This window comes from Komagataeibacter swingsii (assembly GCF_003207895.1).
In the GTDB taxonomy this organism is placed as follows: Bacteria; Pseudomonadota; Alphaproteobacteria; order Acetobacterales; family Acetobacteraceae; genus Komagataeibacter; species Komagataeibacter swingsii.
The window spans coordinates 1-57,554 of sequence record NZ_NKUB01000017.1; the positions used below are offsets into that span (position 1 = coordinate 1).

General features: G+C 56.3%; 52 protein-coding genes, 2 pseudogenes and 1 other annotated feature. Of the genes and pseudogenes, 43 read left to right on the plus strand and 11 right to left on the minus strand.

What is annotated here, in order from left to right:
- Together CFR76_RS12195 and CFR76_RS12200 are read right to left on the minus strand one after the other, a co-directional pair.
- A partial coding sequence (locus CFR76_RS12195) for a transposase (protein WP_146222673.1) occupies positions 1-318 on the minus strand: 318 nt, incomplete at its 3' end.
- A gap of 64 nt (positions 319-382) precedes the next feature.
- The gene (locus tag CFR76_RS12200; protein WP_110557283.1) at positions 383-1,069 is read right to left on the minus strand and encodes a GntR family transcriptional regulator; all 687 of its coding nucleotides are present in this window, start codon (positions 1,067-1,069) and stop codon (positions 383-385) included.
- 144 nt (positions 1,070-1,213) lie between these two features.
- On the opposite strand from CFR76_RS12200, the gene CFR76_RS12205 reads away from it, so the two are divergent.
- The 4 genes from CFR76_RS12205 (at position 1,214) to CFR76_RS12220 (ending at position 8,066) form a co-directional block, all read left to right on the plus strand.
- Entirely contained in the window at positions 1,214-2,002 is a 789-nt protein-coding gene (locus CFR76_RS12205) for an aspartate/glutamate racemase family protein (RefSeq protein ID WP_110557284.1), read from the plus strand.
- A gap of 362 nt (positions 2,003-2,364) precedes the next feature.
- Positions 2,365-4,647 (plus strand): TonB-dependent receptor, encoded by a 2,283-nt coding sequence (locus tag CFR76_RS12210; RefSeq protein ID WP_244191919.1) that lies wholly within the window; start codon positions 2,365-2,367, stop codon positions 4,645-4,647.
- Positions 4,648-4,735: 88 nt separating this feature from the next.
- Positions 4,736-6,211, plus strand: coding sequence for an NCS1 family nucleobase:cation symporter-1 (locus tag CFR76_RS12215; RefSeq protein WP_110557286.1), 1,476 nt, complete (start codon positions 4,736-4,738; stop codon positions 6,209-6,211).
- Between the two features lie 682 nt (positions 6,212-6,893).
- Positions 6,894-8,066, plus strand: coding sequence for an MFS transporter (locus CFR76_RS12220; RefSeq protein WP_244191920.1), 1,173 nt, complete (start codon positions 6,894-6,896; stop codon positions 8,064-8,066).
- 168 nt (positions 8,067-8,234) lie between these two features.
- On the opposite strand, the gene CFR76_RS12225 is transcribed toward CFR76_RS12220, so the two are convergent.
- On the minus strand, positions 8,235-8,930 hold the full coding sequence (locus tag CFR76_RS12225; RefSeq protein ID WP_244191921.1) for a phosphoribosyltransferase: 696 nt from the start codon (positions 8,928-8,930) through the stop codon (positions 8,235-8,237).
- Positions 8,912-10,249 (minus strand): erythromycin esterase family protein, encoded by a 1,338-nt coding sequence (locus tag CFR76_RS12230; RefSeq protein ID WP_110557288.1) that lies wholly within the window; start codon positions 10,247-10,249, stop codon positions 8,912-8,914. The genes CFR76_RS12225 and CFR76_RS12230 overlap by 19 nt, the downstream gene beginning before the upstream one ends.
- A gap of 174 nt (positions 10,250-10,423) precedes the next feature.
- Here CFR76_RS12230 and CFR76_RS12235 point away from each other — a divergent pair, with 174 nt between their 5' ends.
- Positions 10,424-10,642, plus strand: a complete 219-nt coding sequence (locus tag CFR76_RS12235) for a ChaB family protein (RefSeq protein WP_110557289.1) — start codon at positions 10,424-10,426, stop codon at positions 10,640-10,642.
- Between the two features lie 15 nt (positions 10,643-10,657).
- On the opposite strand, the gene CFR76_RS17765 is transcribed toward CFR76_RS12235, so the two are convergent.
- Positions 10,658-11,026: a hypothetical protein gene (locus CFR76_RS17765; RefSeq protein ID WP_146222674.1), complete on the minus strand. Its 369-nt coding sequence runs from the start codon at positions 11,024-11,026 to the stop codon at positions 10,658-10,660.
- 399 nt (positions 11,027-11,425) lie between these two features.
- Between CFR76_RS17765 and CFR76_RS12240 the strand changes: the two genes are divergently transcribed.
- From CFR76_RS12240 to CFR76_RS12265, 5 genes and pseudogenes are all read left to right on the plus strand, one after another.
- Positions 11,426-14,011, plus strand: a complete 2,586-nt coding sequence (locus CFR76_RS12240) for a TonB-dependent receptor plug domain-containing protein (RefSeq protein ID WP_408884370.1) — start codon at positions 11,426-11,428, stop codon at positions 14,009-14,011.
- Between the two features lie 214 nt (positions 14,012-14,225).
- Entirely contained in the window at positions 14,226-15,827 is a 1,602-nt protein-coding gene (locus CFR76_RS12250) for a flavin monoamine oxidase family protein (protein WP_110557291.1), read from the plus strand.
- On the plus strand, positions 15,827-16,249 hold the full coding sequence (locus CFR76_RS12255) for a c-type cytochrome (protein ID WP_110557292.1): 423 nt from the start codon (positions 15,827-15,829) through the stop codon (positions 16,247-16,249). Before CFR76_RS12250 ends, CFR76_RS12255 begins: the two co-directional genes overlap by 1 nt.
- A gap of 4 nt (positions 16,250-16,253) precedes the next feature.
- The gene (locus tag CFR76_RS12260; protein WP_110557293.1) at positions 16,254-16,763 is read left to right on the plus strand and encodes a RidA family protein; all 510 of its coding nucleotides are present in this window, start codon (positions 16,254-16,256) and stop codon (positions 16,761-16,763) included.
- A gap of 163 nt (positions 16,764-16,926) precedes the next feature.
- Positions 16,927-17,677, plus strand: a pseudogene (locus CFR76_RS12265) (IS5 family transposase).
- A 78-nt stretch (positions 17,678-17,755) separates the two neighbouring features.
- Positions 17,756-17,870 (plus strand) — a sequence feature (AL1L pseudoknot).
- 636 nt (positions 17,871-18,506) lie between these two features.
- Here CFR76_RS12265 and CFR76_RS18100 read toward each other — a convergent pair.
- The 5 genes from CFR76_RS18100 to modA form a co-directional block, all read right to left on the minus strand.
- A complete protein-coding gene (locus CFR76_RS18100; RefSeq protein WP_167402127.1) occupies positions 18,507-18,668 on the minus strand; it encodes a hypothetical protein in 162 nt (53 codons plus the stop codon).
- 342 nt (positions 18,669-19,010) lie between these two features.
- Complete coding sequence (rpoN, locus tag CFR76_RS12270; RefSeq protein ID WP_110557294.1) at positions 19,011-20,402, minus strand: RNA polymerase factor sigma-54; 1,392 nt, start codon at positions 20,400-20,402, stop codon at positions 19,011-19,013.
- A 3-nt stretch (positions 20,403-20,405) separates the two neighbouring features.
- On the minus strand, positions 20,406-21,131 hold the full coding sequence (locus CFR76_RS12275) for an ATP-binding cassette domain-containing protein (RefSeq protein ID WP_110557295.1): 726 nt from the start codon (positions 21,129-21,131) through the stop codon (positions 20,406-20,408).
- Positions 21,128-21,814: a molybdate ABC transporter permease subunit gene (modB, locus tag CFR76_RS12280; protein WP_110557296.1), complete on the minus strand. Its 687-nt coding sequence runs from the start codon at positions 21,812-21,814 to the stop codon at positions 21,128-21,130. Before modB ends, CFR76_RS12275 begins: the two co-directional genes overlap by 4 nt.
- Positions 21,811-22,587: a molybdate ABC transporter substrate-binding protein gene (gene modA / locus CFR76_RS12285; protein WP_110557297.1), complete on the minus strand. Its 777-nt coding sequence runs from the start codon at positions 22,585-22,587 to the stop codon at positions 21,811-21,813. The genes modB and modA overlap by 4 nt, the downstream gene beginning before the upstream one ends.
- Before the next feature lie 902 nt (positions 22,588-23,489).
- Here modA and nifA point away from each other — a divergent pair.
- The 31 genes and pseudogenes from nifA (at position 23,490) to CFR76_RS12440 (ending at position 52,760) form a co-directional block, all read left to right on the plus strand.
- A complete protein-coding gene (gene nifA, locus CFR76_RS12295) occupies positions 23,490-25,226 on the plus strand; it encodes a nif-specific transcriptional activator NifA (protein ID WP_110557299.1) in 1,737 nt (578 codons plus the stop codon).
- Between the two features lie 212 nt (positions 25,227-25,438).
- Positions 25,439-26,863 (plus strand): nitrogenase cofactor biosynthesis protein NifB, encoded by a 1,425-nt coding sequence (nifB, locus tag CFR76_RS12300; RefSeq protein ID WP_244191924.1) that lies wholly within the window; start codon positions 25,439-25,441, stop codon positions 26,861-26,863.
- Positions 26,864-26,902: 39 nt separating this feature from the next.
- Positions 26,903-27,097: a 4Fe-4S binding protein gene (locus tag CFR76_RS12305; RefSeq protein WP_110557301.1), complete on the plus strand. Its 195-nt coding sequence runs from the start codon at positions 26,903-26,905 to the stop codon at positions 27,095-27,097.
- A gap of 19 nt (positions 27,098-27,116) precedes the next feature.
- Positions 27,117-27,323: pseudogene (locus CFR76_RS18720) on the plus strand (4Fe4S-binding leucine-rich repeat protein); the annotation flags it as partial.
- Positions 27,324-27,935, plus strand: coding sequence for an LRV FeS4 cluster domain-containing protein (locus CFR76_RS12310; protein WP_244191925.1), 612 nt, complete (start codon positions 27,324-27,326; stop codon positions 27,933-27,935).
- Positions 27,919-28,197: a nitrogen fixation protein NifZ gene (locus CFR76_RS12315; protein ID WP_110557303.1), complete on the plus strand. Its 279-nt coding sequence runs from the start codon at positions 27,919-27,921 to the stop codon at positions 28,195-28,197. Before CFR76_RS12310 ends, CFR76_RS12315 begins: the two co-directional genes overlap by 17 nt.
- Entirely contained in the window at positions 28,194-28,409 is a 216-nt protein-coding gene (gene nifT, locus CFR76_RS12320; protein WP_110557304.1) for a putative nitrogen fixation protein NifT, read from the plus strand. Before CFR76_RS12315 ends, nifT begins: the two co-directional genes overlap by 4 nt.
- A complete protein-coding gene (locus CFR76_RS12325) occupies positions 28,406-29,248 on the plus strand; it encodes an SIR2 family NAD-dependent protein deacylase (protein WP_110557305.1) in 843 nt (280 codons plus the stop codon). Before nifT ends, CFR76_RS12325 begins: the two co-directional genes overlap by 4 nt.
- A 440-nt stretch (positions 29,249-29,688) precedes the next feature.
- Positions 29,689-31,830, plus strand: coding sequence for a TonB-dependent receptor (locus CFR76_RS12330; protein WP_244191922.1), 2,142 nt, complete (start codon positions 29,689-29,691; stop codon positions 31,828-31,830).
- A gap of 335 nt (positions 31,831-32,165) precedes the next feature.
- The gene (gene nifH / locus CFR76_RS12335; RefSeq protein WP_110557306.1) at positions 32,166-33,065 is read left to right on the plus strand and encodes a nitrogenase iron protein; all 900 of its coding nucleotides are present in this window, start codon (positions 32,166-32,168) and stop codon (positions 33,063-33,065) included.
- Positions 33,066-33,131: 66 nt separating this feature from the next.
- On the plus strand, positions 33,132-34,631 hold the full coding sequence (gene nifD / locus CFR76_RS12340; RefSeq protein ID WP_110557307.1) for a nitrogenase molybdenum-iron protein alpha chain: 1,500 nt from the start codon (positions 33,132-33,134) through the stop codon (positions 34,629-34,631).
- 62 nt (positions 34,632-34,693) lie between these two features.
- Positions 34,694-36,229 (plus strand): nitrogenase molybdenum-iron protein subunit beta, encoded by a 1,536-nt coding sequence (gene nifK, locus CFR76_RS12345; protein WP_110557308.1) that lies wholly within the window; start codon positions 34,694-34,696, stop codon positions 36,227-36,229.
- 64 nt (positions 36,230-36,293) lie between these two features.
- Positions 36,294-37,745: a nitrogenase iron-molybdenum cofactor biosynthesis protein NifE gene (nifE, locus tag CFR76_RS12350; RefSeq protein ID WP_110557309.1), complete on the plus strand. Its 1,452-nt coding sequence runs from the start codon at positions 36,294-36,296 to the stop codon at positions 37,743-37,745.
- Positions 37,702-39,144 carry a nitrogenase iron-molybdenum cofactor biosynthesis protein NifN gene (gene nifN / locus CFR76_RS12355; protein WP_244191923.1) on the plus strand — a complete coding sequence of 481 codons (1,443 nt, stop codon included), beginning with the start codon at positions 37,702-37,704 and terminating at the stop codon, positions 39,142-39,144. Before nifE ends, nifN begins: the two co-directional genes overlap by 44 nt.
- Positions 39,116-39,616, plus strand: a complete 501-nt coding sequence (gene nifX / locus CFR76_RS12360) for a nitrogen fixation protein NifX (RefSeq protein ID WP_110557311.1) — start codon at positions 39,116-39,118, stop codon at positions 39,614-39,616. The genes nifN and nifX overlap by 29 nt, the downstream gene beginning before the upstream one ends.
- Before the next feature lie 2 nt (positions 39,617-39,618).
- Complete coding sequence (locus CFR76_RS12365; protein WP_110557312.1) at positions 39,619-40,086, plus strand: NifX-associated nitrogen fixation protein; 468 nt, start codon at positions 39,619-39,621, stop codon at positions 40,084-40,086.
- 12 nt (positions 40,087-40,098) lie between these two features.
- Positions 40,099-40,308: a CCE_0567 family metalloprotein gene (locus CFR76_RS12370; protein WP_110557329.1), complete on the plus strand. Its 210-nt coding sequence runs from the start codon at positions 40,099-40,101 to the stop codon at positions 40,306-40,308.
- 2 nt (positions 40,309-40,310) lie between these two features.
- Positions 40,311-40,595 carry a ferredoxin III, nif-specific gene (gene fdxB / locus CFR76_RS12375; RefSeq protein WP_110557313.1) on the plus strand — a complete coding sequence of 95 codons (285 nt, stop codon included), beginning with the start codon at positions 40,311-40,313 and terminating at the stop codon, positions 40,593-40,595.
- Positions 40,596-40,619: 24 nt separating this feature from the next.
- Positions 40,620-41,234, plus strand: a complete 615-nt coding sequence (locus CFR76_RS12380; RefSeq protein WP_110557314.1) for a nitrogen fixation protein NifQ — start codon at positions 40,620-40,622, stop codon at positions 41,232-41,234.
- A gap of 194 nt (positions 41,235-41,428) precedes the next feature.
- Positions 41,429-41,749, plus strand: coding sequence for a HesB/IscA family protein (locus CFR76_RS12385; protein ID WP_110557330.1), 321 nt, complete (start codon positions 41,429-41,431; stop codon positions 41,747-41,749).
- Between the two features lie 44 nt (positions 41,750-41,793).
- On the plus strand, positions 41,794-42,723 hold the full coding sequence (nifU, locus tag CFR76_RS12390; RefSeq protein ID WP_110557315.1) for a Fe-S cluster assembly protein NifU: 930 nt from the start codon (positions 41,794-41,796) through the stop codon (positions 42,721-42,723).
- A gap of 13 nt (positions 42,724-42,736) precedes the next feature.
- Positions 42,737-43,939, plus strand: coding sequence for a cysteine desulfurase NifS (gene nifS / locus CFR76_RS12395; protein WP_110557316.1), 1,203 nt, complete (start codon positions 42,737-42,739; stop codon positions 43,937-43,939).
- Between the two features lie 39 nt (positions 43,940-43,978).
- Entirely contained in the window at positions 43,979-45,118 is a 1,140-nt protein-coding gene (gene nifV / locus CFR76_RS12400; RefSeq protein WP_110557317.1) for a homocitrate synthase, read from the plus strand.
- A 46-nt stretch (positions 45,119-45,164) separates the two neighbouring features.
- The gene (nifW, locus tag CFR76_RS12405; protein WP_110557318.1) at positions 45,165-45,497 is read left to right on the plus strand and encodes a nitrogenase stabilizing/protective protein NifW; all 333 of its coding nucleotides are present in this window, start codon (positions 45,165-45,167) and stop codon (positions 45,495-45,497) included.
- Between the two features lie 135 nt (positions 45,498-45,632).
- Positions 45,633-46,487: an electron transfer flavoprotein subunit beta/FixA family protein gene (locus CFR76_RS12410; protein ID WP_110557319.1), complete on the plus strand. Its 855-nt coding sequence runs from the start codon at positions 45,633-45,635 to the stop codon at positions 46,485-46,487.
- 13 nt (positions 46,488-46,500) lie between these two features.
- A complete protein-coding gene (locus tag CFR76_RS12415; RefSeq protein ID WP_110557320.1) occupies positions 46,501-47,595 on the plus strand; it encodes an electron transfer flavoprotein subunit alpha/FixB family protein in 1,095 nt (364 codons plus the stop codon).
- Positions 47,596-47,605: 10 nt separating this feature from the next.
- Entirely contained in the window at positions 47,606-48,916 is a 1,311-nt protein-coding gene (locus tag CFR76_RS12420) for an FAD-dependent oxidoreductase (protein ID WP_110557321.1), read from the plus strand.
- The gene (locus CFR76_RS12425) at positions 48,913-49,200 is read left to right on the plus strand and encodes a ferredoxin family protein (RefSeq protein WP_110557322.1); all 288 of its coding nucleotides are present in this window, start codon (positions 48,913-48,915) and stop codon (positions 49,198-49,200) included. Before CFR76_RS12420 ends, CFR76_RS12425 begins: the two co-directional genes overlap by 4 nt.
- A 4-nt stretch (positions 49,201-49,204) precedes the next feature.
- Complete coding sequence (gene modD, locus CFR76_RS12430) at positions 49,205-50,062, plus strand: ModD protein (RefSeq protein WP_110557323.1); 858 nt, start codon at positions 49,205-49,207, stop codon at positions 50,060-50,062.
- A gap of 58 nt (positions 50,063-50,120) precedes the next feature.
- Positions 50,121-50,324 carry a TOBE domain-containing protein gene (locus tag CFR76_RS12435; RefSeq protein ID WP_110557324.1) on the plus strand — a complete coding sequence of 68 codons (204 nt, stop codon included), beginning with the start codon at positions 50,121-50,123 and terminating at the stop codon, positions 50,322-50,324.
- 267 nt (positions 50,325-50,591) lie between these two features.
- Positions 50,592-52,760, plus strand: coding sequence for an EAL domain-containing protein (locus CFR76_RS12440; RefSeq protein ID WP_110557325.1), 2,169 nt, complete (start codon positions 50,592-50,594; stop codon positions 52,758-52,760).
- A 135-nt stretch (positions 52,761-52,895) separates the two neighbouring features.
- On the opposite strand, the gene CFR76_RS17770 is transcribed toward CFR76_RS12440, so the two are convergent.
- A complete protein-coding gene (locus CFR76_RS17770) occupies positions 52,896-53,171 on the minus strand; it encodes a hypothetical protein (protein ID WP_146222675.1) in 276 nt (91 codons plus the stop codon).
- A gap of 939 nt (positions 53,172-54,110) precedes the next feature.
- On the opposite strand from CFR76_RS17770, the gene CFR76_RS18105 reads away from it, so the two are divergent.
- Together CFR76_RS18105 and CFR76_RS12445 are read left to right on the plus strand one after the other, a co-directional pair.
- On the plus strand, positions 54,111-54,398 hold the full coding sequence (locus CFR76_RS18105) for a hypothetical protein (protein WP_167402129.1): 288 nt from the start codon (positions 54,111-54,113) through the stop codon (positions 54,396-54,398).
- Between the two features lie 959 nt (positions 54,399-55,357).
- A partial coding sequence (locus CFR76_RS12445; protein ID WP_208623992.1) for a beta strand repeat-containing protein occupies positions 55,358-57,554 on the plus strand: 2,197 nt, incomplete at its 3' end.

Here is a 57,554-nt window from a genome sequence, read left to right on the forward strand (position 1 = left end):
GAACACCGCGATCGTGTCATGGTCAGGATGCAGGTTCGCCGCCACAAAGCGCATACCGATGTCACGATACGTCGCCCGTTCGATCCGACGCGATGAGAACGCGCCGTTCGCATAGGCGTAGATCAGCAGCGCCAGCATCAGGCGCGGATGATACTGCGCCTTGCCGCCAGTCCGCACAGGAACGGAAAATGCCCTCAACGGCACCCGCTCTACCGCCGCCACGATGAAATGCGCCACATCGTCCGACGGCAGCCATGACTTCAGATCCGGCGGCAGAAGATACGGCTGCGATCGATCAAACGGAATGAAGCTGCTCATCCTGAAAGCTTATCCCAGATCGCCAGAGGTTGGTACCCCAACCCGACAGCCTGCTAAAGGGATCTTAGTCCCGAAGGGGTTTTAGGATCTGGCTCAGTATGGTGGTGGTGACAGGCTCACGATGAAAATCAAGGCAGCTTTCAATCCCTTCCAGATGCCGTGCCATGAGGGCTGATGCCTCGGCATAATTATCTGCCAGCAGCAGTTCCAGCAGATCATGATGATCGGAAGACAGACAGCAGGTCGTGTTATGCCGCTCATACATCGTAATGATGAGCGACATGCGCAGGATCAGTTCGTCGGTAATGCTTTTCAGCACCCTGTTGCCCAGCTCCTCGATCAGTGTGAGATGAAACTGACCGGAGATATAGATCATGGCAATTGCGTCGTGCGCCTCATGTGCCTCGGCTTCCTGCGCCATGATCCTGCGCAGCCGCGTCGCCCCCTGTGCGGATAACTTGCGATAGGGGTGCGCCAGCAGACTGACTTCGATCAGGCGGCGGCTGGCTAGCACGTCACGCGCTTCCTGTGGGGAAGGACGACTGACAAATGCCCCACGCCCCGGTTCCAGCGTGACGATATGGGAGCGCGACAGCGAGAGCAGCACCCGGCGGATCTTGGCCCGGTTGGAGCGGAAGATCTGGGCCAGTTCTTCCTCGGGCAGCTTGCTGCCCGGTGCAAGCTTACGTTCAAGGACCGCCTTGCACAAGGCATCAGCAATGCGCGCTTCTTCCTTGGCAGATGATCCCATAGCCTGCGTCTCCCCTCCCTTTCAGCTGAAACGCATTTCTGTTGGGGCAGTCTGGCATTTCCGTCAAGGGGGTATAGTATTGTAAACAATAATGGTTGACGAAACGAGTTTCCAAATCATACTGACTGATACGAGGTCACTGATATGACCCGTCTAATCATGATTGGATGCCTGCCCGTGCCGCGCCTGCTGCTTATCAATCCCAATACCGATACAGATATGACGTACCGCATGGTGACCCATGCGGAAGCCCAGTTTGCCGGTGCTGTCGCGATTGAAGCTGTAACTGCCCGTTTCGGGGCGCGCTACATTACCAACCATGTTTCCGTCACGATTGCGGGTCATGCCGTGCTGGATGCGCTGGCGTGTGCGCACGGACCGTTTGATGGGGTGCTGGTGGCCTGTTTTGGCGATCCGGGGCGGGACGCACTGGCCAGCATCTGTCCGGTGCCGGTTATTGGAATGGCGCAGGCTTCGCTTATGCGGGCGGCACGGTTGCCAGGGCACTTCTCCATCGTGACCGGCGGCCGGGAATGGAAGCCCATGCTGGTCAATCTGATACAGGCCATGGGATTGAGCGCACGGCTGGCTTCCATCCGTATCTTGCCTGCCGCGGGCAATGTGCTGGCATACGGGGGCCTGGCCGCCTGTCGCCAGATTGCGCGGGCCTGCAACGAAGCCGTGCATGAGGACGGAGCGGCCCGTGTGGTGCTTGGCGGCGCGGGACTTGCCGGCTTTGCCGCGCGGATCGCGCCAGACGTGGCCGCGCCCGTCATGTGTTCCCTGCATGAAAGCCTGCAGGAAGCCCGTCATCTGTTATCGCGTCCCGTGCGGTGCATGCCCTATCGGAACCGCATGGAAACGGTGGGCCTGTCGCCTGAACTGCAGCGTTATCTGGCATCTGGGGCGGATATCTGCGTCGACCAGAATTGAAATCTATTTTTGTAAACAATATGCGTTGACACATATTTTGAACCGGTATTATTTTACATCTGTAACGAGAGATATTTCTCTCAAGTATCGTTCCATATCGTAATCCCGCCCATCGTGCTGGATAAAGAATAAGGACACCGGCAATGTGCCTTGACGGAAAAAGCCTGACCGGATCGTATCCCTCCAGGCGGAGTGCCCCGCTACTCCGTTTTTCCGCTCAGACCTCCAGCCATCGGGTTTTTCTGGCGCTTACAACCGCACTGGTGTTGATTACGCCATGTGGGCGCGTCCTGGCCCGCACGGTATCGGCACATGTCGCGCCTGCGCAGCACGTTCGTCGTGCCACAACGCCGCATACCGGCATGGTACAGCCGCAGGGTGTCCGGGCCACGGGCGGGGTTGAACAGATCCGGGTGGGGGCCAGTGTCGTGCATTCGGCCGATGGCGTGACCGGACGCGCACCCGGTGGCGGCCTAATCCAGAAACAGACTGCCCCCAAGGCGCGCAGTACCGTTACCCCCGATTACATCATGAAGCAGTCGCCCGCGCAGAACGCCTATAATGCCGTCAAGCTGCTGCCGGGTATCGTGGTGGCGAACACTGACCCCGCAGGTCATGAAAAATCCGCCCTGAGCATGCGTGGCCTGACGCAGGACCAGATCGCCAATGTATGGGAAGGCATGCCGCTAAGCAGTATTGGTGGCTACAACCTTGACGTGGCGTGGGTTACGGATAGCGAGAATATCGGCAGCGTTTCCGTGCAGCCCGGCTCATCCAACCTCGATACGCCCGCCATCAACGGTTCGGGCGGCATGTTCGAATTCAAGACCCGCGATCCCTCCAAGAAATTCGGGGGACTGGGGGATGTGGGCGTGGGCAACCGTGACTATACCCGCCAGTTCCTGCGCGTGGATACGGGTGAGTGGGGCAAGACGGGCATCCGTTCCTACATCTCGTTCTCCAACCAACATGACACATTCTATCATGGTCCCGGTCAGGAAGACTTCAAGCATATCGATTTCAAGATCATCAAGGAATGGGGCGATGGCAACCGCGTATCATTGGTCGGTGGCTTCACGCGCGGTATTATCGGTAACGAACCTTACTGGGACATGACCATGGCGAGTTGGAAGCAGAAGGGGCTGAAGAACGAACTGGCCGGTTCCTACAACCTCAATGACGCTGCAGGTGGTACCGATTATTGGAAGCTGAACTGGTTGCATTCCAAGACTTTCAACATCGCGGCACCCTCGCACTTCAACTTCGGGCGGCTGGCGCTGGACGTTACGCCCTACGTGGCCGCCAACCAGAAAGTTTATGGTTCGGGCTTCAATCTGAACGATCAGGTTTATGACGGCTATGGCAGCACCCCGCAGTCCATTTCCATTCCTGGTCAGATCGCGGGGCAGACATATGGCGTGACCGAACAGTACAGCAGCCTGAATGAAATGCGCGGCGGCGTGAATGCCAAGCTGAGTTACAAGGTCGGCCACCACCATATCTATCTTGGTTACTGGTTCGATTATGATAATTCGACCAATCTTGTCGGCTATACTGGCGTCAGCAGCGCGGGCGACCCGACGACATCATGGGGGCGGGCACGCGATTCGTTGCGGCTGGCGAATGGCAAGGTGTTCTATTCCCAGAACTACAGTGACATTTCCACTGTCAACGGGATCTATGTGGGCGATACAGTTACGTTGCTCAACGGGCGGCTGGTGCTTGATGGCGGCATGCGCGTCACCATGATCCATCGTGACGGCACCGACAACATTCCGGGCCTGCAGCGTAAGGTCAGCGCCAACGAGTTCATGCCCCTCCCCACGCTTGGCGGCCATTTCCAGCTAAACAAGTATGTGCAGATTTTCGGCGGGGTTTCCACTGGCGCCAAGGCACCACCTGACAGCGCCATGATCACAACCATCAACCCCAATACCGGGCAGATCGCCAATCAGGGCCAGACCCATATCCATGATGAATATAACATTACCGAAGAAGTCGGCATGCGCTACACCGGTAAATACATCATCGGGTCCTTTACATATTTCCATTATAACCTGTCGCATCATCAGGTCTCGACATCAATGTTCCTTGGTAACGAGGCAATCGGGCAGGTTATTGACGCGGGCAACCAGACTACGAACGGGTTTGACGCGGAAATCGGCACGCGGCCCATCCATCATTTCCGCCCCTATGCGTCCATGCAGTACCTGCACTCAACCATCGACAATAATATCCAGGGCCTGCCCACCAAGGGCAAGATGGCGGTCGATACGCCCACATGGGCGGCCTCGCTCGGGGTGGATTGGGATAATGGTATTTTCTTCTGGAATTATGGCCTGAATTACTTTTCCAAGCAGTATTCAACTTTCATGAACCAGGAAGCCCTACCGTCCCTTTACACCATGAATGCAACGGTCGGCGCGCGCCTGCCGCGCAACAGTCTGGTCGGACGTGGGCTAAGCTTTCTCAAAAGCCCTGAAATCATGCTGTGGGTCAACAACATGATTGATACCCATGCCTATTCCGCCATCAACAGCATCAGCCTGACCAATACTACCATTGGCAAGGTTCAAGGCACGGCCCCCACCTATAATACACTGGGGCGTTTCTCGGCGGTTGTGACTTTCCGGGCCGGTTTCTGAACGGACGTCGTATCATGGGTTCCACAGGCTGGCATGACCTTCACATGGCGGCCACACCCAAGCATACTGGCCTACGGGGGGTATGTGTATGAATATGCAGGCACGGCCGCCGGACGCGGTTCCATCTTCCCCGGTCACACAGCCAAGGGGGCAGGATGACAGGTTGCGCAACCGCGACCTGTTACCTGCGGCAAGACAGGACTGGAACTGGTACGATTATCTCTCGTTCTGGATGTCGGACGTACATAGCGTTGGCGGCTATGTTACGGCAGGGAACCTCTTTACGCTCGGCCTGCCTTCGGGGCTGGTTTTTGCCGCCCTACTACTTGGCGTCCTGATCGTAAATGCCCTGTGCAACCTTGTAGCAGTACCCAGCCAGCGCACAGGCACGCCGTTTCCAGTTGTATGCCGCATGTCCTTTGGTGTGCTGGGCGCCAATATTCCCGCGCTGATACGTGGCGTGATAGCCGTGTGCTGGTACGGCATACAAACGTGGCTGGCATCGAACGCGCTGGTCGTGCTGGCCCTGCGGCTTGCCCCAGACCTGACGCCATGGGCACAGGTCGGACTGCATGGCATGCTGGGGCTTTCGGCCGTGGGATGGGCCGCGTTTGGTCTGCTTTGGCTGGTGCAGGCCGTGATTTTCTGGCGGGGGATCGAGACAATCCGCAGGTTTATCGAATTGGCGGGGCCTACCGTATATGCCATCATGATCGCGCTGGACCTGTATCTGCTCCGGCGTGTGGGATGGCAACATTTTTCCTTCCATATTACCGGTGCTGGCGCAGTACTGCATGGTAGCGCACTTGTATGGGCCATTGTGAATGCCGTGGCGCTTGTCGTCTCCTATTTTTCGGGGCCTATGCTCAATTTTGGTGACTTCGCCCGCTATGGGCGCAGTACATCGGATATCAGGCGCGGCAATTTCTGGGGACTGCCGTTCAATTTCATCGGGTTTTCAGCGCTTACGATCTGCACCATTGCCCTGACGGCCCCGGCCTTTGGCCATGTCATGATCGATCCGGTGGAAACAGTGGCGCATATCGATAGCCTGACGGCGGTCATATTCGGCATGCTGACCTTCATCATTGCCACGGCGGGCATCAATATCGTGGCCAATTTCGTCTCGGCCTCATTTGACTTTTCCAACCTCTCGCCCCGGCATATCAGCCTGCGCGGCGGCGGCATGATCGCGGCGGCAGGCTCCATCGTCATCATGCCATGGAAGCTGTATGGCAGCTCCCAGGTCATGCATCTTACACTGGATGTGCTGGCAACGTTTATCGGCCCGTTATTCGGCATCCTTGTGTGCGACTACTATATCGTGCGTCGCCGTCAGGTCGATGTCGCGGCCCTTTATACAACTGACCCGCAAGGCTGTTACTGGTACCGCAATGGGATTAACCCGGCGGCGGTCCTTGCCCTGCTTGTCGCAGTGGTGATCGGGGGGACAAGCGTGTTCGTGCCTGCGTTGTCAGCCCTGTCCGGATTTGCATGGTTCATAGGTTGCCTGACCGGAGGACTGTGTTACCTGGCCCTGATGAAGCCGACCCGCGCCAACTGAATGTATGCCGTGACATCGGAGTCCGCTCAGTTGCATATGGTGCAGGATATGCCATGAAAATATGCAATACGTGTTGGTTTTTTACTGCAATCCGGTTGCTTGTGGCCCACCCGATCACTGAACAAATCGATGACGACAGGCAGGTAGAGCCAGCCTTCGGCAGTCCAGATATGACCGATATCTCCCGCTCATTTCCGGTTGGCCCCGTCAGCAAGGAAATCGCCGGGAAGGTTAGTCACAATGCCAGACTGGTGGTGGCTGTCAGTCGTGACCTTGTGATGATGGGTGTGAAACGCTTAACACGACGCTCTCCGACATTGAACGCGGCTTCCAGAACGCGCATCCTCAGATCGCCATCCAAGTTCGCACCATCACCATCAGGTGGCCGCACCTGATTTTTTGGTCAGGCAGGTAAGATTCGAGGTATCTTGCGACGACTTTCCCTTAACCTTGTGAACGCCTGAACGCCTGAACGCCTGAACGCCTGAACGCGATGGGATGGTGATCCGCGCCGTCTCTCTCCAGCCTTGGCTAGCCTGCGAAGGCTATCAATTTTTTGGCCATAAGGGCACCACTCCTGCAACTCTGGAATACGCAGGACCTTTTCCGGTCAAGAAGGATAAAGCCATTATGGGTGGATCGACAGATGCCCTGCGCATGCTTCGCCGGACTTTCAAGGAACGTGGTCCTTCTGGCCGTCGCCAGCCTGTTTACCGACATTTCGACAGAGATGCTTTATCCGGTCCTGCCGGTTTTCCTGACGCAAATGCTTGGGGCTTCGGGCAGCATTCTCGGGTTAATGGATGGCTGCGCCCAGGCGACGCAGAATATCGCCCAAGGTCTTTCGGGCACGCTGTCGGACAGGGTGCGAAAGCGTAAAACAATCGCCCTGGTCGGCTATCTTCTGGCAGCATTTTCCAAGCCCCTAATGGGGCTTTCCACAGGCTGGATGGACCTGTTCGGGGCACGGATGCTGGACCGGTTGGGCACGGGCACGCGCTCGGCGCCACGGGACGCACTTATAGCCTCTTCGGTGGGTGAAAAGGATCGGGGCAGGGCATTCGGGTTCGAAGGGGCAGGGGACAATGCGGGCGCCTTTTTTGGTCCTTTGCTTGCGGCATTCCTGCTGTCCCTGTCCCAGATCGGAATACGGTCAATTTTTTATCTTGCCCTTATTCCCGGGCTGCTGGCATTTTGCATGGTCCTGTTCGTGAAGGAAAATCAGGAAGCGGTGGCGACCAGATCCAGACTCGGTGCTGGCCCTGAACAATTTCCGGTCATTTACTGGAAATATCTGTTGGTAACCGCATTGTTCGGTATTGGTGGTTCCAGCAACGCGTTCCTGATCCTGCGGACACGCGATGCCGGCGTGTCCCTTGCAACCACCATCCTGATCTATTCGGCCTTCAATCTGGTGGCGGCGCTGGTCTCCTATCCGGCCGGGTACCTTTCCGACCAATGGGGGCGAAGGGCATTACTGCTCGTCTCGTTCATCGTATTCCTGATTGCCTATCTCGGCTTTGCCGTGTCCAGGAATATCATGCTGACCGCAGGGTTGTTTGTCGTTTATGGCGTGTATCAGGGGATTGCGCGTAGTGTTGGCAAGGCACTGGCGGCTGATCTCGTGCCGACGGACCTGCGTGCGACAGGGATAGGCTGGTATAGCGCTACTACAGGTCTGCTCCAACTGGTGGCTAGCGTGATAGCCGGAGAGCTGTGGGATCGTGTCGGCCATGCGGCTGTCTTTTACAATGGTGCAATCTTTGCGGTCACGGGCATCATCGGGCTACTGATTCTGCTTCCGAAGGGAACAGGAAACGGACAGGCCCTGTCGGTGCGGCGATATCGGGGATAGCCGCACGGGCGCTGCTGATGCAGAGCCGCGCGCAGATGAAGGTTCTGCAGTCATGATTACCCCGTGCCCGGGATTTACGCCGTGGTGGATAACCATCAGATCATCAGCAGGATCATTTATGTGATCCGTAGCGGCCAGCAGGGGAGAGATGCATCCGGAGGGCTTCCGTCATGGCACGGTGCGGGCCTGTGCCAGGAGAGTCCGCACCTCACTGTCCTCGACCTGCCGAAAATCGGCATAATGAATACCAACCGCCCGGAAATCAGACGGTGTGGCCAGGCACACAAGGTCGTCGCATTCCGCCGCCAGATCGGCCAGGGTCTCGCGGGCTGCTACAGGCACGGCGAGCACGACCCGCAGGGCGCCATGATGGCGCACCACTCGCAATGCCGCACGCATCGTGCCGCCGGTGGCGATCCCGTCATCGACCACCACTACGACCCGTCCGTCGATCGGGGGAGTCGCACTGCCATATTCCGCCTGCTGCCGGGCGATTTCCGCGCGTTGGTGTCGTATTGCGGGTACCAGCGCTTCGCGCGTGATGCCCACTTGCCGCATCAATGCCTCATCCAGCACCGGCTCGGCATGTTCCTTTCCCTCGGCCGCGATGGCGCCCAGTCCGAACTCCTCCGCGCCGGGCATGCCGATCTTGCGTGCGAACAGCAGCCCAAGCGGCGCATGAAGACGGCGCGCGACCTCGAACGCGACCGGCACCCCGCCGCGTGGCAGGGCCAGTACCACCGGATGCGTTGGGGTCAGCGGGACGAGCATGGTTGCCAGTCGCCGCCCGGCTTCGTGCCGGTCGCGGAATTCCGGCGCGCCGGAGATAATGGGACCCGACATGATCACAGGCCGAAGGGCCATGTTTCCGGTGCACCATGCGGCCTGCCGCCGTCCAGCGGTGTGACGGCAGCCGTATGGGCAAACCAGACCCAGGCATCGAACTGCTCGGCCAGAGCGGCATCGAAATAATGGCTCTGCAACTCGGTTTCCGGTCGGTAGACCACGCCAATTGCCCGCTCGCGCGCCAGCGAGGCCTGGAGTATCCGGGCCAGCGGTCCCTTCCGGTTGCGCCATTCGGTAAGCGCACGATCATGGCCCGCGCGCAGGAACGCATGTTCATAGCTATCAGGCCGGGCTGGGCGGACGGTCTTGACCTCCATCGGCTGATCCCAGTCGCTGGCTGCGGCTACCGTGCCGGTATCGGTGCCGAAGCCGATCAGTACGGCCTCATCGCCATGGGCCATGCGACACAGTTCGCCAATATTGAACTGGCCTTCCCAGCCCATCGCCGTCGCGGCCGCGTTGCCAACATGTGAGTTGTGTGCCCAGACAACGGCCTTCGCGCCATCTCCGCGATGGGCAAGCAGGGCTTGCAGGGTGGAAAACATATGCCGGTCGCGCAGGTTCCAGCTTTCGGTCGAGCCTTGGTACATCACGCGGTAATAGCTTTCGGCGGCACGAACCACGCGGGCATTCTGTACTGCGTCGAACCATGCCTCGCCATCATTGCGCATGTAGTCCAGCCGATGGACAAGCAATTCGCGCAGTTGGGCGACCACTGCATCCTCGCAGCTATCGCGTCCATGGACAACGACCGCGCTTCCATAGGCGGCAGGCTGGTCCTGCCATGGCGTAAGGCGGGCATAGCGCCGGCGCGCGGCAGCGGCCGCTTCGGGGTTTACCCGGTCCAGATATGTCAGCACGGCGTGGATCGATTCACCAAGGCTGTATATGTCAAGGCCATGGAACGAAACCCTGTCGGCACTGGTGCTACCTTCGTTATGGCCGCGCAGCCAGTCCACGAACGCCGCGACCTCGGTATTGCGCCACATCCATGTGGGAAAGCGTGTGAAGGCCGGCCCGCGCCATGGACGGGCGGCGTGATGGCGGACATAATCATCAATGCGCGCGGCATCCGGCCAGTCGGCTTCAACCGCGACGATGGTGAAGCCGTGGCGCTCGATCAGTCGTCGCGTAATGGCGGCACGGGCACGGTAGAATTCGGACGTGCCATGCGTTGCCTCGCCAAGCAGGACGACACGCGCATCGCCGAAGCGATCGAAGAAGGCGCCGAATGCCTCACTTTCTTCCGGTGGGGGAAGCGGTTCTCCATGCCGGGCGAGTGCCGCAACCAGTTCCGGCGTGATGTGACGTTGGTGGAGCGTTGCATCTTTGGGCATGGGCAACTTCCTTCCCTGCGGGCCATTTCCGGCATGATCACCAGTTGAGCGCAAAAACACGCTGACGCACCTTGATCCAGCGCAGGGCGACAGCCGACCAACTGTGATATGACCTGATAGTTTCCTGAGATGTCTTCATAAGATACGTGAAATCATGACCAGCGGAGCGCGGTGATGCCCTATTCCTCAATCGACGATCTGCCCGATCGGGTCCGCCTGCATCTACCCATTCATGCCCAGGAAATTTTCCGCGCGGCGTTCAACAATGCCTGGACCGAATATGGCGCCAAAGGCGAGGACCCGGAAGTCGCCGCCAATCGCGTCGCATGGGCGGCGGTGAAACGCAAATATGTCAAGGATGGTGACGTCTGGGTCGCGCGCGACGATACCTGACAGGGACACACGTTGTCATTGACGGCATTGGGCATGGCACCCATACGGGATATGCGGCGATGAAATTGGAGCCGCCTGCAGCGATGGACGCCCGTTTGATAGGCCCTTGTTCAAAGCGTGCCATCCCGTCGAGAACTGCTTCTGCAAGCTCAAGGCGTTCAAGCGCATCGCCATGCGCTGCGACAGGGCAGATAAATCATTTGCGGCCATGATCGATCCCACGGCCGCAATCAGATAGCGGGCATCCGGCAGGACTGGCAGCAGCATGGCAACAGGACGCCCCACATTATCACGGACGACACATGAAGCTTCGAATTCAGCGTGTGATCCGAACCCTCCGGGTGCCTTTTTCCACCACAGGCTGTTATGGATCACATAAGTCATCCCGGCGATGACCTGACGGCCATCAACACGGCGTAAATCCCACACATGGGTAATGGTGGCTGTAGAATCCTCAATGGTTCGTAGTTAAGCAACAGTAGTCTGTTCATTCCAGTCCCTTATGGAGGGGTGGAATGACATCGTGATCATGAAGTAACGAGATCTGACCCTAACATTCCAATCAGGGTTCTCACTTCATGTTCATGCACAGGCCATTCATTGCTTGCCATTTCTGGGCCGGCTTCTGTCTGGTTCTCGTGATTGTAAATATAATGTGATGTATCAGCAAAGTGTCGCATTGTTGCAACATACCGGAATCAGAACGATGTGGCGGGCATTTTTTTCTCGATAAACATTGCGATCCGTTAATATCATAGAGCGATAGAAGAATCGCGGGGCATCATGAACAGACGACTTCTTTCCTATATTATGACCATCTGCTCTTTTGTTTCTTTCGGAGCAGCAGCCGCCACACCCAATGAAAATTCTGGTACAGGGGAACAGAACTCAGGAAAAAACGGGACAGCCCGCGCACGTCGCGCAACGACAGCACAGGCTCAGACACGTGCTGCGCATAACCTGAAGCAAGAGAATAATGGAGGGGTAAATAGTTCCGGAGTGGAAACAATAAATGTGTCAACCGGCACACATACAGTCAACCGGAAGGCGCGTGACAGTATAAGTCCCGTCTCGGTTGTCAGCGCGGCAACCCTGCGCCGGTCGGGCCAGATGAACCTGGCCGACGCCCTGACCCGTACCTATGCTTCGATCAATGTCAGTACGATGGGTGCCGATGCGGGCGCCTTGACATCCGCCATTCGCATGCGTGGTCTGAATCCGAACGAAGTGCTGGTTCTTGTTGATGGCAAGCGCCGCCATACGACGGCCAACCTTTATGCTGATTCAGGCCCGGATTCAGGTTCGACCCCGGTTGACCTGAATATGATTCCAGCCAACGCCATTGATCATATCGAAGTGCTGGAAGACGGCGCGGCTGCCATGTATGGCTCGGACGCGATTGCCGGTGTGGTTAATATCATCACCAAGAAACAGGATCATGGCCTGAACCTGAGCGGCCAGACCGGCGCGAATGCCTATAACGGTGATGGCTGGGGCTACCAGCTCAATGCCGATGGCGGCATGAAGCTGGGGCAGGATGGTTTCCTGCATATCAGCGGCCAGATGTACCATACGGACCATTTCGTGGCCAACAATGCACGGGACCATCGTCTGCTTGGTTCCCAGCCTGCCGATGCCAGCAGTGCGACCTATACCGGCGTCAATGCTGGCAAGATTTCAACACGCTCCAACATGATTATGAGCACGCCGGAAGAAACGCGCGAAAACCTGGCGATTGAATGGGGCAAGCAGTTTACGCCCGGAATCAATTTCTACGGGCTGATTACCTACGCCCATCGTCATGCGGAAGCTTATGAAAACTATCGTACTCCGACTGTAGGTGGCTCCTGCGAGGCTTGCGCTGCCATTGCACCCTATGGTTTCTCACCACTGGAAACCATGGAAGAAAACGATTTTGCCGCCACATTGGGCCTGAAGGGTGACAACTTCATGGGCTTCAACTGGGATATCAGTTCCACCTATGGTGAAGATATCGACAAGATCGGCAACAAGAATACCCTTAACACGTCTTATGTTACTGATTACGGTTCCAGCCCCCGTAAGGCACGGGCTGAAAGCTACAGCATGGTGCAGTGGACCAACAACGCCGATTTCCGTCGTCGTTTCAAGATCGGGAACGTCGTGCCGATGACGCTCGCTTTCGGCGCTGAAGAACGGATGGAATCCTACAACATCACCGCCGGTAATCCCGTCTCGTATATGGGAGGCGGCACACAGGGCTATGCTGGCATCTCCCCGGGATCGGCTGGCACATGGTACCGTGATATCTGGGCGTGGTACCTGGATGGTGATTTCCGCCTGACCAAGAAGTGGGAACTGGATTTTGCCGGACGACTGGAGCATTATACCGACGTAGGTAATACGGAAAACGGCAAGATTTCAACACGTTACAACTTCACCAAGCGTATTGCCATCCGTGGTACCATCAGCACGGGCTTCCGTGCCCCGACACTGGCTGAATCACATTTCAGCGCCGTCAATGTTTCGCCCACGGGCGCCAGTGGCCTGCTGGCCGCTGATTCCTCGGCCGCCCAGGCCATTGGCGCAACCAAGCTGAAACCCGAACGTTCGACCAGCGTCAGCGGTGGCATCGTGCTGGAACCTGTCGATGGTTTCCACGTTGAAGCCGACGTCTATCAGATCAATATGCGCGACCGCATAGTGCAGGACACGAACTTCGGTGGCTCTACCCCTTACGGTAATACGACGCAGGGCGCGGTAGCGGCGCAGGCTATTGCCCAACTGGCGTCCCTGCCAACCGGCTTTACCGGTTACAACGATGTCTATGCCGACTATTTCACGAATGGCGCCAGCACCCGTACACAGGGTGTGGACATCAAGGCGGATTACATGTTCCGCTTCCATCAATACGGCAATCTGGCACTGTCGATGTCGATCGACCTCAACCGCACCCGGCTGCATCATAATGGCGCGGACCTGAATCTTTCGGACATCGCGGCAATCACGACCGATTATCCCCGTAGCAAGATCATTCTCAACGCTTATTATACCTACAAGAACTGGGATTTTAATATTCGCCAGACCCGCTATGGCCAGACTAGCGACATGATGCAATATCAGGACTGGGGGCCTTCGGCCCTACAGTATTCCAACAACGCCCTGCAACAGTTCATCAATACGCCACACTGGCTGACGGATATTGAAATTGGCGTTCGTTTCAAGAAGAACTGGCACATGGCGGTTGGCGCCAATAACGTATTCAATGTGCGTCCACGTATGGTCCCGCAGGCGCTCAATGCACTGGGCGCAATGCCCTATGATGAGGATTCTGCCCAGATCCCCATGTATGGCGGGTATTATTACGGTCGTCTTAATGCTAACTTCTAAACCTGTCTGACAGATGCGATAAAATACCCATGACCGGCGTCATGGGTATTTTACTTATGGCGGGCAGACTGCCCGGCTGTTTCCGGCGGCCAGCCTTCAATCCGCCTGTATCTGGAGGCATGATCTTCATATCCACCTGTACTGCTTTCCCGGTCGTATCTGTCCGGACCAGGCAGGCCGGATTCATCATGGTTGTTATTATGGGAATTTTCTGGTGACAAACGCTCATCCGCGCAAGGCGCCCACACGCAGGCAACTTTTAACCCGTATTGGCACGATTGCCGGTAGTGCCGCCCTGTATCAGGCCATGACTTCCATGGGGCATGCGCAGGGTACGGATTTTACATCGCCCCCCGTCCTGTCGGGTGCAAAACGCGGCACACGTGTGCTGGTCCTGGGGGCAGGGCTTGCGGGCATGCTTGCCGCCTATGAACTGCGCAAGGCTGGCTACCATGTCCAGGTTCTGGAATTCCAGAACCGTGCCGGTGGCCGTAACATCAGCCTGCGCGGGGGCGATACCGTAACCGAACTGGGGGGTGCCATCCAGAAGGTCGGTTTCGCATCAGGCAATTACATCAATCCGGGTCCGTGGCGCATTCCTTATCACCATCAGGGCCTGCTGCATTATTGTCGTGAATTCGGGGTGGAACTGGAACCATTTGTGGAGCTGAACCACAATTCATGGCTCCATTCTAGCAGGGCGTTTGACGGCAAGCCGGTCCGGTACCGGGAATTCGCCTCGGATTTTCATGGTTTCACGGCGGAACTGCTGGGCAAGGCGATCAACCAGCATAAGCTGGATGACATGGTTTCGGCAGATGAACACGATCATGTCATGACAGCCATGCGGCAGTGGGGCAGTCTTGATGCCAATCTGAATTACACCAAGGGTACCATCAGTTCCGAGACACGCGGCTATGCAAAGGCACTTGGCGGCGGCATAAACGGAGCGCCCACCCCGTCCGAGCCGTTTGCCCGCAAGGATATCATGCGTTCCGGCCTGTGGACGTGGCTTGCCTTTCATGAGCGCCTGGACATGCAGACCACGATGTTCCAGCCCGTGGGCGGCATGGATATGATCGGCAAGGGCTTCAACCGGCAGGTAAAAGACCTGATTACCCTGAACTGCAAGGTTACATCCATCCAGCAGGACGACAAGGGCGTAAGGGTGACTTATAATGACATGGCCCACGCTGGTGCTGTGCGGGAGGCACAGGCCGATTACTGTATATGTACCATTCCGCTGCCTGTGCTCTCGCAGCTTGACGTGCAGGTCAGTGCACCGCTGAAGGCCGCGATCATGGCGGTGCCTTATGCGTCCTCGGTCAAGCTGGGGCTGGAGTTCAGGCGCCGCTTCTGGGAAGAAGACGACCAGATTTATGGTGGCATCAGCTTTACCGACCAGCCGATCAGCCAGATTTCCTATCCCAGCCATGGTTATTTTTCGCGCGGTCCCGCAGTGCTGTTGGGGGGCTACATGTTTGGCCCGGCAGCGTACGATTTTGCAGGCATGTCCCCGCAGGAACGCATCGAACATGCCCTGGCGCAGGGAGAGGTTTTTCACAAACAGTACCGCAAGGAATTTTCCAATGGCGTCAGTTTCGCATGGAGCCGTGTGCCGTGGACCATGGGCTGTTGTTCCATGTGGAGCGAACAGGCCCGCAAGACCCATTATAAGGCGCTGTGCACCATGGATAACCGCGTCGTGCTGGCGGGTGAGCACGCATCTTATGTGGGCTGCTGGCAGGAAGGGGCCATCCTGTCCGCGCTGGATGCGGTAACCCAATTGCATAAACGGGCACAGGGAGCCAGCTGATGCGCAAGATCCTTTTCCTTTCTTTTATTGCTTCCCTGTCGCTCTTGGGCACCACCCATCCCGCACAGGCGGATAGCGCCAGTGCGGTCGTGGGCGAGGTCCAGCCCCTGACCACGGGCGAGGATGTGTATCGTCATGTCTGCCAGGGTTGTCACATGCCCGATGGCAAGGGGGCGACCGGAGCCGGCGCGCAATTCCCTGCCTTTGCCGGCAACGCCAAACTGAAGAGCAGTGCTTATCCGGTTTATGTGATCATGAACGGATATGGCGGCATGCCATGGTTTTCGGGCATGCTGAAAGACGACCAGATAGCCAATGTGGTAAATTACATCCGCACGCATTTTGATAATCATTATACGGATGCCATAACACCGGCCGATGTCGCCGCCCAGCGACCCGCCACGCCACCACAGGAGCAGTAAACAGATGTTCGACCTTAAAAAGACAATTGCGGGTCTCGCCATCATGACGGGCATGGCAGCGGCGTTCCCTGCCAGTGCCAATGATGGCATCGTGCGCCACGTCGAAGGCAAGTTCCCCATTGCCTCCGCCATCGAGGTTCCGGCGGGAGCTAGCACGATTTATCTTAGCGGCATGGGGGCGCCCGTAAAGGACGGAAAGGCGGACCCGCACAGCCTTGCTGCCTATGGTAACACCCAGGCCCAGACCTATGCCTCGTTGCAGCGTATCCAGGACGAACTGAAAAAACTGGGGCTGGGCATGGGGGATGTCGTGCAGATGCACATTTACATGGCCGAGGACCCGAAGCTGGGCAAGCTCGATTTTGACGGAATGATGAAAGCCTATACCCAGTTTTATGGTACCGACAAACAGCCAAATCTACCGGTCCGCTCGGCCTTTGGTGTTGCCCATCTGGCCAATCCGGGCTGGCTGGTTGAAATCGAGGTTACTGCGGTGCGTATGCCTGAGAAGTGACAGCCTTCGATATTCCCTTCCAATGACGTGTCCCGTGCCTGCCTTCCGTAAGGCAGGAAATTTCTGGCTTATAGAACAGTGCCCGGTTCAATGGATTAGGGTCAGGACCCATTGATTTTTTAGGGCTGGCGTGATTCGGGCTTCCCGTGAAGGAGCCTGAGGGATGAGTGATTTGTTCTGGCTGGCGGACGAGCAGATGGCGCGGCTTGAGCCGTAAAGTCACGGCAAGTGCCGGGTGGATGATCGTCGGGTGCTAAACGGAATTATTTTCGTCAATCGCAATGGGCTGCGTTGGCGGGATGCGCCAAAAGACTATGGACCACACAAGACGCTCTACAATCGCTGGAAGCAGGGTGGCGACAAGGGCGTCTTCCTGCGGATGATGGACGGTCTGGCTGCGCCCGAGACTTCCGGGCGCAAGACGGTGATAATCGACGCGACTTATCTGAAGGCGCGCCGCACGGCTTCCAGCCTGCAGGTAAAAAAGCATGCGGGCCGCCTGATTTGCTGCACGAAAGGCGGTACGAACACTAAACTTCATGCCATTACCGATGCGAACGGTCGCCCTTTGAGCTTCTTCATGACGGCAGGCCACGTCAGTGATTATATCGCTGCCGCTGCTCTGCTTGATGAGTTGCCGAAGGCTCAATGGCTGCTCGCCGACCGGGGCTATGATGCCGACTGGTTCAGGGACGCCTTGCAGGAAAAGGGCATCAAGCCCTGCATCTCGGGCCGAAAAATCCCGGAACAAGGCCGTCAAATACGACAGGCGCCGCTACAAACGGCGCAACCGCATAGAGATCATATTCGGACGCCTCAAGGACTGGCGCCGCGTTGCGACCCGCTACGACAGGTGCCCCACAGCCTTCTTCTCTGCCATTGCACTCGCTGCTACCGTCATCTCCTGGCTCTGATCTGCGAGTCCTGACTCTAGCCCCGCTGGCTGGCATGGAGCGTGCCATTGCCATGGAACGCCGAGGATAAACTGCCCCGGTATATTTTGTCATGACGGAGTTTGATCACCGTCTCGCAAATGTTCGCGTTTATTGAGGCCTACCGTGCCGATTACAGGGCGAGCCAATCTGTCGCGTTTTGCCGATTGCCCCGTCCACGTTCTATCGTCACGTTGCCATGGTCAACGATCCGGCACGGGCAAGCCTGCGTGCCCAGCCGCTGGCCTTCGGGCAGGCAGATGTCATCCATTCCACCACGCATTGCCAGCAACCCGGTTGACTGTGCGGGCGGCCCATCACGTTACCGGACAGTGTGTCATCGGCTTTCGGGCGGTTGAGTGGTAACCGGCACGATCAGGAGTGACGTGGCTGCCGTCTCATCAATGGTAATGCGGTCGTGCCCGTTACACCCAGACATGGTGTCGATCAACAGCACGAAAATTGATGCTGAAGCCTCGCAATACCGTTTGTCGAACAGGTTTTATCAGGCGCAAGATGTTGCTGCGGAAGAGCGCGCACCGATCCGTTGGAGCAACGTGGGAACGCATAAGTTAACGCCTCGATTATTTCTCTGCATGGGAATGTGCTGACACCTCAAAAACGCAGGATATTCATTAATATAAGCACAGGAAGCTCTGGTATTTATCAAGTATGATAAGGCAATTGGTTCTTGATATTGGCTGAATTATATTTGTTATGGCATGGATGTGTAGTGAGTGATTTTTAAACAAATAAATAAATATTCTTAATTAAGAAAGTGTCGCCTTTTAGGCGACACTTAACTATTTTCCTACTTTTTTCTCCATTCAAGGTCTTCTAATGGTGGTGTGATCTTGTTTTCGATGTAGTCTTTTTCATGGATTTCATCTTCCATATCGCCTTTCAATACAACGACACGATTGGATTCTTTGTTGTGGCCCTGTACGCGCCAAAGGCCAGTCCATTTGGACATGATTTCTCTCCTGTAGCTATACGTTATGTTATTTTCATAACGTAAAAATAAGAGTATTTATCAGAAATTATAGCAATATTCGTAATGTCATGACAGCAGTGCATTGATGGTATATACTATGGAATGATTTGTGCGTCACATCAGTCCAAGATGAAGAAATTCGAATTTTATGCCTGATCGGGTTTCCTTATTATTAAATGGACACATAAGGCAGCAGGAATATCATGTTGGCGCAGCGGATATATAGAATCCTGTTGCTTCTATCATTGCTTTGTTCAGCGTCGCATATCTGTGGTTTTGGTTGAAATATGACGATGCGAAATTTTGGGAAACCATAGCATCCTATAAGAAGCCTGATGAACCGACAGCACGTTGCCGTCGTTGAACCGAGTTGGGAAAGCCTATGGATTCCCGATATTTTGCGACAGTGCGACGTGCTATATCTATTCCATCTTTACGTAAACGTGTCGTAATTATATCGTCGGAAAGAGGCGACGCAGGATTCTCATTTGTTATCATCTGACGAATTTTGACCTGTATGGCGGCATTGCTGTGCATTTCTCCATTTTCTCCCGATAATGCAGCAACAAAAAAGAACTTGAGGGGGAGTGTGCCGCGTGTCGTGGCTATATATTTATTGGCAGATACCCTGCTTACCGTACTCTCGTGCACGCCCAGGCTTTCAGCGACCATGCGTAAGGTCAGAGGGACCAGACCAGAAGGTCCCTGTGTCAGGAATTTTTCCTGTCGTCGTATAATCTCTGTCGCGACGCGCAGTATTGTTATACTGCGTTGCTGAAGGGAACGTATCAACCAGTTCGCATTTGTCAGATGTTCTGATAAAAAAGCATGCTCCTTTGGCTGCGCGCGTAACGAAAGGCGTGTAATCAGTGCGCTATTAAGTACGACGTTTGGTGTGGTAACGGGATTTAGTTCCAATATCCATTCAGAAGCAGGTGACTGTTCCAGCAGGATATCTGGTATAACCGCGGTCAGGCATTCATCTGTCGTTTCCATGCCAGGTTTGGGATTGAGTGAACGCAGATCAGAAATCATGCCATGCATGTCTTCGAGATCCACTTCACATAACTGGCATAGTCCTTTCAGGTCATATCGGGCGAGCATATCGAGATGATCGAGCAGCTTGGCCATTGCAGGATCCATACGATTACGTTCTTCTAACTGGACCCTCAGGCATTCCTGCAAGGAAAGGGCGAACAGGCCCGCAGGCTCGAAACGCATCATCCGTTGACGTACGGTATCGACATGCCCGACAGGAACGTGCAGCCATGCAGCTATTTTCTCGGGCAAGATTGAAAGACGACCAGCCCCGTCGAGTCCGCTGATCAGGTGGGCGCCAATTTCGCGTTCCTCAAGGGAGCAGCCGGACAGGATCAACTGTTCGAATAACCGCTCACGCAAAGGTGGGACTGTACCTGCAATGCGGGATACGCCGTCATCCAACCCGCTGTCGGATGTCCAGTTTTGGCTGCCCGGACCGATATTGCTATGGGGCAGTGAAGGTATCCTGTCATCAGTCTTTGATTGAGGGGGCGGTATCCCCGCATCTGAATCATCCATCGGTTCCAGGACCGGATTTTTTTCAACTTCATTTGCCAGGAATTCCTGCAGTTCCGTATTGGAAAATTGCAGGATCTGGAGAGACTGGCGCATGCGCGCATTTATAAACAGCCCCTGCTTCTGGCCTATTTCCTGACGGTAACCGGATCCCATTTTTCATTCTCCCAACAGAGGAGCCGAGAAGACAGGATATTTTCGGCAGGCAGTATTTTCCATATCATGATTGATGGAAGGATTGAAGGTCTGGCCCGCATCCATCAATATAATGCGGTCCGTCAGGTAATCGATTTCTTTCCGGTCATGGGAAATATACAGGACCGGAATATTCATTCGTTTGCTGAAGGCCTTCAGGTAAGGCAGTATCCGGCTTTTTCGTGCCTGGTCGAGCGCAGATAATGGTTCATCCATCAACAACAGAAGCGGCCGGCGGAGCAGTGCGCGACCGATGGCGACACGTTGCTTTTCGCCACCAGACAGTTGGGTGACGTTCCGGTCAAGCAGGGTTTCGAGGTCGAGTATCGTAACGACTTCAGAAAAGCCGGACCGCAATGATGCGCGCCAATTGCCGGGTGAGCCAAATACCAGGTTTTGCCTGACGGACATATGGGGGAAGAGGGAGGGATGCTGAAAGACAAAGCCAACCGGCCGCTTCCATGCAGGTATGAACTTCCGCCCATCCTGCCAGATGCGGCCGTTGAAGTGACAGTACCCCTCGGCGGATCGTTCCAGCCCGGCAATACAGCGAAGGACAGTACTCTTTCCACATCCGGAAGGACCGGAAAGTGCCGTAATGCCGTGTCCTGGCAATGTAAATTCAACATTGTATCGGAAGGCGCCGATCCTTCCGTAAAACGCGGCGCGAAGGCCCTGATCTTGCGTCATGAAGTATGTCTCCGTTTACGATTTTGCAATGAAGACAAAAGAAGGATTGTCAGGAAAGAAAACATGACCATGCCGCCTGCAATCATGTTGGCGTCATGCCATCGGGCACTTTCGACATAATCGTATAAAGCAACCGACAGCACGCGTGTCTGGCCCGGAATGTCCCCCCCGATCATGAGGACTATTCCAAATTCTCCAATCGTATGGGCAAAACTCAATACAATGGCAGTGACAACGCCACGCCATGCCATCGGAATGGCAATACGATAAAATGTGCGCCATGGCGATGCACCTAACACGGCGGCACTTTCCACCGGATGGCGCCCCATGGCGTGGAACGCGTTCTGGATGGGCTGCACGGCAAAGGGCAGCGCATAAAGCAGGGAGCCAATGACCAGACCATGAAAGCTGAATGCGAGCGTGCGGGCGCCCCACAGGCGCGCAATCCATCCCCCAGGCCCTGTCGGGCCAAAGGCGAGGAGCAGGTAGTATCCGAGTACACTGGGGGGAAGCACAAGCGGAAGGGAAATAACCGCGTTGACCATGGACTTCCACCATCGGTGCGGGAATGCCAGCCACCATGCAAGGGGTAATGCTATTGTCACAAGCATACCTGTCGTAACCACTGCCAGTTCCAGCGTCAGGATGGTGGCTTCTATGACATCGGTGGGGATTCCCTTCATCGTGCGGCTTCCTGTTCACCATTGGGGGTCAGATAACCGGCGCGCCTGATCATGTCACGGGCTTGAGGTCCATGCAGGAAAGTCATGAATTGGCGTGCGTCTATATTCTCTCCCGCTCTCGATAACAGCACCGCGTCCTGACGCAGCGGTGAATACAGACTTTCTGGTATAACCGTGTATTTTCCTTCCTTAAGCCTGCTCACCTGGGCCAGCGCAACGAATCCCAGTTCCGCATTGCCGCTCTGGATCAGTTCAAGGGCCTGGCTTACGGATTGCGCCACAACCAGCCGGGGGCGTAACTGGTCATAAAGGTTCCATGCCTTCAATGTTTCAATCGCAGCCGCACCATATGGTGCCGTAGCGGGATTGCAGAGCGCAAGATGGGCAAATTGCCCGTTCCTCAGCATTTGCTCGTCAGGGGGGATGCCGGTTGTTGGGCGCCATAGTACCAACTGGCCAATGGCATAGGTAAAACGCGAAGATGCTATGGCCAGACCGCTGGAAACAAGTTCTTCCGGTCGTTGCGTATCCGCGCTGAGAAAAATATCAAATGGTGCGCCCTCCCTGACCTGTGTAGCCAGTTGACCGCTTGATCCTGAACTGATTGTCACGGACAGGTCGGTTCTTTGCATGAATTCATCTGCCAGTTGCTGCGCCGTCTGTATAAAATTTGCGGCTACAGCCAGACGGAGCGGGTCTGCACTGGCCCGATTGCTTGAAATCAGTGCACCTGTAATGGCCAAAGCGAGAATGATCAGACGGTGAATACGCATCGTAACCCTCCTTATTCCAACAGGTGAACATGGCCATATAAATACCCTGGAATTGCCGCGCTTTCTGATACCCGCTGACAGCGGAGTATATGAAAGAGAGGGAAGCAAGAAACGTGCCATGTGATAAGGCAGTTAAGGAATGGCATATAAATACGACGTGATATTCAGTACCGTGCAAGTACTGTCATGTTCCATGGCGGCATGAGAATTGCGTATGTTCCCTTGTCAGTCCAGTGAATGGAACAACAGTGATGCCCCACCAACATGGTGTATTTCAGTCATATTGTCGCTATCCTGCATGTAGTGATCATCCCCATGATATTAAAAAAGATGGTTTGCGGGCATGCTGCCGCATTATGGCATGGCATATGCAGGGTCCTGGATTTATTCAGGGACACATTCAGGCAGCGTGGAGACCACGCGAGCAGGGTGTCTATGCTGTATAGGCTGATCGGGCTACAACCGGATATTCCGTCCGGTAACCGGCTGGTAATACAGAGTGCCCATATACGGGAATGGCTGCGACCAGGTGCCGCGATATTGTAATAGTTCCATCACAAGCTGAGCCTGCTGGATGGAATGGCAGGCACGATATCAGGCGCGCTGTTGATAGACCGGGCGGGACATCAAGGAGGCGGCGAAACGGAACACTCCGGGAGACCATTATGGCATATACAGGAAATCTCTGCATCAGTACGCGTGCATATCTATTTCTGCTTGAATATAGACGATTTATAAATGCCCGGAATAAAAGAAAAATAATCTTGCTATCGAATTTTCCCAATAAAATATATGACAGATCGAAAATGAAAGGTGGCAACTGCCGCGTCGGGATGCCATCATTGGCGTATCCCTAAAGCGTATATTATGGGTACAATTGAACAGGCGGGGAGGCACGCGATATGCCTGCGGATCACGTTCCTTGTCGGCCCGCAAATGCGGCTGGCCAGTCAACTTGGGCAGAGCGCGCGTTGTTCGGTCTGCATGAAATTTCCAAAATTTTATGCGCACCGGCGGAAGCCTCTGCGATAATCAGGAACGTACTAGGCGTTCTTGAAAACTTTGTAGATATGAACAATGCCGTTGTCGTTCTGTTTGCCGACAGGGAGCAGCCTGGCATCGCCGATACCTTTATTGGCACATATGCTGACACGGCTGCGGCGAAAACCTATTTTGACAGTTTTCCCGAACAGGCTGTCGGACAGATCGTAACCAGCAGGCAGCCACTCCTGGTTCCCGATGTCGCACGGGATATCCGCTATGGTTTCGCCAAATCACCCGCGTGGGAAGTCGCCGCCGGGCGAATTGGCATAATCGGTGTGCCAGTTACAAGTCGTGAAAAGGTCCTGGGGGTCCTGCTTCTTGACCGAACCGCCATTGCCGAGGACTCGATCGTGGGAAGTATTGACGTCAGTCTTCTTTCCATGGTTGCAGGGCTTATGGGGCAGATGCTGCGCCTGCATCGCCTTGTACAGAATGATCGTGAACGACTGATGACAGACGTGGCACAGGAACACAGGGTCGCATCAGCAACACGGGATACCGACAGTCATTTGAGGGTTGTTGGCAATAGTCCGGCCCTGCAGGCCGTAATGAAAAAGATAGAGATCGTTGCAAGAAGCAATGTAACTGTCCTGTTACGTGGCGAGTCAGGAACCGGCAAGGAACTGTTTGCCGAAGCCATCCATATGGCTTCTCCCAGACAAGGGAAGCCTTTCGTCAAGCTGAATTGTGCGGCACTGCCCGAAAGTGTTCTTGAATCCGAACTGTTCGGTCATGAAAAAGGGGCCTTCACCGGCGCGCTGTCACAACGTAAGGGGCGTTTCGAACTGGCGGATGGCGGTACGCTGTTTATGGATGAAATCGGAGAAATTTCTCCCAGTTTTCAGGCAAAGCTTCTACGTGTTCTTCAGGAGGGTGAATTTGAACGCGTGGGTGGGACGCGAACGCTCAAGGTTAATCTGCGGATCGTGACGGCGACGAACCGCGATCTGGAAGATGCGGTAAGCAAGGGGCGTTTTCGTGCCGACCTATATTACCGTTTGAGCGTGATCCCGATTTTTCTGCCGCCCTTACGGGCGCGGACGTCCGATATTCCGCTTCTCGCGGAAGAATTCCTGCGACGTTTCAACGAAAGTAACCATCGGAATCTTTCAATTGATCCTGAGGGAATGGAGGTGCTGACAGCCTGCTACTTTCCAGGAAACGTGCGTGAGTTGGAAAATTGCATCCGTAGAACGGCAACCCTGGCTGAGGGGCCGGTTATCACCGCGCATGACTTCGCCTGCCGTAGCGATGGATGTCTGTCATCCATTTTCTGGCGTACGCCTGCACCATCCGACATGGACATGCCACGATCGGATAATGAGGAAAGGGGGAACGAAAAACCTGTTGTTCCCGCTTCCGCCGGAACGGAGAACGAGGAGGGGGCATGTCCCATGCCTGATCCGGCAACGTGCCGGTCGTCATCAGTCTGTTCAGCAGCACAGGGGGAATGGAGTAACCAGCGTGACGAACTGATCGACGCGATGGAAAGGGCCGGATGGGTTCAGGCCAAGGCGGCACGCATACTGGGCCTTACACCCAGGCAGATTGGCTATGCGCTACGCAAGAATGGCATCTCCATAAAGAAGTTCTGATTCGACGTCTTATGTCAGGATTGTCGCTGTCGGCACATTTCTGTCGCGCATATGACGCGCATATGACGCGCGGCACCATAAAGCATAGCCGGATCTTGCTATTATACGTGGCATGCTTCTTGCGCCGGATCTGATAGCGAAAGTCAGTCCGGAGAATGGCAATGGCACAGCTGATAAATTTGGGTACGCTTACCCCGACCGCCGCGCAGGACATGCGTGTCGCGCTGACAGGCGATGGAGGATGTTCTTCTTCCAGTTGCGGAAGTTCCGATGGTCCTTCCGATCTTCCTCCCGAAATATGGGAAAAGGTCAAGGATCATCCATGTTATTCAGAGGAAGCCCATCATTATTTTGCTCGGATGCATGTTGCTGTCGCTCCCGCATGCAATATCCAGTGCAATTATTGTAATCGTAAATATGATTGCGCGAATGAAAGTCGCCCCGGTGTGGTATCGGAAAAGCTGACCCCGGTGCAGGCGCGGCGTAAGGTCATTACCGTTGCCAACGAGGTACCCCAACTTTCCGTTCTTGGAATCGCCGGGCCAGGCGACGCCTGTTACGACTGGAACAAGACACGCGAAACATTCGCGCAGGTCTCGCAGGACATTCCCGACATAAAATTGTGCCTTTCGACCAATGGTCTCGCTCTTCCCGATCATGTCGATGAAATCGCCCGAATGAATATCGACCATGTCACGATCACCATCAATATGGTCGATCCGGAAATCGGTACGAAGATCTATCCATGGATATTCTACAGGAATAAACGCTGGACCGGACTGGATGCATCCCGAATCCTGCATGAACGTCAGATGCTGGGACTTGATATGCTGACGGCGCGAGGCATCCTGACTAAAATCAACTCCGTCATGATTCCCGGCATAAATGACGAACACCTGATTGAGGTAAATAAGGTTGTCAAGGCCAGGGGAGCTTTCCTGCATAACATCATGCCGCTTATATCCGATCCCGCGCATGGTACGCATTTCGGGCTGACGGGACAGCGCGGCCCGCGCGCTCATGAACTCAAGGCGCTTCAGGATCAGTTGTCTGATGGAACAAAACTCATGCGCCACTGCCGTCAGTGCCGGGCTGATGCCGTAGGCCTGCTGGGCGAGGACCGTGGACAGGAGTTCACAATGGATCAACTGGCCGACGAAGTTTCTTACGACCCGTCACGCCGGGAAACCTACCGTGAAGTTGTGGCGCAGGAACGGGGCGAACATATGAAGCAGCGCAGGGCCGCCGATGCGGTGCTGGCCGAAATTGAGACTGAAGCGCCCGTCCTGGTCGCGGTTGCGACCAAAGGTGGCGGCCGGATCAACCAGCATTTCGGGCATGCGCGCGAGTTCCAGGTCTATGAGGTTTCCGCTTCGGGCATCCAGTTCATCGGCCATCGCAAAGTCGAGAATTATTGTGAAGGGGGATGGGGCGAGGACGCAACCCTGAACAGTACGATTGAAGCCCTGGAAGGGATTCATATGGTGTTATGCGCCAAGGTCGGTGACTGCCCGCGTGAAAGCATGGGTGCTGCCGGGATCGAGATCAGTCAGGCGTATGCCCATGACTGGATCGAGGCAGGTATTACCGGATGGTATTCCGCAACTTTTGGAATGGAAATCCGCCAGACGGCGTGAATCCACACTTTCACGATACAAAAATTCAGGAACAGAAACATGGCTTACAAAATCATTACATCGCAGTGCACGGTATGCGGGGCATGCGAATTCGAATGCCCGAACGCCGCCATCCGGCTCAAGAATGATCTGTACGTAATTGATCCCAAGAAGTGTACGGAATGCGAGGGGCACTTTGATGCGCCACAATGCGCTGAAGTCTGCCCCGTTCCCAATACCTGCGTTCCGGCATAAACGGCTTCGGGGCGGTTGCATGAGCCAGAAAAAGCCAGAGCGCGACGCGCCCGCCCCGCCTGCCGGCTTGATACATGAAGCGGTTGACTGGCAGGGGCAACAGGTGCGGTGTCGGGATTGCCGGCACGAACCGATGCATCGGGACGGCAGATGCCAGCGCGGACGTAGTTGCGTACGGGATCGTCGCGCTCGCCGGGTGGATAGGTTTTTTACCCAGAACCCGTCCATGGCGGACGAATATCTCGATCACCCATACGATGAAGTCCGTGCGATCGCTGTGCGATATTGTACCATATTCCGCTTGCCGCCGCTGCTGGCTGACCCAGAACCGGAGGTCAGGGTGGGGGCCGTGCTCCGGTTGCCAATCCGGCGTATCCTTCCCCTGGCGGCTGATCCTGACCGGCGCGTACGGGTTTCCGTGGCCAGTCGGCTTGAAGGAAATGAACTGCTCCGGCTACTGGCCGATCCGGATGCGCTGGTCCGCCTTATGGTGATCAGGCGGCTTGAGCCGGACATGCTGGTGCTGGCGGTCCAGGATCAGGATGCGGATATACGGCGCTGGGTCGCGCGCCGTATTGCGCCTGCGTATCTGTACTTGATGTTGTCGGATACAGAACCGACGGTACGACAGATTTTGGCTACGCGGTTGCCAGTGGCGTTATTGCCCGTCATGGCGACGGACGATGACGTGCGTGTCCGGTTTACGGCCATTGAGCGATTGCCGGTAGCCATGTTGCATGCCCTGGCCGACGATGACGAACCGCTTGTCCGGGAACTGATCACGCGTCGTCTGGCAGAAGATGTTCGAAAGGAGAACTCCGATGGGACTGGGACGTGAGGAAGAAGTCGAAATCCGCAGGCAGCCTGTTTTCCTGCCTGGTACCAAAGTACGGGCAACGCGATATGTAAAAAATGACGGCACTTTTGCGGGACGGGAAATTGGTGAAATGCTCGTTCATAAGGGAGATGTCGGCTATGTCCGTGATATTGGTGTCTTTTTGCAGCGCTATTACATCTATGCCGTGGAATTTGTCGAACGTGGTACTGTTGTCGGCATGCGTGCACGCGAACTCAATCTGGAAGCAGAGGCATTAAAATGAAGATCATGCTGCGACGGGACGCACGCGGCCTGTCGGTTTACGTGCCGCGCAAGGATCTGGAAGAGCCGGTTATTGCCCAGCAGCATGATGCGCTGTGGGGTGGATGGGTAAAGCTCAAGAATGGGTGGGTACTTGAGTTACCTGTTATGGACGCCCAGACCCAACTGCCCATTACGGTCAATGCTCGTAAGCTTGAAGGAGAGGGTTCATGACGGATGTTATGAATGAAATAAGCGCAGGATTACATGCGCGGCGTCTGATTCCCTATCTGGGTACTGGCGTAAGTGCCCTTGCGCAGAATACGGTTGTTCCCGCAAGCCCGACCGAACTCGCCGCTTTCTTGGGGCGACAGGTTGCCCTGCCCAAGCGGGCCCGCGGCAATCCATGGGCAGCGGCACAATATATTGAAAGCCACCGCCATCGTTCCACCCTGACTGCGTTGATGGATCGTGCATATGCCGAGCCTGTAAAACCTGTAGAACTGCATGAAATATTGGCGGCCTATGCACCACCGATGATTATTGACACCTGGTATGATGGTGCGATGCGGGCTGCGCTGGAAACCTGCCTGGCTGCTGGCGAATGGGGAGAAATACAGGGGATTCCACGTGCAGGAATTGGTGAATTCCAGTGGTATCGCGCCTATGGGGCCAGTGGAAAGGAAGTGCCGGTTGAAAATGCGGCGCAGTGGAGAACGATTCTGTACAAACCTCATGGATCGGTTACGCCAGCCCGCAATTACCTGGTTGCTGATTCTGATTATGTCGAGATCCTGACGGAGATTGATATCCAGACGCCCATTCCGGAAATGATCAGGTCCCGGCGGTCAGAATGTGGTTTTTTGTTTCTGGGATGTCGGTTTGACGACCAGATGTTGCGGATTTACGCACGACAGATCATGAAACGGTCAGCAGGACCATATTATGCTGTCATGGAACCTGAAATCATGACGCGCAATGAAATGGCATTTCTTAAACAAAATAATATCCGTCCGGTCTGCATATCGCTACAGGACGTTACGGACTTTATTAAGGAATCTGCCAATAAATAACGCAATCAGTAATTTGAAAATTATTTTTGACCCATTATATTAAAAACTTGTCAGTTTCTATGAAAGCAACATAGATTATTCAATGCTACGATCGTATTGCTTTGTTTTCATGTTGCCTGCTCGGGTGCATACCGGTTGGCGACAGGTTTGGCATGTACACATCAATACATGGTGGGTAGAAGTAATAAATATAAATCATATTAAAATATATATAGACGTAGGCAGAAAGGCAGAATTATATGAACATTAGTTAAATAACCGAAATGATATGGAGGGCGGTCATGGTCCGGATGAATACGGGTATGGTATGGATGTTTTCTGCCTGCCTGGGCGCATTATTCATTCCTTCCGCATATGCACAGGGCAAGAAGGCCCAGTCATCCGCCGCGAGGGGTGCTGGTGGCAAGGATAATGCAGTAACGTCCGTCAATGCGGAAGAAATGACAGTTATCGGCCACCATCGGATGGTGGCGGGCGCGGCGGCCAACTATAACAAGAAGACCGCGAACCTTGGCCCGCTGGGCACGCGCCGCACGCTTGATGCGCCCATGTCGATCATGACCGTGCCACATGACGTGATCGTCAACCAGCAGGCGCGCAACATTAATGACCTGATGCAGTACCTGCCGTCGGTCCAGTTGGAAACCCGCGCCGACCCCGGCACCAGCCGCCCGCAGTCACGCGGGTTCGAGGCGGACGTGATTTCCAACAGCCGCATTGATGGCCTGAATGCGTTTACCGTGACCCCCTATGCGGCCGAGCAGTTCGACAATGTGCAGGTGCTCAACGGCCTTGCCGGTGCGCTGTATGGCCCCCAGAACCCGGCCGGCACGTTTGAATATGGCCTGAAGCGCCCGACGGATGAGCGCATCAACCGCCTTGTGGTCGGCGTGGATTCCATCGGCACGCTCATGGAAAATGTCGATTCATCGGGCCGCCTTGGCAAGAACGGATGGTTTGGCTATCGCATCAACCTGCTGCACGGTGACGGCACGACCTATGTGCAGGACAGCTGGGTGCGACGTAATATGGTCAGTGCTGATTTCGACATCCATTTCGACCGCGATACGGTTCTTGAACTCGATGCCAGCCATTACACGTATGATGAACGCGGCATGCCCGCGGGTGTCAATCTCAACAACATGCAGTTGCCCGAAGCCCCCGACCTGAGCAGGCCGCACATGGGGCAGGATTATGCGGGCTACAACTCTGAGAACAACGTCTTCCTCGCCAAGCTCAAGCATCGGATCAATGATGACTGGAGCTTCGTGATCGGGGGCCTATATCAGGATTCAGGCCGTCAGGTGTTTGAATCCGCCGATACGCTGATCAACAACCAGGGTGGTTACAAACAGACCATTTCCGCCGCCACTACGGTCAATGATTTCAAGGTTGGCAGCAACATGGCCTATATCAACGGCCATGTGCATACCGGGTTCATCAGGCATGATCTTGTGATTGGCACCAACGGCTACATGGCGGGGGGCTACAATCCCCTGAGCGGGCAGAGCTATACCGCCGTTGCCTCGGCATCGCTGTATGATCCGGCCGTGGCGCCCAATGGTCCGCAGCCCTATTACAGGGGGAATTACGAATCCCAGTACGTGCGTTACCAGTCCATGATCCTGGGGGACACGGTGCATTTCAATCGCCATTGGTCGGCCATGGGCACGCTGGCGTGGAGCTGGCTGGATCAGGACAGTACCGGGACGGTGACGGAAGAAGCTGCGACAAAGCAGACGGTGAACGGCTATGTTGTCTCGACCACCCACCTGGGCAAGGGAAAGACCACGAACGCGCGGGCCGATGCCGCCTTCAGCCCCATGGCCAGCCTGATCTACAAACCGGCTGACAACCAGACGGCCTACTTCACCTATGGCCGTTCCCTGCAGGCCGGCACGTCGGTTACGGCTGGTGCGGTGAACGACAACCAGTTCACGTCGCCCGTGCGAAGTGAGGAGTTTGAAGTCGGTTACAAATACATGTTCCGCAACATCCAGTTCAATGTGGCCGGTTTCCGTGCAACACGCAGCTATGCCTATATCGACCCGACATCGCACGTTTACGGTAATTTCGGTACGCAGCGGAATTATGGCGTGGAATTCCAGGCCATGGGCCATATCACGCCGTGTCTTGCCGTTATCGGCGGCATGACATGGATCGATGCGGAAGTGCTGAATACAGGCAATGTCAGGACATCCAACAAGGAAGCCGTGGGCGTCGCGCCACTGCAGGCCAATGTGCTGTTGGATTATCGTATTCCGTTTTCGCAGGGGTTCGCGCTGAATGGCCTGGCGGTCAACGCCAACGTCCATTACACGGGCCGCCGTGCGGCGGATGTGTACAATTCGACCTATGCTGGGTCCTATGTCACGCTGGACATGGGCGCTCGCTTTCCGTTCCGTGCGGCCCGGCATCCGTGGATGGCCCGTTTCGGCGTGACCAATGTTGCGAACGAACGGTACTGGTCATCCGTCTATAACGGCACCGCCGCGGGCACGGCTGTAACGGCGGCGGGCACCAGTGCAGCCTATGCCGGCCTGCCGCGCGCCTATCACTTCACGCTTGAGGCCGACTTCTGAGTTACGCGGCTGAACGCTGGGCATGACGCGGATTGGCTGGATCGTACCTGGGTTTTATTGCCGGGCATGATGTAAAAATTGTTCTGTATCATAATGAATGTCGATGTCCGTTGCACATGTAGTATGCGCAACGGTTTTTTTTTACATGGCCCGAAAAGGAAAATCGCGTTGTCGCATTTGTATGAAGCGCGACAAAACCATCAAAAATCTGTCGGCTACGGCAGGAAGCAGGCGCCCTTTGGCGTATCCGCCCGATGGCACGACGTTTGCGGATACTCTGGATGGCGGGCCACAGGGTCCGCATCATGCGAGTTATCGGAAAACAGGACGATATCATGAGCAAGCTTCGTCAAATCGCCTTTTATGGAAAAGGTGGGATCGGCAAGTCCACGACCTCCCAGAACACTCTTGCGGCGCTGGTCGAGATGGGTCAGAAAATCCTGATCGTCGGTTGTGACCCAAAGGCGGATTCCACTCGTCTGATCCTGAATGCCAAGGCGCAGGACACCGTGCTGAGCCTTGCGGCCGAGGCTGGGTCTGTCGAGGATCTCGAACTCGAAGACGTTCTGAAACTGGGCTACAAGGGGATCAAGTGCGTTGAATCCGGTGGCCCGGAACCCGGCGTCGGCTGCGCGGGGCGCGGGGTCATCACTTCGATCAATTTCCTTGAGGAAAATGGCGCGTACGATAACGTTGACTATGTTTCGTATGACGTGCTGGGCGACGTGGTTTGTGGCGGCTTTGCCATGCCGATCCGCGAAAACAAGGCCCAGGAAATCTATATCGTCATGTCTGGCGAAATGATGGCGCTGTATGCGGCGAACAACATCGCCAAAGGGATCCTGAAATACGCGCATTCCGGCGGCGTGCGTCTGGGCGGACTGATCTGTAACGAGCGACAGACCGATCGGGAATATGATCTGGCTGAAGCCCTGGCCAAGAGGCTGAACTCCAAGCTGGTTCACTTCGTGCCGCGCGACAATATCGTGCAGCATGCGGAACTGCGCCGGCAGACTGTTATCCAGTATGCGCCTGATTCCAAGCAGGCGGGCGAGTACCGCACGCTGGCGGAAAAGGTTCATGCCAATTCGGGGCAGGGCACCATCCCGACCCCGATTACCATGGAAGAACTGGAAGACATGCTGCTGGAATTCGGCATCATGAAAACGGATGAACAGGCGCTTGCCGAACTGGCGGCCAAGGAAGCTCAGGTCGCAGCCGCGGCTTCGCACTGATTGCATGCATGTCCGGCGTGGAAACCGCCGGACATTGTTTCCCGCTTCCACGAAGGGGACTGGAAAATGAGTCTGGACAAAGAGAATGTTAATGAAAGCGAGTTCCACGCCCGCCTGATCGCGGAAGTGCTGGAAGCGTACCCGGACAAGGCCAAGAAGCGGCGCCAGAAACATCTGGGTGTCGCCAAGGCCCCAACCGCGGAAGAAGAGGCTGATTCAGTCGATGGCGAAGTGCTGAGCGACTGTGCGGTCAAGTCCAATGTAAAATCAATCCCGGGTGTCATGACCATTCGGGGATGTGCCTATGCCGGGTCAAAGGGCGTCGTCTGGGGGCCGGTGAAGGACATGGTGCATATCAGCCATGGGCCGGTCGGCTGCGGGCAGTATTCATGGTCGCAGCGGCGTAATTATTACATTGGCAATACGGGCGTTGATACGTTTGTCACCATGCAGTTCACGTCCGATTTCCAGGAAAAGGACATCGTGTTCGGTGGCGACAAGAAGCTGGAAAAGATCATTGATGAAATTGACCTGCTTTTCCCGCTGGCCAAGGGGATTTCAGTCCAGTCGGAATGCCCGATCGGGCTGATTGGTGACGATATCGAGGCCGTATCACGCAAGAAGAAGAAAGAAATCGGCAAAACGATCGTGCCGGTCCGCTGCGAAGGTTTCCGGGGCGTTTCACAGTCACTGGGTCATCATATCGCGAATGATGCAATCCGGGACTGGGTGTTCGATAAAAATGATGCCCAGGAGGCATTCGAAACCACGCCATATGATGTGAATGTCATCGGCGACTACAATATCGGTGGAGATGCATGGTCCTCGCGTATCCTGCTGGAGGAAATGGGCCTGCGCGTGGTTGGCAACTGGTCGGGCGATGCGACGCTGGCGGAAATGGAACGGGCGCCGAAGGCAAAGCTCAACCTGATCCATTGCTATCGTTCCATGAACTATATCTGTCGCCATATGGAAGAAAAATACGGTATTCCCTGGGTGGAATACAATTTTTTTGGTCCTTCGCAGATCGCGGCTTCCCTTCGCAAGATTGCGGCGCTGTTCGATGACACGATCAAGGAGGGCGCTGAACGGGTTATTGCCAAGTACCAGCCTCTGGTTGATGCGGTACTGGAGAAATTTCGCCCGCGTCTGGCTGGCAAAAAGGTCATGCTGTATGTTGGTGGGCTGCGTCCGCGCCATGTCGTCAATGCGTATAATGACCTGGGCATGGAAATTACCGGCACGGGTTACGAATTCGGCCATAATGACGACTACCAGCGCACCGGTCATTACGTAAAGGAAGGTACGCTGATCTATGATGACGTGACCGGATATGAACTGGAAAAATTCATTGAAGGCATGCGCCCCGATCTGGTGGGGTCCGGCATCAAGGAAAAATACCCCGTTCAGAAAATGGGCATACCGTTCCGCCAGATGCATTCGTGGGATTATTCAGGCCCGTATCATGGTTACGACGGGTTCGCCATCTTTGCGCGGGACATGGACCTGGCGATCAACAACCCGGTCTGGAGCCTGTTCAAGGCGCCCTGGAAAAAAGCCGCCTGAGGCCAAGAAGCGGCCCGCGTGCCGTATGGCGCACGCGGGCATGTAAAAGGATTCCAATTACCATGCCTCAAAATGTTGACAAGATCCTCGACCACGCGCCCCTGTTCCGGGAGCCGGAATACCGGGAAATGCTGGCCGAAAAGGCAAAGCTGGAGAACATGCCTCCGGCCGAGAAAGTGACTGAAATCGCGGACTGGACCAAAAGCTGGGATTACCGCGAGAAAAACTTCGCGCGTACATCCCTTACGGTCAATCCCGCCAAGGCATGCCAGCCGCTGGGTGCCGTATTCGTGGCGGCGGGTTTTGAACGGACCATGAGTTTCGTCCACGGTTCGCAGGGATGCGTGGCGTATTATCGCTCGCATCTGTCACGGCATTTCAAGGAACCTTCTTCCGCCGTGTCATCCTCCATGACGGAAGATGCAGCGGTATTCGGCGGCCTGAACAATATGGTGGATGGCCTGGCCAACACCTACAAGCTGTACGATCCCAAGATGATCGCGGTCTCGACCACCTGCATGGCCGAAGTGATCGGCGATGACCTGCATGCCTTCATCCAGACGGCAAAAGGCAAGGGATCGGTACCAGAGGACTTCGATGTTCCCTTTGCGCATACGCCAGCCTTCGTTGGCAGCCATGTCACGGGCTATGACAATATGCTCAAGGGCATTCTGGAACATTTCTGGAAAGGCAGGACCAGGGTTCCCGGTACATCCGTCAATTTCATCCCGGGCTTTGATGGTTTCGCGGTTGGCAACAATCGCGAACTCAAACGCATCCTTGGCCTGATGGGTGTTGAATACACGATCCTGTCTGATGTGGCGGACCAGTTTGACACACCCTCGGATGGTGAGTTCCGCATGTATGACGGGGGCACCAGAATCGAGGCGGCACGGGACGCGGTGAATGCGGCCGCAACAATTTCGCTTCAGGAATACTGTTCCCCCAAAACACTGGAATACTGCGCGACATTCGGCCAGGAGACGGCGGCGCTGCATTACCCGATGGGTGTTGGTGGCACGGATGAACTGCTTCAGACAATCTCGGAACTGTCTGGCCGGCCCATACCACATGAACTGGAAATGGAGCGGGGACGCCTGATTGACGCCATGGCGGACAGCCAGTCGTGGCTGCATGGCAAGACGTATGCGATCTACGGTGATCCCGACTTCGTATACGGCATGGCGCGGTTCATCATGGAAACGGGCGGGGAACCACGGCACTGTCTGGCAACCAATGGCACCAAGGCCTGGGAAGCGCAGATGCAGGCGCTCTTCGACAGCTCACCCTTCGGGGCTGGATGCAAGGCCTGGGGTGGCAAGGACCTGTGGCACATGCGTTCGCTCCTGGCGACCGAGAAGGTCGATCTGCTGATTGGCAATTCCTACGGCAAGTATCTTGAACGTGACACGGGCACGCCCCTGATCCGTCTCATGTTCCCGATTTTCGATCGCCATCATCACCATCGTTTTCCGGTATGGGGGTACCAGGGGGCGCTTCGTGTGCTCGTGACCTTGCTGGACAAGATATTCGACAAACTGGATGACGACACGATCGAGCCGGGCGTGACCGATTATTCCTATGACCTGACACGCTGAATTGTATCGGGCGGCTGGCAGCCGCCCGCATGCGCGAAACACCGCAAAAAGGTTGGAGAGGACGATGAGCGACGCTTTGAAGGCGAAGGTTGCCGAACTGTTCAACGAGCCTGGCTGTGATAAAAACCTGGCCAAGGGCGAGAAGGAACGCAAGAAGGGATGTTCCAAGCCCCTCACGCCGGGTGCCGCGGCTGGTGGATGTGCCTTTGATGGGGCCAAGATCGCGCTTCAGCCAATTACGGATGTCGTGCACCTGGTGCATGGTCCGCTGGCATGTGAAGGCAATGGCTGGGATAACCGGCATGCCGCAAGTTCCGGTCCCCAGTTATACAGGCTTGGCGTGACGACCGATCTGTCCCAGATGGACATTGTCATGGGGACTGGGGAAAAAAGGCTGTACAAGGCCATTCGGGAAGTCATATCCCGTTATGCCCCTCCTGCCGTGTTCGTGTACGCGACCTGCGTTCCGGCGTTGATCGGTGATGACATCGTTGCCGTATGCGCCCATGCGACCAGCCGGTTGGGAACCCCCTGCATACCGGTCAATGCGCCTGGATTTGTTGGTTCCAAGAACCTGGGGAACAAGCTGGCGGGGGAGGCCCTGCTCGATCATGTGATCGGCACGATGGAACCTGAAACCAGCACGGTCTTTGATATCAATATTCTGGGAGAATACAATCTGTCGGGCGAACTGTGGCAGGTTCGCCCGCTGTTCGATGCCCTGGGTATCCGCGTCCATGCCTGCATGACAGGGGATGCCCGGTACCGCGAGGTCGCGTCCGCCCATCGTTCCCGCGTCAACATGATGGTGTGCTCGACGGCCCTCATCAATATTGCCCGTAAAATGGAAGAACGGTGGGGAATCCCCTATTTTGAGGGGTCATTCTACGGCATTGGCGACACATCGGCGGCATTGCGGTCGGTGGCCCGCCTTCTGGTCGCGCGCGGAGCGCCCGCGGACCTGATCGAGCGGACAGAGGCCCTTGTCACTGCCGAGGAGGCACGTGCATGGGCGCGCATTGCCCCCTATCGCCAGAGACTGACGGGAAAACGCGTACTGCTTTACACCGGTGGTGTGAAATCATGGTCGATTGTTTCCGCCCTGCAGGAAGTCGGAATGGTGGTCGTGGGGACATCCGTCCGTAAGTCAACCGAAAACGATAAACAGAAAATCAAGGACCTCATGGGGGGGGATGCCCACATGGTAGACAGTATTCCGCCGCGTGAGATGTATGCGCAGCTTCGCCGGGGCGACGCCGATATTCTGCTGTCTGGTGGCCGTACGCAGTTCGTGGCGCTCAAGGCGCGCGTGCCGTGGCTCGACATCAACCAGGAACGTCATCAGGCCTATGCCGGCTATGACGGCATGGTCACCCTTGTGCGGGAACTGGATCGTGCGCTGTCCAACCCCGTATGGGCGGACGTAAGGCGACCCGCCCCGTGGGAACAGGGCGATACGGAAGACTGGCTGGATGATAATGTACCCAGGCTCGTTCCTGTCGCGCGGGAGGGATGACATGGCGGAAATCATCAAGTCCCGTAAGGCCGTATCGGTCAATCCACTCAAATCCTCGACGCCTCTGGGTGCGGCGCTGGCGTACCTGGGGATGGAGGGGGCGGTGCCCCTGTTCCATGGTTCGCAGGGCTGTACCTCGTTTGCGCTTGTGCTGTCTGTCAGGCACTACAAGGAGGCCATACCCCTCCAGACCACGGCGATGGATGAAGTCGCCACCATCCTTGGCGCCGCCGCCAATATGGAGGAAGCCCTGCTGAACCTGCAGCGGCGGATGGCGCCCCGTTTCATCGGTATCGCCTCCACCGCCCTGGTTGAGACACGTGGCGAGGATTATGCAGGCGACCTGAAACTGATTCTGGCGCGGCAGGCCGCCCTGGCGGATACGACCGTCGTATTCGCCTCAACGCCTGATTATACCGGCGCGCTGGAAGATGGGTGGGCTGCGGCCGTCAGCGCAATCATCGAAAGCGTGGTGGCGCCATGGTCGCCTGCCATGACTTCCTTTCAGCAGGTCAACGTGCTGCCCGGCGTGGGCCAGACACCAGCCGATATTGAAATCCTGCGGGACCTGATTGAAAGCTTTGGCCTGTACCCGGTTGTCCTGCCAGACCTGTCCGGTTCGCTCGACGGGCACATCAGCGAGGAGTGGTGTCCGACTACGCAGGGCGGGGCACGGCTTGAGGAAGTCTCGCAGATGGCGCGTGCCGTACATACAATCGCCATCGGGGAACATATGCGTCGACCCGCGGACCTGCTGGGCAGCCTGACGGGCGTGCCGGTAACCGTCTTTCCCACCCTGACCGGGCTGGGCGCCAATGATCGCCTGCTCTCCCTGCTTTCCCATCTATCGGGCAAGGCGGTACCGGCGCGCTACCGTCGCCAGCGTAGCCAGCTTCTGGATGCCATGCTGGACGGCCATTTCCATTTTGGCGGAAAGCGGATCGCCATCGCGGCTGATCCGGACATGCTGTTCAGCCTGTCCCGGTTTTTTAACGCGATGGGCGCCGAGATCGTGGTGGCCGTGGCGTCAACGGCCAACGCGCCCCATCTGGACAGTATCCCGGCCCGGCGCGTCATCATCGGGGATCTGGCTGACATGGAAGACGCGGTACGCGCGGCTGGTGGCGCGGACCTGCTGGTTACGCATAGCCATGGACGCCAGTCCGCCGAACGACTGGGTATACCGCTTCTGCGTGTCGGGTTTCCCATCTTCGATCGTCTCGGCACCGCCCACATGCAGACGATCGGATACCGTGGCACACGGGACCTGATTTTTCGTGTCGCCAACCTGTTCATGGGGCAGATGCATGACCATGCGCCGGGAGATTTCGCCACGGCATGGCCTGTCCCTTCCAGTGAGGAGATTGTGCATGACAGCGCGTCATTTGCAGATCATTGAATCCGGGTTGCACGGACAGCGGGATACCCCCCGGTCCGCTACGACCGCGCGGTTGCGTATCGCCGTGGCAACGCAGGACATGAAGTCCCTGAACGCGCATTTCGGGTCGGCGCGGCGTTTTGCTGTATGGGACGTGACACCCGATACCGCCGATTTTGTCGAAGCCGTCGGCTTTGATGAGGTATCGGATGAATCCGGGGCGCACCAGGTCGAGGGCGACGACAGGATCGGCCCGAAGGTCGCGGCATTGAGCGGGTGCAACCTTCTGTTTGTGCTGGCGATTGGTGGCCCGGCGGCAGCCAAGGTGGTCGGGGCGCGCATTCATCCCGTCAAGCTGCCAGCCGCGCAGAGCATTCCGTCCGTGATCGAACGGGTGCAGGCCATGATGAGCGGTAATCCGCCCCCATGGCTGCGTAAGGTAATGGGGGCAGCGACACCCCGTTCCATGGATTTTCTTGATGAGGAGGACTGAGCATGTCCCAACCAGACAACGCGGTTATTGATGACCCCATGGCCACGCCATTCATAAAAGCACTCGTGGGCCGTATCCGGGCGGACGACATGTACGGGGCATGGGAACGCAAGAAGGATGCGGCACTTCTTGCGGATTATATCGTGACAAGGGAAGAGCGACGCAACATGCCTATGATCAGTGATCCGGACCCGGATACGCTGATGCGCGTCGAGACGTTCTATCAGGCTGTCGGCCTGGCCATCGAACAGGAAACCGGCCTGATGGCATCCCCGATGATGAAGATGAGTCATGAAGGCTTTGGCCGGGTCATCCTGACATCGGGCAGCCTGGTGGTCCTGGCGAAGTCACTGCGTGACGTGCATCGCTTCGGTTTTGAGAGTCTGGCGGTTCTGGCCCGCGAGGGTGAAAAGGCCGTAAGGCACGCGATTGAACAGATCAATCGTTTTCCCGAAGTGGCCAGGGCATAGGGGAGCAGGATGATGGGTAATATTGCCGACCTGAAGGCGGAACTGAAAAAACGCTCCGCCCGGGCAACCCAGGCCAAGATGGACCTGCATGACCTGGCTGAGGACCTGCCCCTTAACTGGCAGGAAATCAACGTTGTCGCGGAACGTGCCCAACGGGCTTACGCCGACCTGACGGCAACGCGCGCGGCGCTGAAAGCCGCGGAAGAAAAGGCGGAGGGCTAGCCATGCAGTGTGTCACACGTGACGGGCGGCCATGGCAGCCAGACTATCTTCTCTCGATTGATCCGGCGGTCTGCATAGGATGCGGCCGCTGCTTCAAGGTGTGCGGAAGGGGCGTCATGACCCTGCGCGGAATTGATGACGAAGGTAACATCGTCGCGGATGAGGACGAGGATGACGGGGATGTCGAACGGCGCGTGATGGTGCTGGTGGATGGCGGGGCCTGTATCGGGTGCGGGGCCTGCGCACGGGTCTGCCCGACCGACTGCCAGACCCATGGAGCTGCCTGAGAAACCAGAAAGGATGAGAAAGCGATGCAGGCCACGGAAATCTACGGCTGGCTGATGGCCGGAAGCGCGGGGGGGGAATGCGACCAGTTTGACGCGCACGTGGTTGCATCCATCCTGGCTGTTTCCCTGTTTCAGGCGCACGAACGGAAATGCCTGCTGTCGCAAATGACCGGATTGGGCGGGCAGGAGATGCTGGCGCTGGTCAGCAGGATACTGCCGGGCACGACGGAACGTTTCAGCCGGTTGGCTGGCATGCCCGTGCCGGAAGTGGGCGAGACCGAGGACACGCTGCGTGACCTGCTGCGGCGCGGCTGTACGGATAATGCGGACTGGGGGAATGCCCTCGTGTCACTGATCGCCCGGCGGGCAATGGAGCCAAACCATCTGTGGCAGGATCTGGGACTGCGCCATCGGCGTGAACTGTCATGGTTGCTGGAACGTCATTTCGAACCGCTGGCGCGGCGCAATACTGCGGATATGAAGTGGAAGAAGTTTTTCTTCCGCATGATATGCCGGGATGAAGGATACCGTCTGTGTTCCACGCCCGTCTGTGATGAATGTGATGATTTTGATGCCTGTTTTGGTGACGAGGACGGAGAGAGCCTGCTGGCGCGGATCGCGGCGAACCGCATGGGCTGATATCATTATTGTAAAGTAATAATATATCCAATCCCGGCCCTGGCCGGGATTTTTTTGCGCCCCACACGTCGGGAACCCGACAAAGTTGCAAAACGGACAGGTTTGCGGAAAGCTTTGGCCATATCTGCCGGCATTTCCTTGGCATGCGCCTTGCTTCCCTTCCAATGCATCATCCAGGGAAAGGGGAGTTTGCGATGATCCAGCTTACGCCAAGTGCGTGCGAGGCCGTCCGTTCCGCGATTGCCGGAGCCGCTGCCACCGCCGAGGGAATTCGCATCATGGTAGAGGCCGGTGGCTGTTCCGGCTTCAAATACATGATGGGCCTGGTTTCGGCACCCGAACCATCCGACGTGATTGTGGAAGTGGACGGCGTAAAGGTTTTCGTCGATGCCCAGAGCATGCCGCACCTGCAGGGAACAACGGTCGATTTTGTGGTTACTCTGGAGCAGTCCGGTTTCTCATTCGACAATCCGAACGCGGCGTCAAAATGTTCGTGTGGAAAATCCTTCAGCTAAGACGCGCGCCAGGTGGTTTCATCCGGTAGCGGGAGGCAGGGCCTATGTGGGAATATTCTGAAAAAGTCCAGGATTACTTCTTCAATCCTAAAAATGCGGGAATGCTGGAAGATGCCAGCGGCATTGGAGAGGTCGGCGCGATAGCCTGTGGCGATGCGCTGAAACTCATGATCAAGGTGGACCCGGAAGACGAGCGGATCACCGATGCGCGGTTCCAGACATTCGGATGCGGTTCGGCGATTGCGTCGTCTTCTGCCCTGACCGAGATCATTATCGGCAAGACGCTCGATGAAGCCCTGAAAATCACCAATCAGGACATTGCTGATTTTCTGGGCGGGTTGCCGCCGGAAAAAATGCACTGTTCGGTAATGGGCTATGAAGCCCTTCGTGCGGCAGTGGCGAATTACCGTGGTGAGGTCTGGGAAGACGATCACGAGGAAGGCGCGTTGCTATGCAAATGTTTCGGTGTCGATGAAGGGATGATCGAACGCGCCGTCCGGAATAACGCCCTGACGACCATGGAACAGGTTGCCTATTTCACCAAGGCGACAGGCAGTTGCGGTACATGCGTCGAAGGCGTGGAAACCGTGCTTGAGCGGACCAATGCGGCAATGGTGGCCGAAGGTCTGCTTGATCCGGCCCTGGCTTTTGTCGCTGGTGGGGCGCCGGTCGTTCCCGCCCATAAGCAGCGCAGGTCACCCATCGCGCCGCCGCAGCCATCCAGTTCCAGAATGACGACCGTCCAGAAGATCCGGGCCATTGAGGAAGTACTGGAGGAACTGCGACCTGCCCTGCGCAATGACGGGGGGGATTGCGAACTGGTCGATGTCGAGGAAAACCGCGTGATGGTCCGCATGAGCGGGGCCTGTGTCAACTGCCAGTTGGCTGCCGTCACGGTACAGGGAATTCAGGGGCGTCTGGCTGAACGGCTGGGCATGCCGGTACGTGTCATTCCGGTTACGGCCGGACAGTAAGGGAGTATGGGCGATGAAGGCGGTTTATCTGGATAACAATGCAACGACCCGTGTCGATCCGGCGGCTGTTGCCGCGATGCTTCCATTCTTCACGGAACAGTTCGGCAACGCGTCGTCAATGCACGCCTTTGGATCGGATGTCGGCGCCGCGCTGCGGAAGGGGCGGCAGCAGCTCCAGGCATTGCTGGGCGCGGCGTTCGACCATGAGATTGTCTTTACCGGCGGGGGGACGGAATCCGACAATACCGCTATCCTTTCCGCATTGGAGACGCAGGGCGGCCGTAACGAAATTGTCACGACCGCTGTCGAACATCCCGCCGTTCTTGCCCTGTGTGCATGGCTGGAGAAGTCCCGGGGCACCAGGGTGCATTATATCGGCGTTGATGCGCGCGGCCGGCTGGATATCGAGGCATACCGTCATGCCCTGTCGCCACGTACCGCCATTGCGTCCGTCATGTGGGCCAATAACGAGACGGGCACGCTTTTCCCCGTAGCGATGCTTGCTGAACTCGCGCATGAGGCCGGTGCCCTGTTCCATACCGACGCGGTACAGGCGGTCGGCAAGATTCCCATGAACCTGAAGGACACGGCGATCGACATGCTGTCGCTTTCAGGACACAAGTTTCACGGCCCCAAAGGGATCGGAGCACTCTATGTGCGCCGGGGCGTACGACTGCGGCCGCTGATCCGCGGTGGCCATCAGGAACGGGGCCGACGCGCCGGAACCGAGAATGCGCCCGGTATCATCGGCCTCGGCGTCGCCGCGGAACTGGCCAAAGAGCATATCGAGGAAGAAAATACCCGTGTGCGCGCGCTGCGTGACAGGCTGGAACAGGGGCTTTTGCAGCGTATCGGCAATGCCTTCGTTGCGGGCGACACGGAAAATCGTCTGCCCAATACCTCGAATGTCGCGTTTGAGTTCATCGAAGGCGAGGCGATCCTGCTTTTGCTGAACAAGGCGGGCATCGCCGCGTCATCAGGATCAGCCTGCACGTCCGGATCACTCGAACCGTCCCATGTGCTCAGGGCGATGAACGTGCCGTACACAGCGGCACATGGGGCGATCCGCTTTTCCTTCTCTCGCGAAAACACGGATGCTGACGTGGATCATGTGCTGGAAGTCATGCCGGCGATCATCGCCAGGTTGCGGGAAATGTCGCCGTTCTGGGACGGGAAGAACGCCGTACAGTCCGGTTTTGCACCCACTTACGCCTGATTTTCACCCTTGCGCGCAGCCCGGCTGGAAGGTCATGGTATGCAGGATTGTAATCGACTGATCGTGAATGATACGACCCTCAGGGATGGCGAACAGGCACCTGGCGTCGCGTTTACGACCCCTGAAAAACTCGAAATCGCCCGTGCCCTGGACAGGGCGGGCGTAGACGACATCGAGGCCGGCATACCGGCGATGGGTGAACAGGAAATCGCCGCGATCAGGGCGATTGCCGACGCGGTGCGGCACGCGCGTGTAATCCCCTGGTGCCGTATGCGGCATGACGACATTCTGGCAGCTCGGCAGACCGGGCTGGGAACCATTCATCTGTCGGTTTCCACCTCGGTGCGGCAGATCATGGCTAAATATCGTATGTCATCCGGGCAGGTGCTCAGGATGGTTGCTGATGTGGTGTCGCGTGCGCGGGATTGTGGCCTTGCCGTTTCCGTTGGCGGAGAGGATGCCAGTCGGGCCGATATCACCTTCCTGCATGATCTGGTCGGTATTGTGCAGGCGGCAGGGGCGTTCCGGTTCCGTTATGCTGATACGCTGGGCGTCATGGACCCGTTCAGCGTTCATGACGCCATGAAACGGTTACGGGATATTTTTCACCTGCAACTTGAATTCCACGGCCATGACGATCTCGGACTGGCTACAGCCAACACGCTCGCGGCTATCCGTGCCGGCGTGGACAGTGCAAGCGTGACCGTCCTGGGGCTGGGGGAGCGGGCGGGCAATGCCGCGCTGGAAGAAGTGGTGACAGGCGCGCAGCGGATCGGCGGGCATCAGAGCAACGTCAGGCCCACACACCTGCCAGGCCTGGCGGCACTGGTGGCGCGTGCCGCCACCCGGGAAATCCCGGTGGACAAGGCCATCGTGGGGCAGGCCGTGTTCCAGCATGAATCAGGCATACATGTATCCGGGCTGCTACGTGACAGGGAAACGTACGAAGAACTGGATCCATTGCAGTTCGGGCGGCGGCGCGAAATCGTTCTGGGAAAGCATTCCGGCCGCGCCGCCATGCGCCATGCGCTCGAAACCCTTGGACTTGAGGCGGATGAGCCGCTGGTCGCCACCATCCTGGTGTCCGTGCGCGCGCGTGCGGCGCAAGGCAAACGGACCGTTACGCTTGGTGAAGTGGCGGAGATGCATGCCGCCATGACGACCTGCGGCCAGGCATAGCAATGATACGGCACCATACCAGTTTAACAGGGCAGGGAATGGAAACATGGAAATACTTGACGAACTGCGTGGCCTTTCATCCGCGGAAGATTTTTTCCGTCTGCTGGATGTAGATTATGAACCACGGGTACTGAATGTCGCGAGGCTGCATATCCTGCGACGTATGGGCAGCTATCTCGACGCGGGCAACCTTGGGGATGTCGCCGATAATGAAACCTGTCGCGCGCTATGCCGCGCGCAGCTCCAGCGCGCCTACGAGGATTTCACCTGCTCGACGCCCATTACGGAACGGGTATTCAAGGTGCATCGTGATGCCGTCCGTCCTGCAGGTAATTTTGTCAGCCTGTCGGAATTGACACAAAGCCGGGAACAAACCTGACGTAACCCTGTCGGTCGTGCCTATTCGACTGATACCCTTAATAAAATAGCCCTGTTTCTGCAGATGCGCCTGTTGGCACGTTTTTTGCGGCCTGATCGTGCAGGAAGTGCGGAGCACGCCAGGGGAGCCGTGGCAATGCAAATATTTGTCTGTATCAAACAGGTTCCGGACAGCGGTCAGATCCGCGTTCATCCTGTCACCAACACCATCATGCGGCAGGGGGTGCCGACCATCATCAACCCCTATGACCTGTTCGGCCTGGAGCAGGCGCTTCGTCTGCGCGACCGGTTTGGCGGCGAAGTGACGGTAATGACCATGGGGCCGCCGATGGCCGTGGATAGCCTGCGTAAGGCCCTTACATTCGGGGCGGACCGGGGCGTACTGCTGACTGACCGGGTTTTCGCGGGGTCGGATACCCTGGCTACGAGTTACGCCCTGTCATACCTCATCCGCAAGGCGGGCGAGACGTGGGGGGCGCCTGACATCGTATTCTGTGGCAAGCAGACCATTGATGGTGATACCGCACAGGTCGGGCCGGGTATCGCCCGCCGGCTGGGCCTGTCACAGCTGACTTATGTATCGGGCATTGATGACATGGATCTGACGGACCGGCAGATCCTCGTGCGCCGACGTGGGGATCATGGCGTGCAGGTCCTGCGCTCCCGGCTGCCCGTCATGGTGACCATGATGGAAGGATCAAACGAAATCCGCCGTGGAACGCAGGCAGATGCGTTGCGGGCGGCCCGTGCCGAAATCGTGCAGTGGAACGCCGCGACGGTGGGGATATCCGACACGTCCCTGTGTGGGCTGCGCGGTTCCCCCACGGTCGTCAAGAAGGTGTTTGCTCCGACCGCCCGCGATGAAAAGGCCGAAATGATTTCTACCGAAGGGATATCGCCTTCTGGCATGGCCGAGGCCCTGGTTGACCAGATTTTCAGCCGCCAGCCTGGACTTCGCGATGACCTGTTCCGGCAGGCGGCCGGACATTGAAGGAGAGACAGGCATGAATACGAAATCTTCACGGCCAGCGGGCGGTGGGCGCGCCAGCATGAAGCGGGAACTGCCCGAACGTTTCCGTTCCTATCGACATGTATGGGTGTTTATCGAGTTCGAGCATGGCAGGATTCATCCCGTCTCGCTGGAATTGCTGGGGGAAGGGCGCAAGCTGGCGGACCAGTTGCATGTAGACCTTGCCGCTGTCATCGTGGGAAGCGGTCGCGCGGCGCTGCATGAAGTTGCCGCGACCACCTTCAGCTATGGCGCGGATGTTGCCTATATAGCCGATGATCCCGTGCTGGCCGACTATCGCAACGAGCCTTATACGCGGGTGATTACATCCCTGGTGGAGACGTACCAACCGGAAATCATGCTGCTGGGTGCCACGGTTCTGGGGCGTGACCTGGCCGGTGCGGTGGCGACCACGCTTAAAACAGGCCTGACGGCTGACTGTACCGAACTGGCCATTGACGGCGAACGCTCGCTGGCCGCCACGCGACCGACCTTTGGTGGGTCACTTCTGTGTACGATCCACACCCTGAACTACCGTCCGCAGATGGCTACGGTAAGGCCGCGCGTGATGGCCATGCCCACCGCGCAGGAAAGGCAGAGTGGACGGATTGTGGAATTCCCGGTCGATCTCAGGGAAGAGGACATGATCACCAAGGTGCTCGATTTCCTTCCTGATACCGCAAATGAAGCCGCACAGCTTGCCTTTGCCGATATCGTGGTTGCCGGTGGCCTGGGGCTGCGTACCAGTGAGAACATGCAGCTTGTTCGGGATCTGGCCCAGGTGCTGGGTGGGGACTGGGGTGGTTCACGCCCCCTGGTGCAGAAAGGGTGGATCCCCGCGGAGCGCCAGATCGGCCAGACCGGAAAGACCATTCGGCCGCGTCTTTATATCGCGGCGGGCATTTCCGGGGCGATCCAGCATCGTGTCGGCGTGGAAGGCGCGGACCTGATCGTTGCGATCAATACCGATCCACAGGCCCCGATTTTTGATTTCGCGGATATTGGCATCACAACTGACGCTATCACTCTGTTGCCGACCCTGACACGGGTATTCCGGCAGCGCCTGGCCGTCAATCGTATGGCGGGGTGAGGAAAGATCCATGACACACGAACATTTTGACGCGATCGTCGTCGGCGCCGGGCCATCGGGCAATGCCGCAGCCTACACCATGGCGCAGCGCGGGCTTAAGGTTCTCCAGATTGAACGTGGGGAATATGCAGGTTCCAAGAACGTGCAGGGCGCGATCCTGTATTCCGATGCACTGGAAAGGATAATTCCGGACTTTCGCGAGGAAGCACCACTGGAGCGCCATGTAATCGAACAGCGGATATGGATGATGGATGACAGCGGTCATACCGGCATGCATCATCGAAGTGATGACTATAATGAGCAAAAGCCAAACCGCTATACAATCATCCGCGCCCAGTTTGATAAATGGTTTAACCGCTGTGTTCGTGAAATCGGGGTGACCGTTCTGTGCGAGACAACGGTTACCGGCCTGATCGCGGATGAACACCGCCGTATCATTGGTGTTCAGACTGATCGCGACGGGGATGGCATATTTGCCGATGTCGTGGTCCTGGCGGAAGGCGTGAATGGTCTGATCGGGCAACGCTCCGGCCTGCGCAAGGAACTCCGACCGGAAGATGTCGCATTGGCGGTGAAGGAAATGCATTTCCTGCCACAGGATGTGATTGACGCGCGTTTCAACCTCAGGGGGGAAGAAGGCGTAGTGATCGAGGCCATGGGCACGGTTACGGATGGTATGATCGGCACGGCCTTCCTGTACACCAACCGGGAATCCATTTCGGTGGGGGTAGGGTGCCTGGTTAGCGAGTTTGCCAAAAGCGGTGAGGCCACACCGCACGGCATCCTTGACCGTTTCAAGGCGCATCCCAGTGTCCGGGCATTGCTTGAGGGCGCCGAGATCAAGGAATATGCCGCGCATCTGATCCCTGAAGGCGGCTATAGAGCGGTTCCCGATCTGGTCGGCGATGGATGGATTGTCGTGGGGGATGCGGGCCACTTTGTGAACGCCGTGCATCGCGAGGGATCGAATCTGGCAATGACGACGGGTCGTATTGCTGGAGAGACCATTGCAAACGTGCTGGGATCGTGTCTGGCCTGCACCCGCGATAACCTGCAGGCTTACGTAACGCAGTTGCAGGAAACCTTCGTAATGAAGGATATGAAGAAATACAAAAACGTGCCGCGAATGCTTGAGCATGGTGGCCACAATATAATGGATATCTATCCGCGGTTACTGAACCGTTCGGCCCAGACATGGTTCCGCGTGGACGGCAGGGACAAGAAATCCAAGGAGAGCGAGATCTTGCGCAGTGCACGGCAGGCCAGAGGCCTGACTGGCCTGCTGGGTGATGCATTCAGACTTGCGAGGGCATGGCGATGAGCGATGAACGGGTTGAAAACCGCCTATTTCAGAACAGGTACGTAGTGGATGTGGGGCGTCCGCATATTCGGGTGCGCCCCCATGAGGTGCCATCGCGCGAACTGGTCGCCATGACGCGGGTTTGCCCCGCAGGCTGCTATAGCCAGAACGAACAGGGGCAGGTTGAGATTACCGCCGATGGCTGCATGGAATGCGGCACCTGTCGTGTTGTTTGTGCCAAAACTGGTGATATCGAATGGAATTATCCACGAGGCGGCTATGGCGTCCTGTTCAAGTTCGGATGAATGCATGGTTCCGCTGGCCAATACGCTGCTTGATACGCTCATGGCCGAAGATGCGCCGTTTGGCGACCTGACGACACGCGCATTGGGTATCGGGCAGCGTATGGGGGTCATGACATTTACGGCACGGCATGAACAGGTGGTCTGTTGCACGGAGGATGTCGCTGCCCTTTTGACGCGCCTGGGTCTGGACACGGAAACGGTGACAGGAAGTGGCATCCGCGTTGCGCCGGGCCAGGTGCTTCTGCGCGCGCGGGGGATGGCGGGCGCGCTGCATTTGGGATGGAAGGTCTCTCAGACATTGCTTGAATGGGCAGGGGGTATCGCGACGGAGACGCACGATATCGTCATGGCCGCACGTCATGTGGATGGGGCATCAACCCCCGAAGTGGCCGTGGCCTGTTCGCGTAAGACCCCGCCCCTGACGCGGGCCATCGCGATGCGTGCCGTCCTGGCGGGTGGCGGGATAATGCACCGTACCGGCCTTTCGGATACCATTCTTGTTTTTGCGGAACATCTTGCCTTCATGGACCCGGGCAGGGGCATGAACGATGTTGTATTGCGATTGCGGAAGAACGCACCTGAGCGGCGGATTGCCATTGAGGTCAGCGATGTCGCGACCGCAACGGCCGCAGCCCGTGCCGGAGCGGAAGCATTGCAACTGGAAAAGCTGTCGCCTGATGAGGTAAGGCGACTATGTGTTGATCTCGCCGCGGCAAAGCTATCGCCAAATATTATTGTTGCAGGTGGAATTAATTCCATTAATGTTGATCAATATGTAAAGGCAGGCGCCCATGTTATTGTGACATCTGCCCCTTATTCAGCAAAGCCACGAGACGTTCAGGTTGGCATCAGTGCTGTATGAATACATCTTTTTTTGTAAGTTGAACCGTAAGTTATACTGAATGAAAGGGAGAAAACCGATGAAGATAAGCGCACGCAACCAGATTCCTGGGAAAATAATCGAAATTATCAAAGGGGCTACGACCTCCCACGTCCTGATTGATATCGGGGGTAAGGTTATTACCGCGTCGATTACAAATGAATCAGTTGCCGAAATGAACCTCCAGGCAGGGGAGCCGGCTATCGCCATTATCAAGGCTTCAGATGTTATTGTCGGAGCATAATTTATTATCTGTTTTTATTTTATATGACAGTTTCTTTTCGGTAGGGAATTTTATTTCCATGGTTGTTATCGGCCTGTCTGCCGGGTATTCCGGGAAATCCCTGCTTCCCGCGATCACTTTCATGTAAAATAAGATACTGGTCAGTATTTTATGAAATATTGAAGAAAAGGCCAAAATTCTTCGAAATTGAAAATATGAACAAGGATAAAAGTCGTGAGTAACGAAATTTTTCCTGTAACAGAAGAAAACGTAAATTCCGATATTTGCATGGATATGCTGAAACAGGCGCGGGATGGCGTGATCATTATAGATGACCGGAACCGCATCGTTTTTTTTAACGCGGCCGCAGAAAAGTTGTGGGGTTACAGTGCGGCCGAAGTCATGGGGAATAATGTAAAATGTCTTGTTCCCACGGAATACAGGCATGACCATGACGCCTACATAGCACAGAACCGGACGACCGGCATAAACCGGATTGTTGGCACATCGCGCGAAATAACCTTTGAAAGTAAAAATGGAGATTACGTTTCCGCCGAGATGTCCATCTCGACGGCCCTGGTCGGGGCGGCGGGGCAACGCTACTATATGGCCTTCGTGAAGGGGGTTACGGAAGAAAGTCACCGTAAGAAACTTCTGGATCTTCAGAACACGGTATTTCGCTCCCTGTCGGGCGATATGCTTATACAGGATGTCGCCGATCTGGTCTGTAAGGGGGTGGAGGGGTTCGTGCCCAATTCCGTCGCCGTGCTCATGCTTGTCACGTCGACCCAGAATCTGCAGATTCTTTCTGGTACCGGCCTTCCGCGTCGTTTTGGCATGGCGCTGGAAAACATGACTCTGACCGATGCTGACATCATGGCGCTTGCCAGGGATCTTGATGAAGCTGATTCCGTGGTGTGGGAGAGTTATCGTTCGCTGGGCATCTCGCTTGGGTTGCATGATTGCTGGGCTTCGGCAATCAAGGCATCCAATGGCAGAATATTGGGTATCCTAGCCCTGTATTCGCGTAATCAGCACAAGGCCGCGGACTGGCCACGGAAGATCGTATGTGGCGCGGTACCCTTCTGTGGTGTCGTGATCGAGCAGTACGAGGCCCGCCAGCATATTTCCCAGTTGGCTAATTATGATCCGTTGACCGGTTTCCTGAACCGCTCTTCCCTGCATAAAATCCTTAAATCCATGATCAGCCAGCCCGGCGATAACCAATTTGCGGTACTGCTGCTCGATCTTGACCGCTTTCGTGATATCAATGATGCGCTGGGCCATCTTCAGGGTGATATTTTCCTGAAGATACTTGCAGGTCGGCTGAAGAAATTGTGCCGTAGCAACTATATTCTCAGTCGTTCGGGTGGGGATGACTTCGTTATTGTCATACCCAATGCCACCGCAGACATGGCGATTGAATTTACCAAAAACATTATTGAGGCCATGCAGCGCCCGCTGGAAGTGGCGGGCAATCACCTGTCAGCATCTTTCAGTATCGGAATCGCGATTTTCCCGGATAATGGACCCGATGGGGAATCCATGATCAGCCATGCCGAAATCGCCATGCGTCAGGCCAAAAAGGAAGCCCGGGGCGGCTATCGGCTGGTCAGTATGACTGATAGCAGGGCGGCAGAAGACCGATTGGTGCTGGGGAGCGCATTGCGAGAGTCCCTGTCCAGAGGAATGCTTCAACTTCATTACCAACCCCAGATTGAAGCCCGCACGGGCGAGATATACGGCGTGGAAGCCCTCGCGCGGTGGAATCACCCCACCCTTGGCAATATTTTTCCGTCCCGCTTCATTGCCGTGGCCGAAGAAACCGGACAGATCGAGGCTATTGGGAGCTGGTCGCTGGAAGAGGCCTGCCGCCAGCTTACCCAGTGGGACCGGGACGGGGTCCGGATACCCGTTGTGTCGGTCAATCTGTCGGCCGGGCATTTCAATAACAGGGGCCTGGCGTCCTTCATCGGCGGGGTGTTGCAGAAATACGGGCTTTCACCTGATCGACTGACGGTTGAGATAACCGAAAGCGTGATGATGGACGAAAGTGAGGAGACGATGAAAGTACTTTCGTCCGTGCGACAGATAGGTGTCGGGCTATCCATGGATGATTTTGGTACCGGTTTTTCCAGTCTTTCCCGTCTTACACGCCTGCCCCTGACAGAAATCAAGATTGACCGCAGTTTTATCATGAACCTTGAATCTGATTCGAATGCCCAGGCGGTTACCACTGCTGTAATTGGCATTGGCAACCGCCTGGGCATGACAGTGGTAACCGAAGGGGTGGAAACGGAAGCTCAGTATGACCTGCTGGAAAGTTTGAACTGCGATGTATTGCAGGGTTATTTATTTGCCAGACCCATGTCAGCTGTCGAATTGGGAGGATGGATGCATCAGCCACGCCAGCTTATGTCGGCAATGATTAATCAACATGACCAGAGAATTATGTGACAAAAACATCCGATATCTTGATCCTGTTGAAATTTTCGATGTGGATCCGGTGTGCCAGGATATGGGCGGCAGTAAATGGTAACAGGTCATTTCACCGGCATCGCTGGCCAGTCTGAGGCCACGACCATCGCTGCGTCAGTTCCCGGACAGGACTGTTGGGCGTGGATCTTCGGGACCAAACGCCTGAATACGCCGCAAATGCGCAGGCAGTAACCATCTGCAATAAATACTTGCAACCGTTTGCATAAACGTATAATGAAGGATGTCAAGGTTCAGACGCAGTGCCGGTTGTTGCAAGGCCTGTATTGCGATGAGATTCAGGAGTGTTTCATTAGAAAATCTATATTTTCCATTGATATGGCAATATAGGCACGCAAGCAGGATACATAATTTTTCAAAATCTGTTGCCATGAACCTGAGCCGGGGCGCGCAGCCCCTAATGGTGGCAGTGGTGCAGGCAATAATGCAACAATAATTGTCGAGGGGACGGTCGTCGAAAATTCACAGGGATATGCCAAGCGCGGTATGTGGAGCGCCACGACCAGTAATTATGCCAAGACTGGAATAGTATGTATGCCGGTGCCTTTAATTTTGGTTCTGGTGCTACGGTAACCATATCATAAACGGGGCGGAACCTGACCAATGGCGCGTCAGGGGCGGGCATCATCAACCTGGCTGGTGATAGCCATATCGTAAATAACGCAGAAAAAATCTGGCTCGACAATCTGGGCGGGCAGAAATCGGTAGCGTTGCAACCTGGCTTCAGAGTGGCCGTGAACCGGGATATGCGGAGAATGGCTCCAATTGCATCGATAATGACACAACCGGCATGCCTTCGGCCTGACCCTGCCGACTACGCTTGAAACGTTTGAATCAGGCTGTAATGACTTTGAAGTCGCTGGTGTCCCGCTCTCGCGCGATGGCGCGGTAATTGATGTTGGCCTGAATGCAGAAGTCAGCCATCGGGTCGATGTCAGACTTTACCTATGTCGGGCAGTATGGCAATCGTTTGGCTGGCGGCGATATTCATGGGCGCTTCCGCTGGGAATTCTAGGTCCCGGGGTCTACTGATCTGCCGAATCGGGTGCACCCCTGCGTTTCACATGCATATATTGTCCTTTGATTCATGGCGTGCCGCGCGTGGATGGTTGCCGCGTGTTCAGCGGAATTGGGGATGTGGTCTGTCACGGATTAGTGGAAAGATGCTCTGGTCGCGTATTGTCCGCATGGAATCTTATATACTGGTTCATTTTCTGGAGTTTCCGAGTGTTTTCGACCGAATCCTTGCTGCAGTTCTTACTAAGAGACTATTTGAAATAACTCATTGATAAAAATAATAAAAGTTTTTAGGTGCCGCCTTTTTTCAAAAAGGCGGCGTTCTTTCGAAGCTTTTGCAAAAAGCTTCACCAAAAAATTCTTTTAATTTTAAAGCGCTATCATGAGCTGACTTTTCAAGCAGTCTCTAAAGGGGAAAACGGACTTCCGGTATATCTGCCAGATAAGCCGGAGAACGTATCGGAGGGTGCGGAAAAGACGGTGATGCATCGATACCGTTCGATCCTGGCAACCGTTGGGCAATGGTTATGGTTTTCCATCAATAACACCCGGTTACCAGGATCTGGAGCATTTTTCCCATGATATCCTGTCGGTTGAATGGCAATGTGCGGTGGAATCAGGATCAATCGACCGCTTGACCATTCTTCACAAATAGATGTATATTATGAGAGACAATTTTTTCGATTTAATTATCTCAAAACTTTACAAATACAACTAAAGTGGGGAAATAATTCCTAATGGCGGCTGGATGTTTCGCGTGGCGCAGGGGTGGAACCGCAACCGGGTTGCGTATGTGGTTGCTTTCCGCAACCTGCCTGGCCATTATGGTCCCGTATAAATCTTATGCAGATTGCAGTGGAACTACCGGGGTAGTCACCTGCACCGGCACCACCTCGACCATAATTGGTACGGGGCAATCTGATACGATTAGCAGCCTTACCATTGGTTCGACAGCGCAGGTCAATACATCCGGCACCGCAATCAGCATGGGTTCCGGTACATCTTCAGGCAGTAACACTATTGATATTGCTGGTTCCGTGACGGGTGCGGGCCAGGGCAACGGACCATATGGAAATGGGCCGAATGTTGTTGAATTCGGGGGGGATACCAACGTAACTGTCAGTTCGACTGGCAGCATTATCCAGTCTGGTGGCGCAAGTAATGGTGAAGCGATCAATCCAACTGGCGGTAACAATATCATAACCAACTATGGTCTTATAGAAACATCTACCAGTTCAGCGATGTGGTTTCAAGGAACTGATGCCACTACCGACAGTATTCCAAATGTAATAGACAATTATGGGACAATCACGGCAGGGAATTCTATTGTTATAGGGAATTCAAGTAGCAGTACTATTTATTTCACCAATGAATCGGGCGCTACGGTTAACGGTAACATTACCCTTGGATCATCCGGCAACCTGAAGAATATTGTTACCTTTTATGAAGGGTCTACGGTCAACGGAAGTGTTTCTGGTGGTGGCAGCGCAGCGACCCTGAACCTGACGGGTGATAATGGAACGGATGCCCTGACGGATGAGGTGAGCGGGTTCGGTACCCTCAACAAGGATGGGACGGGGGAGTGGGTCGTCGGGACGGAAAAAGCGCCGTTGACATCGCTCAGCCCCACCCTCGCCGTCAATGTGAATGACGGTACGCTGGTCCTGGCCGGCGATACCAGCGTGACGCAGGCGACGGTCAAAATCAATTCTGGCGGCACGCTGCAACTGGGGCAGGGTGGTACCACCGGATGGATTGATGGCATCACCTACGATAATGGTACGCTTGCCTTTGACCGATCGGATACGAATACCTTCGCCAGTGACATTGCCAATAATACGAGCCTGGACCCCGCAGGCAAAGGCGGTGTCGTGCAGGAGGGTACTGGCACGACGATCCTGACCGGCACCAATACCTATAGTGGCGGTACGGTCATTACTGCCGGAACGCTTCAGATCGGGGATGGCGGTACCAGCGGGTCGATTACCGGCAATGTCACCAACGACAGCAATCTGGTCTTTGACCGTTCCGACGCCACCACGTTTGCCGGGGATATTTCCGGCAGCGGGAATGTCAGCCAGATTGGCGCTGGCGCCGCAACGCTGAGCGGCGTCATTTCCGGTACACAAAGCCTGACCCAGGCGGGAACCGGCTCTACGATCCTGACAAATGCCGATACCTATTCCGGAACGACCACGATCTCCCAGGGCAGCCTGCAACTGGGCGATGGACAGACCAGTGGCACGATCGCGAATACAGCCGCCATTGTTGATAACGGCAACCTCACAGTCGATAATCCGGCCGCCACGACCTTGTCACAGGTCATTTCCGGCACAGGTAGCCTGACCCAGAGCGGTAGCGGCACAACGACGCTGACGTCAGTCGATACCTATTCAGGCGCCACCACGATCCAGAACGGCACGCTGGCGCTTGACGGGGCCGGCAGCATCGCGGCCTCAGACGGTGTGCATGACAACGGTACGTTCGATGTGTCCGGTGTCAGCGCTTCCGGAACGACCGTGAATGCACTGGATGGAAGTGGCGCGCTCGTGCTGGGTGACAAAAACCTGACTATTGCAGATGGTAATACTACCTTCGGTAACGTCTTCAGCGGCCAGGCCAGTGGCACGGGAGGTAGCCTGACCATTGCGAGCGGCACCGAAACGCTGTCGGGCGCCAATAGCTATACCGGTGGCACCACGGTGGATTCCGGAGCCGGACTGGACCTTACCGGGTCAGTGGGGCAGGGAACGGTCAGCAACGCCGGGACACTCGATGTGGCTGGCGGCACGGTCGGGGGGGATATCTCCAATACCGGCACCGCCACCCTGACAAATGGCATCGTTACGGGTGCGCTCGACAACGGGGCAGGTGCCACGGCCACTGCGACGGGTGGAACAATTGGTAGTGTCGTAAACGAAGGCGCCCTGACACTGGGAGCGGGCAACACCGTTTCCGGCAATGTGACGAATGGCTCAAGCGGCACGCTGACACTGGATGGTGATACCGTTGATGGCACGGTCGCCGATAACGGCACGCTGGCCGTCACGGCCAATGGTGGCACGGCAGGCTCCCTGTCGGGCAGTGGCGCGGGCACGCTGGCCGGCGGCCTGACCCTGACCAGTGCGGCCGATACCTATGCCGGCGCGCTTTCGGGCACGAGCGGCCTGACGGTTGCAGGCGGCACGGAAACCCTGTCGGGTGCCAATACCTATACAGGCGGCACGACGGTTGCCTCGGGCGCCGGGCTGGACCTGTCGGGCAGCGTTGCGGGCAACGTGTCGGATAACGGCACGACCACGCTGGATGGCGGCACGGTTGGTGGCACGATCGCCGATAACGGCACGCTGGCCGTCACGGCCAATGGCGGCACGGCAGGCTCCCTGTCGGGCAGTGGCGCGGGCACGCTGGCCGGCGGCCTGACCCTGACCAGTGCGGCCGATACCTATGCCGGCGCGCTTTCGGGCACGGGCGGCCTGACGGTTGCTGGCGGCACGGAAACCCTGTCGGGTGCCAATATCTATACAGGCGGCACGACGGTTGCCTCGGGCGCCGGGCTGGACCTGTCGGGCAGCGTTGCGGGCAACGTGGCGGATAACGGCACGACCACGCTGGATGGCGGCACGGTTGGTGGCACGATCGCCGATAACGGCACGCTGGCCGTCACGGCCAATGGCGGCACGGCAGGCTCCCTGTCGGGCAGTGGCGCGGGCACGCTGGCCGGCGGCCTGACCCTGA

Coding starts and splice junctions, on each gene's coding strand:
- CFR76_RS12370 (WP_110557329.1), top strand. CDS start 40,099: ATGGGTAATATTGCCGACCTGAAGGCGGAACTGAAAAAACGCTCCGCC.
- fdxB (WP_110557313.1), top strand. CDS start 40,311: ATGCAGTGTGTCACACGTGACGGGCGGCCATGGCAGCCAGACTATCTT.
- nifU (WP_110557315.1), top strand. CDS start 41,794: ATGTGGGAATATTCTGAAAAAGTCCAGGATTACTTCTTCAATCCTAAA.
- nifN (WP_244191923.1), top strand. CDS start 37,702: ATGATAATGTACCCAGGCTCGTTCCTGTCGCGCGGGAGGGATGACATG.
- modB (WP_110557296.1), bottom strand. CDS start 21,814: ATGAAGGGAATCCCCACCGATGTCATAGAAGCCACCATCCTGACGCTG.
- CFR76_RS12275 (WP_110557295.1), bottom strand. CDS start 21,131: ATGACGCAAGATCAGGGCCTTCGCGCCGCGTTTTACGGAAGGATCGGC.
- CFR76_RS12420 (WP_110557321.1), top strand. CDS start 47,606: ATGACACACGAACATTTTGACGCGATCGTCGTCGGCGCCGGGCCATCG.
- CFR76_RS12325 (WP_110557305.1), top strand. CDS start 28,406: ATGACGGATGTTATGAATGAAATAAGCGCAGGATTACATGCGCGGCGT.
- CFR76_RS12440 (WP_110557325.1), top strand. CDS start 50,592: ATGGATATGCTGAAACAGGCGCGGGATGGCGTGATCATTATAGATGAC.
- CFR76_RS12255 (WP_110557292.1), top strand. CDS start 15,827: ATGCGCAAGATCCTTTTCCTTTCTTTTATTGCTTCCCTGTCGCTCTTG.
- modA (WP_110557297.1), bottom strand. CDS start 22,587: ATGCGTATTCACCGTCTGATCATTCTCGCTTTGGCCATTACAGGTGCA.
- CFR76_RS12410 (WP_110557319.1), top strand. CDS start 45,633: ATGCAAATATTTGTCTGTATCAAACAGGTTCCGGACAGCGGTCAGATC.
- CFR76_RS12385 (WP_110557330.1), top strand. CDS start 41,429: ATGATCCAGCTTACGCCAAGTGCGTGCGAGGCCGTCCGTTCCGCGATT.
- CFR76_RS12310 (WP_244191925.1), top strand. CDS start 27,324: ATGGCGGACGAATATCTCGATCACCCATACGATGAAGTCCGTGCGATC.
- CFR76_RS12260 (WP_110557293.1), top strand. CDS start 16,254: ATGTTCGACCTTAAAAAGACAATTGCGGGTCTCGCCATCATGACGGGC.
- nifB (WP_244191924.1), top strand. CDS start 25,439: ATGCGTGTCGCGCTGACAGGCGATGGAGGATGTTCTTCTTCCAGTTGC.
- CFR76_RS12435 (WP_110557324.1), top strand. CDS start 50,121: ATGAAGATAAGCGCACGCAACCAGATTCCTGGGAAAATAATCGAAATT.
- modD (WP_110557323.1), top strand. CDS start 49,205: ATGGTTCCGCTGGCCAATACGCTGCTTGATACGCTCATGGCCGAAGAT.
- CFR76_RS12215 (WP_110557286.1), top strand. CDS start 4,736: ATGAATATGCAGGCACGGCCGCCGGACGCGGTTCCATCTTCCCCGGTC.
- nifW (WP_110557318.1), top strand. CDS start 45,165: ATGGAAATACTTGACGAACTGCGTGGCCTTTCATCCGCGGAAGATTTT.
- nifK (WP_110557308.1), top strand. CDS start 34,694: ATGCCTCAAAATGTTGACAAGATCCTCGACCACGCGCCCCTGTTCCGG.
- nifA (WP_110557299.1), top strand. CDS start 23,490: ATGCCTGCGGATCACGTTCCTTGTCGGCCCGCAAATGCGGCTGGCCAG.
- CFR76_RS12415 (WP_110557320.1), top strand. CDS start 46,501: ATGAATACGAAATCTTCACGGCCAGCGGGCGGTGGGCGCGCCAGCATG.
- CFR76_RS12365 (WP_110557312.1), top strand. CDS start 39,619: ATGTCCCAACCAGACAACGCGGTTATTGATGACCCCATGGCCACGCCA.
- CFR76_RS12235 (WP_110557289.1), top strand. CDS start 10,424: ATGCCCTATTCCTCAATCGACGATCTGCCCGATCGGGTCCGCCTGCAT.
- nifT (WP_110557304.1), top strand. CDS start 28,194: ATGAAGATCATGCTGCGACGGGACGCACGCGGCCTGTCGGTTTACGTG.
- rpoN (WP_110557294.1), bottom strand. CDS start 20,402: ATGGGATCCGGTTACCGTCAGGAAATAGGCCAGAAGCAGGGGCTGTTT.
- CFR76_RS12240 (WP_408884370.1), top strand. CDS start 11,426: ATGAACAGACGACTTCTTTCCTATATTATGACCATCTGCTCTTTTGTT.
- CFR76_RS17765 (WP_146222674.1), bottom strand. CDS start 11,026: ATGACTTATGTGATCCATAACAGCCTGTGGTGGAAAAAGGCACCCGGA.
- CFR76_RS18100 (WP_167402127.1), bottom strand. CDS start 18,668: ATGTCCAAATGGACTGGCCTTTGGCGCGTACAGGGCCACAACAAAGAA.
- nifD (WP_110557307.1), top strand. CDS start 33,132: ATGAGTCTGGACAAAGAGAATGTTAATGAAAGCGAGTTCCACGCCCGC.
- CFR76_RS12205 (WP_110557284.1), top strand. CDS start 1,214: ATGACCCGTCTAATCATGATTGGATGCCTGCCCGTGCCGCGCCTGCTG.
- CFR76_RS12315 (WP_110557303.1), top strand. CDS start 27,919: ATGGGACTGGGACGTGAGGAAGAAGTCGAAATCCGCAGGCAGCCTGTT.
- nifE (WP_110557309.1), top strand. CDS start 36,294: ATGAGCGACGCTTTGAAGGCGAAGGTTGCCGAACTGTTCAACGAGCCT.
- nifH (WP_110557306.1), top strand. CDS start 32,166: ATGAGCAAGCTTCGTCAAATCGCCTTTTATGGAAAAGGTGGGATCGGC.
- CFR76_RS12230 (WP_110557288.1), bottom strand. CDS start 10,249: ATGCCCAAAGATGCAACGCTCCACCAACGTCACATCACGCCGGAACTG.
- CFR76_RS12225 (WP_244191921.1), bottom strand. CDS start 8,930: ATGGCCCTTCGGCCTGTGATCATGTCGGGTCCCATTATCTCCGGCGCG.
- nifV (WP_110557317.1), top strand. CDS start 43,979: ATGCAGGATTGTAATCGACTGATCGTGAATGATACGACCCTCAGGGAT.
- CFR76_RS12425 (WP_110557322.1), top strand. CDS start 48,913: ATGAGCGATGAACGGGTTGAAAACCGCCTATTTCAGAACAGGTACGTA.
- CFR76_RS12380 (WP_110557314.1), top strand. CDS start 40,620: ATGCAGGCCACGGAAATCTACGGCTGGCTGATGGCCGGAAGCGCGGGG.
- CFR76_RS12305 (WP_110557301.1), top strand. CDS start 26,903: ATGGCTTACAAAATCATTACATCGCAGTGCACGGTATGCGGGGCATGC.
- nifS (WP_110557316.1), top strand. CDS start 42,737: ATGAAGGCGGTTTATCTGGATAACAATGCAACGACCCGTGTCGATCCG.
- nifX (WP_110557311.1), top strand. CDS start 39,116: ATGACAGCGCGTCATTTGCAGATCATTGAATCCGGGTTGCACGGACAG.
- CFR76_RS12330 (WP_244191922.1), top strand. CDS start 29,689: ATGACAGTTATCGGCCACCATCGGATGGTGGCGGGCGCGGCGGCCAAC.
- CFR76_RS12200 (WP_110557283.1), bottom strand. CDS start 1,069: ATGGGATCATCTGCCAAGGAAGAAGCGCGCATTGCTGATGCCTTGTGC.
- CFR76_RS12210 (WP_244191919.1), top strand. CDS start 2,365: ATGGTACAGCCGCAGGGTGTCCGGGCCACGGGCGGGGTTGAACAGATC.
- CFR76_RS17770 (WP_146222675.1), bottom strand. CDS start 53,171: ATGGCAACAGATTTTGAAAAATTATGTATCCTGCTTGCGTGCCTATAT.